This window comes from Leucobacter musarum subsp. musarum, from assembly GCF_001273845.1.
In the GTDB taxonomy this organism is placed as follows: Bacteria; Actinomycetota; Actinomycetes; order Actinomycetales; family Microbacteriaceae; genus Leucobacter; species Leucobacter musarum.
In genome coordinates this window covers 115,343-173,013 of the sequence record NZ_JHBW01000064.1, presented here as the reverse complement: position 1 = coordinate 173,013, position 57,671 = coordinate 115,343, and the positions used below count along the sequence as shown (strand labels likewise).

Genomic DNA, 57,671 nt, shown 5'->3' with positions numbered 1-57,671 from the left:
ACTGCTCACTCAGGTGCTCGATGAGCCGGCTTCCACGGCGGTCACCGACGCGACGGTGGTCGGCGAGGCAGAGGCGACGCGCTTGCTCGCGCGCGGTGCCGGCGCCGAGATTCCCATCGGCCAGGAGTCTGTGCTGACCGCGTTCGCCGACATCGCGGAGGTGCGCGGGGCAGCTCCTGCGGTGTTCGCCGCCGACGGTTCGCTGTCATTCGCCGAGGTGCAGGATCTCTCTTCGCGCCTCGCTCACGTGCTCGTCGACCGAGGGGTCGGCGCGGGCAGCACCGTGGCCGTGCGCATTGAACGCAGCAAGTACCTGCCCGTGCTGGTGCTCGCCGCGCTGAAAGCGGGGGGCGTATACATGCCGCTTGACCCTGAATACCCGATCGACCGCGTCAGCAACATGATCGAAGACGCGTCCCCGGAACTGTTGCTCACCAGCCCCGGCCAGGCTGAGCGCGATCACGCCTCGGGCGCGAACTGGACGGTACCGACACTCATCATCGATGAGACCGCCGCCGCCGAGTGGCCGGCGGTGGCTGCGGGCTATGCGCAGCTCCCCATTCCCCCCGCCACCGACCTCGCCTATGTGGTCTTCACCTCGGGCAGCACCGGTCGACCAAAAGGCGTCGGCGTGGAACGGCTCGCGCTGCGCAACCTGTTCGAGCACCACCGCGCAGAGATGTTCGATCCTGCGCAGGCACGTCTCGGTCGCCCCGCCCGCGTGGCGCACACCGCCGGGCTCTCGTTCGATGCGGCGTGGGATCCGCTGCTGTGGCTCTTCGCCGGCCACGAACTGCACCTCGTCGACGACGACGTGCGTCGCGACCCGCAGCGCCTCGCGATCTTCCTGGCGGAGCACGAGATCGATTCGATCGAGACCACCCCGTCGTTCGCGGAAGCACTCATCGCGGCGGGCCTCTTCACGCAGCGCCGGTATCCGACCGAGATCGCACTCGGCGGCGAGGCGGTCGGCCCCGAACTGTGGAAGGCGCTCGCCGCGCGCAGCGACGTGTACGCCGTCAATCTGTACGGCCCGACCGAGACGACGGTCGACAGCCTGATCGCCCCGATCACCGAGGGTCGCGATCCGCACCTCGGCACGTCGGTGCGCAACACGCGCCACTATCTGCTGGACGCCGCGCTGTCGCCCGTTCCCGACGGCGCCGTTGGCGAGCTCTATCTCGCGGGGGCAAATGTCGCAGCAGGCTACATCGGGCAGCCGGGCCTGAGCGCAGAGCGATTTCTCGCCGACCCGTTCACCGCAGACGGCACACGTATGTATCGCACGGGTGATGTGGTGCGCCGCCGCCGCAATGGCTCCCTCCGTTTCCTCGGACGCATCGATGAGCAGGTCAAGATCCGCGGGTACCGCGTCGAACTCTCGGAGGTCGAGTCGGCCCTGCGCCGGTGCGATGGGGTGACGGGCGCCGCCGCGGTGGTGCAGGGCTCTGGTGCATCGGCTCGAATCATAGGATACGTCACCGGCGATGCCGATCTGAGCGGTCTGGGGGCGCGCGTCAAGACGGCGCTCACCGCCGAACTCCCGGCCTACATGGTGCCGGGAAGCGTCCTGGCGCTCGCCGAGCTCCCGCTGACGCCCAACGGCAAGCTCGATCGACGCGCATTGCCCAAGCCGTCTGCGGTCGCCGCGGATCGCGTGCAGCAGCCGCGCACTCCCGAGGAACGCATTGTCGTCGAAGCATTCGCCGACGTTCTCGGGGTGCCGTCAATCGGTATCGGTGAAGATTTCTTCGCCGCCGGAGGCCACTCACTGCTCGCCACGCAGCTGGCGTCGCTGCTGACCGAGCGCCTCGAGCGCCAGGTCACGGTACGCGACGTTTTCGAGCGCCCGACCCCCGCCGAGCTTGCCGATCTCGCCGCGACTTCCGCAGCGACGGCGACCGCGCTCCCGTTGCAGCCCATGGCGCACGGCGCGCTTCTTGCCGTGTCGCCGACGCAGCGACGCCTCTGGTTCCTGAACTCCCTCGATCCGACCTCGAGCGCCTACAACATTCCGATCGTGCTGCACCTTGAGGGCGATCTCGATGAGGGTGCCCTCCGCGCTGCACTCCGCGACGTTGTCGCGCGTCATGAACCGCTGCGCACGGTATTCCCCTATGTCGATGGCGAACCGCAGCAGCACATCCTCGACACGGAGGCCGGAGGGTCGACGCTGATCGCCGTTGACGTTCCGGCCGAGCGACTCGATGCGATCCTGCGCGAAGAGACGTTGCGCCCGTTCGCCGTCACCACCGAGGTGCCGCTGCGCGCCGTGCTGCTGCGCACGTCGCCGACGCGCCGCACACTCGTCGTCACCATGCACCACATCGCCGCCGACGGTTGGTCGCTCGCCCCGTTCGCTGCTGACCTGTCGCAGGCGTACCGGGAGCACGCAGCCGGTGGTGACGCGCTCACCGAACTGCCGGTCAGCTACGCCGATTACACGCTGTGGCAGCGCGCGTCACTCGGCTCACCCGAAGACCCGGAGAGCGCGATCAGCGCGCAGCTCGACTACTGGCGTCGCGCCCTCGCCGACGCTCCTGAAGAGATCGAGTTGCCGCGGGATCGCCCGCGCGGTCATGCGCCGAGCGATATCGGGCACCTCGCGTTCGAAATCGACACCGAGCGTCATGCCCAGCTGCGCGCCGCAGCTCAGAAGCACCGCACGAGCCTGTTCATCCTGCTGCACGCAGCGGTCGCGGCGGCACTCGGCCAGCACGGTGCCGGCACAGACATCGTGATCGGTACCCCGGTCGCCGGGCGCAGCGACCCGCAGCTGAACGATCTCGTCGGCTTCTTCGTGAACACGGTGCCGCTGCGCACCTCGCTGAGCGGCAATCCGACGCTCGACGAGCTCATCGAGCGTGTGCGCGCCAGCAACACCGAGGCGTACGCTCACCAAGACGTGCCGTTCGATGCGATCGTCGATGCGCTGCGCCCGTCGCGAGTGGCGGATCGGCACCCCGTGTTCCAGGTGTTGCTCACCCTGCAGAACACCGCGCCCGCACGTCTCGATCTCGACGGGGTTGAGGTCACGGTGCCCGGCCAGGTGACGAGCGCTGGCGTGAAGACCGACCTGATGCTCGACTTTGCGACGCCCGCGGGCGACGATGGCGCGCTGCATGCTGCGCTTGCCTACGACCGTGCCCTCTTCGATGAAGCCACCATCGCGGGCATGCGCGATTCCGTCGATCGCCTGCTTGCAGCGCTGGTCGAGCGGTCCGAGCGACGGCTCTCCGATATTGAGGCGATCGACGCTTCCGATCGCGAACGCATCACCCGGCAGTCGAGCGGCCCGACCCGAGATGTGTCGGGCACCGTGCTCGACGCGCTCGATGCGCAGGTCGGCGCGCACCCCGATGAGACCGCCCTCATCGACGATGCCGGATCGCTGACCTTCGCCGAGGCCGGCGCCCGCATCGATGCCGTCGCGCGAGCGCTGCTGTTGTCAGGGGTGCGCCACGGTGATCGTGTCGCGGTCGCGCTGTCTCGCTCGGCCGACGCCATCATCACGGTGCTTGCAGCGCAGCGCGCGGGTGCGGTCGCGGTTCCGGTCGATATCGACTACCCGGATGCGCGCGTCACGCAGATCTTGGAGGCCGCGGCACCCGAGCTGCTCATCGCGATCGACACGCTCCGTCTCGGTCCGCTCGCCGAGGCCGCCGGCACCGGTGTGGTCGACCCCGCGACGCTGCTGGAGCGCACCCGTCGAGCTGAGCCCGTGCCCGAGCTGCCGCAGGTGCGGGCCGAAGACGCCGCTTACCTCGTCTTTACCTCGGGCACGACCGGCACCCCCAAGGGCGTGCAAGTGCCGCACTCGGCGCTGATGAACGTGTTCGCACAGCACCTCGACGCGATGATCGAGCCGTTCCGCGCACAGATCGACGGCCGCGCTCCGCGTGTGCTGCACGTTGCCGGCCTCGGTTTCGACGCGGCGTGGGATCCGATCCTGTGGCTCGCTGCCGGGTCAACACTGGTCATGGCGAACGACGACACCCGACGCGACGCCGCGGCCCTCGTCGATGCGCTCGACACCTATGCGATCGATGTGCTCGAGACGACGCCGTCGTACGTGCGACAGCTCGTGAGCAGCGGCCTGCTCAACCGGGCGCAGGGGCGTGCCACCCCGCTGCTCATCGCGGTCGGTGGCGAGGCCATCTCGCCAGAGCTGTGGCAATCGCTCGCCGCGGACGACGCCATCGAGGCGTGGAACCTCTACGGACCGAGCGAGTTCACCGTCGACTCCGTCGTCGCACGCGTGCAGGGCGACGCGGGTGTGCGCATCGGCTATCCGATCACCAACGTGCGCGCACGGGTGCTCGACGAATACCTCCGCGAGGTTCCCGATGGAGTCACCGGTGAGTTGTACCTCTCCGGCGCATCCGAAGCCCACGGGTATCGTGGGCGCGCTGCCGAGACGGCGAGCGCGTTCATCGCCGACCCGAGCGGCACCGGATCGCGGATGTATCGCACCGGAGACCTCGTGCGGCGCCACCGCGACGGCTCCCTCGAGTACCTGCGGCGCGTCGACGATCAGATCAAACTGCGCGGGTATCGCATCGAGCTCGCGGATGTCGAGCGCGCGCTCGAACGCGCCGATGGGGTCACGGGTGCCGTGGCGCGCGTGGATACCCCGGCCGGCCCCGACAGCGCACGCATCGTCGCCTGGGTGGCGACTCCCGGCACACCCGATGACACCCGTTTGGGCGACCGCGTCCTCGCAACCGCCCGCGAGCAGCTGCCCGCCTACATGGTGCCGACGACGGTGCGCACGGTCGATCGCATTCCGCTGACGCCGAACGGCAAGGTCGATGTCGCAGCGCTCCCCGCCCCCGAATCTCATGGGCGATCCCGCGCCCCCGAGAGCGACGCGGAGCAGCTGATGTGCGCCGCGTTCGCGACGATCACCGGCGCGGATTCCGTGGGCGTGGACGACGATTTCTTCGCACTGGGAGGGCACTCGCTGCTCGCCGTCGCGCTCATCGGAGAGATCCGTGAGCGATTCGGCACGGCCCCCGCGGTGCGCGCCGTGTTCGACGCCCCCACTCCCGCGGGCCTGCTCGATCACACGCTGCAGTCGAACGATGATCGCGCGGCTGCTGACGCGGCGAGCGCTCCCAAGCCGCAAGTTGAACCGTTGTCTGCGTGGGTCGCGGCCCACCCGCGCGGCGACGACAGCGATGCTCCCGTCTCGCCGGGCCAGGCACGACTCTGGTTCGTGAATCGTCTCGACTCGACCTCGGGTGATTACAACGTCGTGCTGAGCGCCGAACTCGCAGGTGACCTCGATATCGACGCACTCTCCCAGGCGATGGACGATCTCGTCGCACGCCACGAGATCCTGCGCACCACGTACCCTGAGGTCGATGGTGCGCCCGTGCAGCGCGTGCATGCGGCGACTTCCGGAGTCCTACAGCACGGCCGTATCGACGCCTCGGCAGGTTTCGACCTGACGCGCGAGCTTCCCCTGCGCGCCAGTATCGAATTACTCGGGGCGCAGCGCTGGCGCCTGCAACTTGTCGTGCACCACATCGCGACCGACGGTGCGTCTCTCGCCCCGATGCTGCGCGACTTGGCCGCAGCCTACGCCGCGCACACGGGTGCCGCGTCGGCTGGCCTCACTCCGCTCCCCGGCCAATTCAGTGACTACGCCCGCCAGCTGGCAGCGACCCGCAATGCCGACCGCGAAGATGCCGATCTGCACGCCTGGGTCGAGCACCTGTCGGGCGCACCCGACGAGCTCGTGCTTCCCGCCGACGGCGCTCGCGAGCATCACGCGACGCAGCCGGCGGCGCAGGTCGCGTTCGCTGTACCGGCTCGCACGGCCGCTGCGCTCTCCTCGTTCGCCGCGGGCATTCGCGCGACCGATTTTCACGGGTGGTTGGGCGCGCTGAGCGCGTTCCTGATGCGCACCGGTGCGGGGTCAGATCTCGTGATCGGCACGCCGTCAGCCGGGCGGTCGGACCCCGACCTCGCGCCGCTCGTCGGGTTCTTCGTCAACACCTTGCCCGTGCGCCTGCAGCTCGGAGACGAGGCGTCGCTCGCCGACGCCGTCGCAACCGCGCGATCCGCAGCACTGTTCGGCATCGACCACGAGCACGTGCCGTTCGAGCGCATCGTCGAAGCAGTGGGGCCCGAGCGGGCGCTCGGTCGGCACCCGCTGTTTCAGACGCTGCTGACGGTGGAGCAGCCGCACGAGTTCGCCCTTGAGCTGCCCGGCGTCACCGTGACCCCCGAGGTCTCGGCGAGCACCGGTGCCGCAAAAGCGGACCTGTCGTTCACGCTGCGCCCCTCCGCGCCCGGGGCCGAAGTGCTCGGTACCCTCGAATTCAACTCTGCACTCTTCAGCGAGGCCGCGGCGCACGGGCTCGTTCAGCGCTTCGTCGCCTTCCTTGGGAGTGCAATCGACGCACCGGACGCACCGATCATGGCGACCGACATCGCGGGGACGCCTGCGCGCCTGCCGGCGTGGTCAAGCAACCGCGCGGAGTTGGGGAGCGCCGAATTGGCTAACGCTGACGCGAACACCGCACCGGTCAGCGTGCTCGACGCATTCGACGCCACCGTCGCGCGCGATGAATCGCACACCGCGCTGGTCACTGCCGAGGGCAGCCTGACGTTCGCAGAGCTCGCGCACCGCACCACCGAAATCACCGCAGGGCTTCGTGCGGCAGGCGTCGGCTCGGGCTCCGTGGTCGCCACCCGTCTGCCGCGGTCGTTCGACACCATTGCTGTGCTCCTCGGTATCTGGCGCGCGGGGGCTGTCGCGATGCCGATCGACCCCGAGTATCCGCCCGAGCGCGTCGAAGCCATGCTCGCCGCGGCAGATCCGGCACTCGTGATCGATGGAGATGTCGACGCGGCACTGCGCACTGCCGAGCGGGATCGGACCGCGCTCGAGCACACCGACCCGGCGCACCCGCGGGACGTGTCTCTCGACGACCCGGCATACCTCATTTTCACCTCGGGTACGACTGGCAAGCCCAAGGGCGTGCAGGTGCCGCACCGCGCGCTCGCGAGCCTGCTGCGCAGCCATCGGGCGACCCTGCTCCCCGATTCGGCACTGCGGCGAGCGCGGTTCGCGCACACGACGGGTGTCGGCTTCGACGCGGCGATGGATCCGGTGCTCTGGTTGGCCGAGGGCCACGAGGTTCACCTGATCGGCGATGAGACGCGCCGTGACCCTGAGGCGCTGTTGCAGTACTTCGCCGCGCAGCGCATCACAGCGTGGGAGACGACGCCGAGTTACGTCGAGGCGGTGAGCCGACAGACGAGGCTTGCCGAGTGGCTCGACGCCTGCGAGGCTGACGAGCCGTTCACGCTGCTGCTCGGCGGCGAGGCTGTCACCGACGGGATGTGGCAGTGGGCGCGCGAACGCCGCGCGCTGCAGGCGTGGAACCTCTACGGACCGACCGAGGTGGGCGTCGATTCGATGCTCGCCGATGTTGCAGCGGCTTCGCAGCCGACGCTGGGGTCGACCACCACGGACACGGTGGGCTACGTGCTCGACCGCGGGTTGCGCCCGGTGCCAGTCGGAAGCATTGGCGAGCTGTGGCTCGCAGGCCCGCAGCTCGCCCACGGGTATCTCGGCCGCGCGGCCGCAACCGCCGATCGGTTCGTGGCCGACCCCTTCGCGCGCGATGGCTCCCGCATGTACCGCACGGGCGATCTCGTGGCCGTGCGCGACCCGCAGAGTGATGAGACCGGCCGGGTGGTCTCGCTTGGCCGCAGTGATGCGCAGGTCAAGATTCGTGGCCACCGTGTCGAACCCGACGAACTACGGCTCGTGCTCGAGGCGCAGCCTGGTGTCGAGCGCGCCGTGGTACTTCCGGTGCCGCAGGGCGAGCAGACGGTGCTCGGCGCATGGGTCGTGACTGATCACTCTGACGATCTGAGCGCGCTCGAGAGTGCCCTGCGCGAGGCCGTGCAGGGTCGCATCCCTGAGTACATGGTGCCCTCGGCAATCGCGTTCATCGACCGCGTGCCGCTGACCCCGAATGGCAAGCTGGATCGCCAGGCCCTCCCTGAACTGCACGCCTCCGGCGGGGCCGGGCGCGCACCCGAGACGCCGGCAGAGGTTGCCGTGGCTGCCGCATTCGCCGAGGCGCTCGGCGTCGATGACGTGCGGGCCGACGACGCGTTCTTCGCGCTCGGCGGGCACTCATTCATCGCACAGCCCGTGATTCGCACGATCAACGCGGCGCTCGGGTCGATGCTTCCGGTGCAGGCCGTGTTCCAGGCCCCGACTGTGGCCGGTCTTGCTGCGCTCGCGGAACGCGGCGAGGGCGATATCGCTGCCAGCCTGCAGCCGATCCTGCCCTTGCGCCCAGTGAGCGAACCCGGCGCATCGCGCACCCCGCTGTTCGCTGTGCACCCGGCATCGGGCGTCTCCTGGAAATTCGCGGGTCTGCTCGCGCATCTCGACGCCTCACAGCCGCTGTACGGGCTGCAGTTGCCAGCGATCACTCCCGACGTTGAGGCGCTGTCGTTTAACGCGTTGCCTGAACTGCTCGACGAGTACGTCGCGGCGATGCGCTCCGTGCAGCCCGAAGGCCCCTACCGCCTGATCGGTTTCTCATTCGGCGGCCGGTTGGCGCAGCACCTCGCCGCGCACCTGCAATCGCAGGGTGCTGAGGTTGAACTTCTGGCGGTCCTCGATGCGTACCCCACCGAGCATTCGGCGATCGCGGGCGTCGACGGAGGTGACGCCATGTGGCGCGCTTTTCTCGATGCGAACGACGTGGCCGCGCCCGAGTTCGAGCTCGACGCGGCATCGACGCGGCGAGTGCTCGCCGATGCGGGCAACCCCGCCGCCGACATCCCCGACGAGTCGATCGAGCGCCTGGTGCACGGGTTCCTGCGTCTCGGGGCTCTGCTTGATGAGACGGCAGTGCCCACGTTCGCCGGTGATCTGCACGTGTTCGCAGCGACCGTCGATGTGCCGCGCGACCGGCCGACGCCGGAGGCATGGAAGCCATTCACCCGTGGCTCCGTGACGGCGAGCGACGTGCCTGCCCGACACTCCGCACTGCTGTCTGACGACGCCGTACGCGCATTCGCGCCGCAGCTCGAACGACTCATCGCGGATGCTCAGGCGCGTCGCGCAAACCGATCCGTAGAGGGTTCCGAAGCACCAGAGAGCCTCTGATTCACGCTTGGTGCCGGCCCGCCCGGCATCGCACCACACCCGACGGAGAGAGAAGAGTTCATCATGACCAACCCGTTCGATGACACGTCAGCCGACTTCCGAGTGCTCGTGAACGAGCTGCAGCAGCACTCGCTCTGGCCTGAGTTCGCCGATGTGCCCGCTGGATGGGTGTCCGTCTTCGGCCCCGCCCCGAAACCCGCCTGCCTCGATTACGTGACCGAGAACTGGGAGGACATCACTCCGGTTCGCGATCGCGACTTGGCGGTCTCGTGATTTCTGTTCGCGGGTTGAGCAAGCGGTTCGGGGCGTTCACGGCGCTCGACGACGTCAACCTGGAAGTACCCGCAGGCACGGTGCACGCGCTGCTCGGGCCGAACGGTGCCGGAAAGACGACGACCGTGCGCGTCGTCACAACCCTGCTCGAGCCGGACGCCGGAGAGGTGGAGGTGGCCGGGCACTCCGTGCGGCGCGACGCACACGGAGTGCGGGCAAGCCTCGGCGTCTCCGGGCAGTACGCGGCCGTCGACGAAAAACTCACCGGCGCCGAGAACCTCACGCTGGTGGGCGAGCTCTACGGCATGCGCCGACGCGATGCGCAGGAGCGGGCGGCCGAGCTGCTGCGAGATTTCAGGCTCGACGATCTGCCGCGCCAGAAACGAGCGGGCGAGTACTCGGGCGGCATGCGCCGTCGGCTCGACCTCGCGGGCGCCATCGTTGCTCGGCCCCCCGTAGTGATCTTGGATGAGCCGACCACCGGACTCGACCCGCGCGGACGACGCGACACGTGGGATGCGGTGCAGTCGCTGACGCAGGCCGGCACCACCGTGCTGCTGACGACGCAGTACCTCGAGGAGGCCGATCAGCTCGCCGATCGCATCTCCGTGATCGATGCCGGGCGCATCGTCGCCGAGGGCACCGCTCACGAACTGAAGCTGCGCGCCGGCGGCGCCGCGATCGATCTCGTGCTCGCCTCGGCCACCGATGGTGCACGCGCGGCGGAGCTCGCGAGCCGCACAGGTCTGCGCGTCGGAATCGATGAGCGCAGCACACGCTTGACCGCGTCTGCGCCCCGGGGCAGCTCCGACCTGGCCGCCGTGCTCGAGGCGCTGGCGAGCGCCGATATCGAAGTTGTCGAGGCCGCGCTGCGCCAGCCGACGCTCGACGAGGTCTTCCTCCAGCTCACCGGCACCACGCCCGCGACGGAGAACCCCTCAGCTGAACCGGCCCGCCACCCCGAGGAGGTCAGCCGATGAACGCCGTCACCGCAGCATTCCGCGATGGCGGCATCGTCGCACGCCGCAACGTCGTCAATGTGCGGCGCACCCCCGGGGCCCTCGTCACCGGCATCGCCCAGCCGATTATCTTCGTGCTGATTCTCGCCTTCGTCTTCGGCGGCGCTCTCGGCGGCGCCGATTACCGGCAGTTCTTGATCGGCGGCATTCTCGCGCAGACGCTCACGTTCAACTCGTCGTTCACCGCCGTATACCTCGCGAAAGACCTCCAATCGGGGCTCATCGACCGACTCCGCACGCTGCCGATGTCGCGAGTCGGGGTGATCCTCGGCCGCACCACCTCTGATCTCGTGACGAGCATCATCTCAATCGCCGTCATTCTGGTGTGCGGTGTCGCAATCGGGTGGCGTGTCGAAACCGGTGCGCTGCAGGTATTCACCGGGGTCGTGCTGCTGCTGCTGTTCGCATTCGCCACTTCATGGATCGGCGCCACCATTGCCCTCACCGCCCGCAGCGTCGAGGTGGCGCAGAGTCTCGGGCTGCTCTGGCTGTTTCCCGTGTGCTTCATTTCTGGGGCGTTCGTCTCAGCCGATATGCTTCCCGGGCCGCTGCGCGCCTTTGCGGAATGGAACCCGGTAACCGCTGTCGCCACCGCTATCCGCGAGCTCTTCGGCAACGGCGCCCCCGAGGGGTTCGCGGTCGCCGGCGGATGGCCCGCCGACCACGCCGTGCTCTACGCCTTCCTGTGCAGCATCGCGATCATCGCGATCTTTGCACCGATCGCCGTCGGCCAGTATCGGCGCATCAGCCGCCGATGATCGAGCTGCTGAGCGCGCGAGTCAGTGAGGTGCTCGCGGGCGCTCAGGCGTGCGCGAGCGCGAAGGATCACCAAGCCGCCGCACGCCGCCGCACACTTGAGTTGCAACGTCGCACGCTCGCCGGGCGCGCGGCGCTGCGGCTGCTGGTCGCTCGGTGCCTGGGCGTCTCAACCGACGACGCAAGCGAGTTGCCGATCGATCGCACGTGCCTCGACTGCGACGAGCCGCACGGGCGACCGACGATGAGCGGGCTGCCGCTCAGCTCGTCGACGAGCGGCGACCACGTGCTCGTCGCAGTCGCTGCGGATGACGAAGCATCTGCCTACCCGGTCGATTTGGGCGTCGATGTCGAGGTGATCCCGCACCAGCTCTGGCCCGGGTTCGATGAGTATGCATTGCACCCGAGCGAGCGCGACGGGCTGCCCGACATCGATTCGCCAGTCGGGGTGGCAGCGCGTGTCAGTCTGTGGACGCAGAAGGAAGCGGTGCTGAAGGCCACCGGCGACGGGTTGCGCGTTTCACCGGCCACGGTGCACTTCGGTGAGGCGAGCCCTGTGGGCGCGACATCGGCCACTCCCTGGCGTCGCGCACATGGCGCGGAGGGGGGTGGCTCAGCTGCGGCTGTTCGATCGATCTCCGTGCGCACACTGATGCTGGGCGAGGCCACGCGCGCCGCCGTCGCCACCTCGGGCCTTCAGCGCTGCAGACTCTGGACGCTCGAGCAGCTCGCAGCTCCCACCCCCTCCTTCTCCTCCACCTCCACCTAGACCCCCCACCCCACCTCGGCCTCGACCTCGACGTCGACCTCGAAAGCACCATTTTCTGTCGAGTGCACCCACACATCGGGCGTGCACTCGAACGAAACTGGTGCGCTCGGGTAGCTGCATGCGGGGCGCGGCGCTGGGCGGGTGATTTGACGCGCTCCGACTAAGCCAGGCTAGGCTAACCTTCATCGGAGGAATACTCCGAGTGTTCTGATGGAGTTGTTATGCCCGCCACACCCCGTGCCGTTCGCGTCGAGATGCACGATCTGCGCGTGCGCACCCTGTTCGTTACGAAGACCGAGCGCCTCGGGCCGCGCATGCAGCGCTTCACGCTGAACGGCGAACAGCTCGAGCCCGATTTTCCGGCACCCGCGTTCGCGGCCGCCGATCACGTCAAGATCGTGTTGCCCGACCCGCAGAGCGGCGAGGTGGCGGTGCCCGGCCTCTCCGATGATGGCCGGCTCGTGAGACTGCAGGAGATCCCGACGCCCGTGCGGGATTACACCGTGCGCGCCGTGAGCCCAGACGGGCTCGTTATCGATTTCGTGCTGCACGAGCATGGCCCCGCGGGCAGCTGGGCTGCAGAAGCAGCGGTGGGATCGCCGCTCGGCGTCCTGGGCCCGCGCGGCTCGCACATCTACCCCGACGGCTACGCGCACTACGTGCTGATCGCCGACGAAACCGCACTCCCCGCCGTCGGCCGATGGCTCGATGAGCCGGGTTGGGCCGCGCGAGTCGACGTGCATGCCCTGGTGCAGAGCGCTGACGAATACCCGCTGCCGCCGCGCACCCACACCACCGTCACGCACCACGTGCACCCGCTGGGTCGCACCCGCGCAACCGTGCTCGAGCAACTCGTCCGCGACCTCGAACTCACCGACGACACGTTCGTCTGGGCGGCCGGCGAGGCCGACAGCCTGAAGCCCCTCCGTCGCGCCTTGAAAGCACGCGGCTTGCACCGCGACCAGTACGAGGTCGACGGCTATTGGCGGCAGGGCACCGCGAATCTCGACCATCACATCGTCGACGACGACGACTGAGCACCACCCGCAGTACACCCCAGAGAAAGTCGACGAATGAAGCGAACACCCCTGTCCATCGCCGCCCTGCTGACCGCCGCAGCACTCACGCTGACCGGCTGCTCGACCTCGGCGTCTTCGAACGCCGACACCGACGCTCCCGCCGCTGCGTCAGAGGGCGAATGGCCGCGCACCATCGAGCATGAGGCCGGCAGCACGGTCATCCCTGAGATGCCCGAGAACATCGTGTCGACCTCGATCACACTGACGGGCAGCCTGCTCGCGATTGACGCGCCGGTCACGGCGACCGCCACCACGACCCCGAGCGAGATCACGGATGCCGATGGCTTCTTCAGCCAGTGGGCGGATGTCGCATCTGAGCGCGGCGTCGAATCGCTCTACCCCAACCTTGAGTTCGACGAGGAGGCCGTATTGGCGGCCGATCCCGATTTGATCATCGTCTCGGCGAGCGGGGCAGACTCCACGGTCGATCAGTACGACGCGCTCTCGGCGATCGCGCCGACGATCGTGCTGAACTACGGCGATAAGACGTGGCAAGACCTCGCGGCCGAACTCGGCGAGGCCACGGGCCACGAAGACGACGCGACTGCCGTCGTGCAGGGCTTCGACGATCGCGTCGCCGAGGTCGCCGACGAAATCACCGTGCCCGAGGGCACCGCGAACGCCATCGTGTGGAACGGCACCGAGAACCCCACGGCATTCGCCAAGCCCGGCAGCTCGCATGCCGACCTGCTCGAATCGCTTGGCTTCTCGATCGAGGGAGCGTCTGACGACCTCGACACGAGCGAGCAGGCGCGCGACGACTTCGCATTCCTGGCGGTCGAGAACGTCACGAGCGCACTGACCGGCGAGGTCGTGTTCCTGATCTCGGGAGGCGACTCGAGCGAGGCTGACCTCTTGAGCACGCCGGTGCTCGCTACCGCTCCGGCGATCGCCGCCAAGCAGGTCTACCCGCTCGGCCCGGATTCGTTCCGCATCGACTACTACAGCGCGTCCGAGATCGTCGACCTGGTCGCCGCCGACTTCGCGTGACCAGTAGCACCACCGCCCCGTCGGCCTCGCGCCGGCGGGGCGCCCCGCGCGAGACAGCAGGTGTTCGCCGGGAGCCGGGCACCGCACTCTCCGGTCGCGCGGGCGGCCCATCGGTCTCCGCCTCGACCGGACGATCGCGACGCCGCAAGTTGATTCTCGCGTTGGCCGTCGGCGTCGGCGCGCTCGCAGTACTCGCGGTGCTGAGCGTGTTCGTCGGCACCCGTGCACTCGCCCCGAGCGAGGTCTGGCAGGCGATCATCGCACATGACCCCACCAACGGAGTGCACCTGGTCGTCACGGAGTTGCGTCTGCCGCGCACGGCACTGGCGATTCTCGTGGGCGCCGCCCTGGGGGTCGCGGGCACGATCATGCAGGCGCTGACCCGCAATCCGCTCGCAGAGCCCGGCATTCTGGGTGTGAACGCGGGCGCGGCAGCGGCGACCGCGACGGGCATCGGTCTGTTCGGCGGATCCCTCGGCACGTTCGGTCTGATCGGGTTCTCCTTTCTGGGCGCGGCGCTCGCCTCTGTCGCCGTGGCGGGCCTCGGCGGCATCTTCCGCCGAGGCGCAGACCCGGTGCGGCTGGTGCTTGCCGGTGCAGCGCTCGCTGTGACGCTCGGCGCATACACCCAAGCGCTGCTCATCAACTTCCCCGAGGTGTTCGACACGTTCCGGCACTGGGCGGTCGGCTCGGTGCAGGGCCGCGACGGCACCCTCGTGCTTCCGGCAACCCTGCTGATCGTGCCCGCGATCATCGTCGCCGCACTGCTCGGCCGTCAGTTCAACGCGACCGCGCTCGGCAGCGATCTCGGTCGAACGCTCGGTGCCGATCCGCGTCGCACCCTGTGGGCCGGAGCCGTGCTGCTGGTGCTGCTCGCGGGAACCGCGACCGCGGTCGCGGGGCCGATCGCCTTCGTCGGTCTCACCGCACCACTCGCCGTGCGATTGCTCGTGGGCCCCGACTATCGCTGGATTATTCCGCTGTCAGCCGTCTATGCGGCGGTGCTCGTGATCGGCGCCGACATCATCGGCCGAATTCTGCTGCCACCCACCGAATTGGAGACCTCGATCGTGACCGCACTGATCGGTGCACCCGTGTTCATCTTGCTCGCCCGCCGTCGACGGCTGATGCGCCTGTGAACGCGACGCCCACCGCACTGCCGACCAGTGGAGCGAGACGCTCCCCCGCGATGAGCAGCTGGCGCAGCCGCGGCGACTCCGTGTCGCTGCGCTGGCACCGACGCACCCTGCGGGTGACCATCCTGCTCGCGCTGTGCCTGGTGCCATTGGGCGTTGCCGTGATGATGACCGGCACCTTCACGGTCGACTGGGGTGCGTTCTGGGCGGCGGTTACCGGAGAGGGCGACCCCAAGGTGATCCGCGTGCTCGAGGGAATTCGCCTGCCGAGGTACGTCGGCGGCATCGTCGTCGGCGCGGCCCTCGGGCTGAGCGGCGCGGTCTTCCAGACCATCTCGCGCAACCCACTCGGCTCTCCCGACATCATCGGTTTCGTCACGGGTGCGGCCACCGGTGCGATCGTCGCCATCCTGGTCTTCGAAGCCCCCAGCCTCATGGTCTCGGCAGCCGCGGTCGTCTCCGGCGTCTTCACCGCGGTGATCGTCGCGCTCCTGACCGCTGGCCGTCGCGGCCAGGCATCGGCGGGCGGATACCGCCTGATTCTCGTCGGCATCGGCGTCGGCGCGTTGCTGGCGGCCCTCAACGACCTCCTCCTCACCCGCAGCCAGCGCGACGACGCCATCGCGGCGCAGATCTGGCTCGTCGGCACGCTCAACGCGCGGGGGTGGGACGAGGTACTGCCCACGGTGATCGCGGTGGTCGTGCTGGTGCCGATCCTGCTCGTCTCACGACACGGGCTCGCGGCGCTCGAACTCGGCGACGACATGGCCCGCCAAACCGGCGCGGCGGTGGGCGCCATCCGGTTGACCACCGTGGCAATTGCCGTCGCACTGGCGGCCTTCGCCACCGCCACGTCCGGCCCGATCTCGTTCGTGGCGCTGGCCGCACCGCAACTCATCGCGCGCATCTCCCGCTCGCCCTCCCTTCCGCTGCTTGGTTCCGCGGTCATGGGTGCCATGCTGCTGGTCACCGCCGATCTGTTCTCGCAGTATCTGCCGTTCTCGCTCTCGGCGCCGGTCGGGCTCGTCACCGGTGTGCTGGGCGGCGGGTACCTGCTGTGGATGCTCTCGCGAGGGCGCTAGGTGATCCGGATCGCCTCCCCTCCTCTCTCCCCTCCCGTGAAAGGCTGTCTCGTGTCTCCCACCCCCGCCGATTCCCGGCTTGTCGCCGATTCTCTCCGGCTCGCCTACGAGGGGCGAACGGTCGTCGATGAGCTCGAACTGACGATTCCCGATGACGGTTTCACCGTGATCGTCGGGCCGAACGCCTGCGGCAAATCCACACTGCTGCGTGCGCTCGCGCGGCTGCTGAAACCCGAGCGCGGCGAGGTGCGTCTCGATGGCCGCCCGATCGAGAGCTACCGCGCCAAGGAGGCCGGGCGAATGCTCGCTCTGCTGCCGCAGCAGGTCGTTGCGCCCGACGGCATCGCCGTGGCCGATCTCGTTGCCCGCGGGCGCTTTCCGCATCAGAAACTGCTGCGCCAGTGGTCGATCGACGATGAGCGAGCCGTCGACCGCGCCCTTGAGGTGACCGGCGTCGACGAGCTCGCCGACCGCAGCCTCGATGAGCTCTCGGGCGGCCAGCGACAGCGCGTGCTGCTCGCCATGGTGCTGGCCCAAGAGACGGATCTGCTGCTGCTCGACGAGCCGACCACGTTTCTCGACCTCGCCCATCAGATCGAGGTGCTCGAACTCGTCAGCGAACTGCACCGCGAAGGCCGCACCGTGGTCACCGTACTGCACGACATTAATCAGGCCTGCCGCTACGCCACGCACCTCGTGGCGATGCGCGATGGCGCGATCGTCGCCGAGGGACCGCCGGCCGAGCTCATGACCGAGGAGCTCATCGAGCGGGTGTTCGGGCTGCGCGCCTCGGTCGTCAGCGATCCCATCACGGGCACGCCGATGGTGGTGCCCCTCGCCGGCCGCTCGGCGCTAGTCGCATGAACGTGCGCACCGAGGGCATGCCGCCCACCCGTGCTCAATCGGCGATCTGGCGACGGGTGCTCGCCGGCGAGTCTCCGGATCTCGTCTCCCCGGTGTGGCCGGCCTTCGGCGAACGCGTCGAGCTCAACGGCGAGGCCCACCGCGAGGTCGTGTTCGTGGCCGAAGCCGAGCGGGCAGGCGACCGGGTGATGATCCACCTGAACGGCACGACCGACGCCCACCGCACCGACATTCGGCCGGCGGTGCTCGACGCGGTGCCCGGCAGCTCCGTACGCGTGATCGATTACCTGCTGCCCGAAGATCTCATCGCGAGCTACCGCTTCGTGTCGCTCCCCGCCGCTGAGCTGCCCGACGACGCGGGCGCGACGCGCGCCGGGTGGCTGCGCGTGCACGACGCTGGAGTGCCCGACCCTCGCAACCCGCGCCGGCTGCCCAATCCGCTCGGGCGCTGGTCGTCGGTGCTGGTCGCCCCCGGCGCCGTCGAGCACCCGGCGTGGGGGTCTGGGGCGGTGCGGACCGCAGGCTCGGAGCCCTTCAGCTCTCTGGAAGAGACGTCGCTGCCACTCGGTGGGGAGTTCGCGGATCGCGTCGCGACGCTGCTCACTCGCCCAAGCTCGGAGGCATCCAGGGCGAACCTGCTCGTGCTCTTCGACGGCGAGAACTGGGAGCGCGTCGGCATTCGTGAGGCGCTCGCTCACCCGGCTGGAGCGGTCGCTCCCAGGGCCGTCGTGCTGGTGCCCTCGGGCACCCTCGAGCAGCGCTCCGCGGTACTGCCGCATCCGGATCGCGTTGCCGACCTGCTCTCAGCCGTACTGGCCGCGCTGCGCACCCACGCTGCTGCTGACGCTCCGCGGATCCCCGCGGTTCCCGCCCCCGATCGCATCGTCGTCGCCGGCCAGAGCTACGGCGGGTTGGCCGCAGCCGCGATCGTCGCGCTGCGGCCTGACCTCGCGACCACGGCGGTCGTGCAGTCGGGATCGTTCCATTTCCGCGCGAGCGAAGCACCGCGACCACCGGCGGGAGAGACGGGAGACCTCGTGGACCGGGTGCGCGAGCTCGCCGACACGAACGCACTGTCGGGTCGGCGATTCCTCGTGCAGTCGGGCACGGAAGAGACCGGCATGACCGAATCTGCGGCGCACTTCGCCGAAGCGGCTCGCGAGGCGGGCGCGCAGATCGACTGGCGCGTCTATGCGGGTGGCCACGATTACGCGTGGTGGCGCACCGGGCTCTTCGACGCGCTACATGCGCTCGCCGACGGGGGCGCCTCATGACGCATCCCCGTCTCTCTCCGCATCGCATCACCGCAGACGGAGCCGACCTCGCGGCCTGGCACCGCGAGGGCAGCGACCCGAAGCTGTGGATGGCGATGGTGCACGGCGCGGGAGTCGACCACCGCGAGTTTCTCCCGATGATCGACCGGATCGATGCGACCTGGAACATCGTGGTGTTCGATATGCGCGGCCACGGTGCGTCACGGCTCCATGACGGGGCGGTCGCCACCATCGACACGGTGATCGACGACCTTGCGGTGATCCTCACCTACGCAGATCGGAACTTGCGGACCGATGGAGGCACCTGGCTGCTCGTGGGTCATTCGTTCGGCGGCAACGTCGCCCAGGAGTTGAGCCACCGGCGCTCCGACCGGGTGCATGCGCTCGTGACGATCGGCAGCCCGGGCCAGCACCGTACCCTGCGGCGAGGCGAACTCTCCGCCATGCGGTTCGCCGGTCATCTCTATCGAGTGGTGCCGTGGCCGCTCTTCGCGCGCTTCGGGGGCTCGTGGTCGAGTCACGACCCCGACACCCGCGCGTACGTGCGGGAGTGCCTCATCGCGACGGGCCGCGCCATCTACCTGCAACTCGGCCTCAGCGGTTTCGAGAGCGTGCACGCTCCCCCGCCATCAGACCTGCCGACCCTGCACATTCGGGGTGAACTCGACATGCCGCAGGCGCTCGATGCCATCTTCGACGAGGTAGTCCAGGCGAACTCCGCGGCTGCGCGCGCAATCATTCCGGCCGTCGGGCACCAGCCGATGCAAGACGCGCCCGACGCCCTGGCGCTCGAGCTCAATCGGTACTTGCGGGGCGCCGGCGGCGCCTGAGCGGTCAGCGGGAGTCGGGCTTGGTCGTTCGACGTTCGTGTTCACCGGGTTCGCGAGGCCCGCACCCAGACACCTACTCAGTCTTCGGACTCGACGCGGGCCCGAAGTCTGCCGCACCGGGTGCGATGCCGAAGAACAGTGGATCACTGGGCGCTTCTTCCCGTGGCAGATAGCCGTTGCCCAGCGTCACGCCACCGAAGATCGCTCGACTCAAGTCGTGACGGTCGCCCGGCCAACACTTCGTCGTTGCCGAAACGAGAACCGAATCGTTCTCAATGAAGGTCACCACGAGCAACGCGAAGTCGGCCTGGTCACGAACAATCACGTCCGTGGACGCGGATGCGCCGGAACCGAGCAGCTGACTTTCGACTTCGAAGCCTGCTCCGGTGAGATACTCCGCGACCTGCTGGCTCAGTGCTGCGTGCTGTGCGGCGTCAACCTCGGTTGTGCGGGTGAGGTCAAACTTGTAGTTGCCTGCGCTGCAGCCAGCACCGGATGGCTGCATCCCATATGCCGAAATCTCCGCGTCCCAAGGACCATCGTCGATGAGCGCTTGCACGTCGTTGGTGACCGTGCGGTAGTCGAGATAGTGCTGCTCAGCTTCGGCGACAAGAGCGTCACCGGTCGGGGCTGGCGGTGCGCATCCGGTGAGAGCGGCTGTACTAACCGCGAGTATCAGGGCAGAAAACCATCGCAGCTTCATCGACGACTCCGCTTGCTGCGCGGTGAGCGACCCGAGAAGAGCGACCGGACGCGCTCCCTCAACGGATCGCCTTCAGAAACGCCCGCGACGAGACGCATCACGCCACCCGCCTGCCCCAGCCGCGAGAGGCCGCTGATGACAGCAACGACCGCAGCCGCAGCCGTCAACGATGTAATCCCCACATTCAGGTCGCGTACGACCAGGGCGGCGGTGCCGATCGCGATCAGACATGACAGCGTCGCGGTGACCAGTCGGGCAAAGATCGGCGGCTCAAAGTTGATGGTGCGAGCGTGCAGCCAGCCTCCATGCCGACGGCTGCGACCACCGTTCTCGTAGGGGAGGCGCAGCCACCACGCGGCTGCCGTCACCAGTCGTCGGCCGGTCCACCACAGGCGAATCAGCAGCTCGATCCCGCCGAGGGCAGCAGCCGTCGCGACGAGACAAATCGCCAGGTCGAGGCCCATCGGAAAGCCACCGAGCATCAACACCGTTCCGAGCAGACCGACCGCGATGAACGAACTGCCGACGGCAACCGCGAACGCGATGAGCCCCAGCCCCCAGCGCCCCCAACGCTCGAAGTCCGCTCGTAACTCGGCAGACGCTCGATCAGCGTCGGCTGGACCACCCTCCCCCGCTCTGGCCGCTTCGATGAGCGATACGGAGCGAGCTTGGATCAGAGTGAAGGCCACGTCCCCAGGCTACCCACCCTCGCTTCCCGACCGCAGACCGCCGACGAGTTCGCGTTGCAGCGGTTAGGCTCGACACCGGAGTTCGACGCCTGATTGATGATCCGGAGGCAGCCGATGTGTGCGTGTGCTGCACTCACCGCTCGGGTCGTCTCTCCAACGATGAAGAATCGGAGTACCAGCGATGTCTGAGCGCTACGCCGAGAAAATCACCCGCACTCGATCACGCCTGCCGACGAGTCGCGCTCATCTCGACGCGAAAGAGGTTGAACGGGCCGTGTTCGGTGTGTTCGGCCATCGAGAGCTTGCATTGCAGATCTGGGCGGACGCTCATACCGCGGGGGTCGACGCGTGGCGCGAGTGTCGACGCCGGATGAGACATGAGTATGGGCCACGAAGCCCTCACGGGAGCTGGGCGATGTTCACTCTCTTCGGTGCGCTCCTCGCCGGAGCCTATGCCGCGGCAGTCGCCAGTGGTGTGCTCCGCGATCCTGACGACTCCCAGATTCTCTTGACGGTTTTGGTGGGCGTGTCCGCAGTCGCAGACCTCGCGGTGCTCGCGACCACCGGATGGCACCCCTGGAACTGGGCCGCCGTGCGCATGCAGATCGGCCTTGCACTGACCCTCGGCGCCGCAGCAGCATTTCAGATCGGCCGATCGGAGATAGGGGCAACACCGCTCGTGATCGCCGGGGGCGTCATCGGAATTGGTGGGATGCTACTCGTTCTGGCCGTACGGGCGCTTCGACCCGAAGAGCGGCTCGAGATCGATACCGTGATCAACGTCGCCGTCGATCGCATGCAAGGGGAGCTCGATGCTCGGGTTGCCGAGATCCAGGCTCAAGCCGCTGCGGCACTCGGACCGGAAGATGCCGAGCGCATCGTCGCCGTGCGGTCGGCGGCCTCGCCGCAGACGGCATCACGCTTGAATCGGTCTCACAGAATACTCCTGCCGGTGGGGTGATGATCTCAGCCCTGACGACCCACTGGCATCCTTATTCGCGCCTTGAGAGATGAGCGAAATCAACTTCACAAGCTTTGCGTCGTAACACTCAGCAGCCGCCTGCTCAGGCCAGCAGCGCGATTCCCGCATCTCGGAGTCGTGCGATATATCGAAGGTCATCATCGGCACGATTACTGTGCGGGTCAGCGATCAGCGTCACGTCTTCCCAATCAGAGCGGGCGAGTTCGTCCAGCGATACCCGGAGTGCGGAGCGACCTGCTTCGATCGATCGCCAATCGAGCTCGCGCACCGCCGCCGCGGTGACCACCGCTTGCAGGTTCGGGTTTCGGCGAATGAACCGGGACGGATAGCCACGGATTTCAATGTCGCCGGTCGCTCCGGTGAGGTCGAGCATCCATTCCGGATCCTCCAACCGCTCGCGATACCACTGTGCATGGCGAACGGTCACCTCAGGGTCGATGGCGTCCAAAGTGGAGTTGAGCACAAGTCCCCGTATTCGACCGGAGAGGGTGACACGGCGGAACTCACAGCCGAAGAGAAATCCGTCGTCCCCGGTGCAGCGCAGCCCGTCGATGGTGATGTCTTCGAACACCGCGCCGTTGAGCGAGCTTGCTTGCAGCTCGAGATCGACAAGGTGCGCACGCACGATTCGGGGCCGTTCGTGGGTGTCTGCGGAGCGGCCAGCCACGCAGTTCACCAGGGTTACCCGCTGGCCAGCGACGTCGGATACTGTTTCACCAGGCTCGAGTCGACGATCACGGAACACCGTCCGTGGTGGGTTTCGACGAGCTCGCGTGCTGAGGAGTTGTTCGGCGGATTCGTTCGCCGCAGACGCCAGTTCTTCCAACGTCATTTGGGCCGAGTCTGCGGTACTTGACATCACACCTGGGATCACGGTCAGCTGGCGTTCCTGCCCGATATCCGGTCCTGCAGCAATGACGCCATCGGCTACCAGGTGCGCGCTCTGCAGCCCATTCAAGAAGTCGACGGAGGCTGCCTCCGATCCTTGGCTTGACGTCAGCATGAGGAGGCGTTGCGGTGCAGAGTCGCGAGTCTCGGTGGCCACTATGTCAATCTCTCCTCGCGCAGCAAGGATGCGCGCTCCACCCGCGCGGATGACGGCTGCGGGCAACTGCGGCGCTGCGTTTGGGCCGCGCCGCCTGCGTTTCGCGACCGTCAACGTGGTCAGCGAGACTAGCGACTCCATGGGGGCGCGGGCGTTTCCCACGGCGACGATGTCGCCGTCTTCGCCGCGTAGGTAGGTGTTGTACTTGCCAATCTTCGCGGTCAGCTGGCGCGTGATCGCTGGCCCTGCCAGGTCAATTTCGGTCAGCGCGTGGTCGGTGAGCAGTAGCGCTCTGCCAGCCGAGAGTCCAAGAGCGTCGCGAAGCGTTCCTCGGAGTCCCGACAGCACATCCCACTGCCCGGTGCGCAGGTCGAGAATTCCGAGCCGGTAGCTCGCGCGGCCTTCAACCCACGAAGTGAGCAACACGCGTCCGTGAAGCACGACGGTGGCCGAAGCGAAATGATGCGCGGCGTCTTCCGGCACCGGCACTCGAAGTTGTCGGGGAATGAGAGGCGCGTTTGCTCGTTGTGGCTCCACAGACCTCAGGGTACCGAGCCTTCCTGGTGCCGGATCGCGCAGCCGCGACGTTGAGGGGTTGCGGCGCAATGCGCTCACCTGCAACACAGCCGCAATTTACTCTGACCTGGGATTTTCCACCACGACAACGCGGCACCATAACGCTCGCTTACACTCGCAGAAAAAAAGTATGAAGTTTTTTGTGACATTTTCCGAACTTGTGGTCTCTTATAGGTAGAACTCACGATGAGCTCGACCCCGCATGGGGTTCCGCGACACACAGATCGGAGCATCTCATGACCGAGAACCAGAAGCACACCGTCGACGCCACGCCCGCCGATGTCGCCGAGGCCGTTAGCCCTCATTCAGGCGCCGTCGAAGCGACCGCAGGAACGCCGCGGCCGCGCGTCGACCGCGCGAAGTCGACCACTGCCCCTGCAGCTCCGAGTGACGTGCACACCGAAGGCAAAACCATCATCTCCGATGGCGTCATTGCCAAGGTCGCCGGCATCGCGGCGCGCGAGGTTCCTGGCGTGCACGCGCTTGGCGGCGGTGGAGCCCGCGCGTTCGGCGCGATCCGCGATGCAGTAAACGCGACCGATCTCGGACAGGGCGTGAAGGTCGAGGTCGGCGAAACGCAGGCCGCCGCAGACATCACGATCGTCGTTGCGTACCCCGCTCCGATCCATGAGGTTGCAGAGCGCGTGCGCTCCGCCGTGGCCGGCGCAATCACCCAGTTGGCCGGCCTCGAGGTGGTCGAGGTGAACGTCGAGGTGAACGACGTGCACGTGCCGGGCACGGAAGATGACGACGACGTTGAATCGCGAGTGGCGTAATGAGCGCGACCGTCGTCGGCGCCCTCATCGGCGCGGTGCTGGCCATCTCGGCGCTCGTGTTCGGCTTCTGGGGGTTTCTCCTGGTCGCACTCTTCATGACGATCGGGGCTGCCATTGGGCGCATCGCTTCGGGGAAGCTCGATGTGCGTGACCTCGCGGGAGCCCTCTCGGGGCGGAAGACCTCGTAATGTCTGCCAACGAGAGCGCCGCACGGGGTGACACCCGCGGGGGTGACGCTGCGGGCTCCTCGGCTGTGCCGGGTCGTGTGACGGTGCGCGACAGCGTGCTGCAGAAGCTTGTCACGCACGTCGTCGCCACCGCCGTGCACAGTAGTTCTCGCGACGTGCGGGTCCACGCCGCCGCGTCACTGGACGGTGTAGTGATCAACGCCCGCGTGCCGCTCCCCGTCCCTGCACTCGGTGACTCTGGCGCGGTGCAGCGCAGCCCAACGGTGATGGAACTCGCCGAGGCCGTGCAGCAGCAGGTTGCCGCCTCCGCAGGGGCGTCACTCGGGCGCCCGGTGTCTCGCGTGAATCTCACTATTGACCGTGCCTGTATTCCCCTGCAGAGGAGGGTGCGATGAGTACCAGTTCGCTGAGTCGTGTGGTGCGTCGAGAGACGCACTCACCCCGTACCGTCGCGATGATCATCGCTGTGGTGATCTTGATCCTTGCGCTCACGTATGCGGCGCTCGAGATCATACTGAGCCTCGCGGGTCAGCCCGCACTCTTGGTCGGTCCCGCGGCAGCGTTCGGCTGGGTCGTCGGCTTGCCGACCGAGGTTCCCGCGGGCGTAACGATCACCGCCGGCATCGTCATCGCACTGCTTGGACTCGTGTGTATCGTGCTCGCGCTCGCGCCGGGACGCCTGTCGAAGCACGAAATGCAGTGGGGTGAGCGACGCGCAGTGGTTGCTGACAACGGCGTGATCGCAGCAGCCATCGCGCAACGGGTGAGCGACGAACTCTTCGTGGCTCGAGGTCGCGTGCGCGTCGGTGTCGGACATCGGGTGATCGATGTGTCGGTGACGCCCGAGGCGGGCATAGAGATGGAGAAAGATCGCGTGCGCGTCGTCGTCGACAGCGAAATCGAGGAGTACCGTCTGCGGACGAAGCCCCGGGTGTCGGTCCGAGTGAACCAGCAGCAGCAGGAGGCCACACCATGAATCGGACGAATCGCGTGGTGAATCGCCTCGTGCTGTTCATCCTCGGCGCGGTGCTCGCCGCGATCGGCGGGCTGCTGATCCTCACGGCGAGCATCCCTCAGGTTTCTGACACATGGGCCGGCATCGGCGGCGATACAGAGCACTGGATCTCCTCAGCTTGGGACGCCACGGCGATTGCGGGTACGCAACTCGCCTGGATCGCCCTGGCATTGGTTGCCGCGCTCCTGCTACTCGTCGTGCTGCTGACGGTTCTGGTCGCACGCACGATCCGCGGTCGGCGGCGCACCGCGCTGCAGGCGACCGCCGGCGAGAACGAGGCAGGCCGCATCGTCGTCACCGAAGGCTTCGCCGCTTCGGCCGTGAAACAGGCGATCGATGCGCACGACGAAGTCTTATCGAGTCGCGTGACCGCGAGCGAAGTCGCGGGCGACCCCGTGCTGCACGTGGCGATCACCCCGCGGCAGAACACCAGCCCGCGTCAGATCGCAGCGATGACCGACGAACTCGTCGAGAATCTTGCGACGCTCACGGGCCAACAGCTCGACACGTTCATCTCCATCCATACCGGCATCCGCGCTCGGCTCGCCCGAGACGAGCGGCGGGTGCACTGATCCCTCGCTAGCGAACCCGCTGGCGAGTCTCACCACGAAAGGAACCCATCATGGGACTCGACGACAAGATCAAGAACGCTGCGCAAGACCTCACCGGCAAGGCGAAGGAAGCGATCGGTAATGCGACCGACAACGACAAGCTCGCCGCTGAGGGCAAGGCCGATCAGGCCAAAGCACAGGTGAAGAAGGCCGCCGAAGACGTCAAGGATACGTTCTCCAAGTAAGGCCGTTCCCGCCGCAGTGCCGGGTATCCGGGCCAGCTCTGGCCGGGCCCCCGGCACTGCGCGTTACCGCTGAATGGTGCGCACACTCGCGCGGGCTCCCGAGTCCCGCTAGCGGTTATAAGTGGTGACCCCATCGACCTCGGGGACACTCACCCACGCGCCCAACTCCGCACTGCGCACCGATGCGTCGACGAGCTCCGAAGCCGACCAGCCGTCTGCGACCGAAGGCGCCAGCTGCTCGTTCTCGATCACCGATCGGATGAACAGCGCGGCTTCGATCGTCTTGAGATCGTTGAATCCGATGCCCGGGCCCGCGTTCGGCTGGAACCGACCAAACTCGCCGAAGCTCGTATCCGTCAGTACGGTCTGGTACCCGCGCAGGTCTGTCGCAACCTCGAGCTGATTCATGCGCTCGAAGTTCCAGCGGATCGAACCCTGCGTGCCGTAGACCTCCAAGATGTATTCGGCGTGGGGGCCGATGCCGACGCGCGTCGACTCGAAGTACCCCACGGCCCCGTTCTCGAATCGCGCCAGCGCTGCGGCATAATCCTCGTTCTCCACGTCTCGCAGGGTCGTCGACGCCTCACCCTTCGCGAAGCTGTTCGCCGAGTTGCCGGCCGGGAGCGGGCGCTGCGGAATGAAGGTTTCGGTAATCGCATTCAGCGACTCCACGCGACCGACGACGAACTGTGCGAGGTCGAAGCCGTGAGAGAGCACGTCGCCCAGTACGCCAGTACCGGCACGCTCTTTCTCGTACCTCCAAGTGAAGACTTGCTGTGGGTCAGATGCGTAGCTCGTGAGCAGTCGCATCTGCACATTCGTGATCGTGCCGAGTTCTCCGCTCCGTACGAGTCGACGCGCTTCAGCCACCGCAGGCGCATGGCGGTAGTTGAATCCGACCGCCGTGATGAGACCGGCTGCCGCCGCGCCCTGCGCGATCTCGCGCGATTGGGTCGCGCTGATGCCCATCGGCTTCTCGATCCAGAAAGGTTTGCCCGCCGCGATCGCCGCGAGAGCGACCTCGTGGTGCAAGAAGTTCGGTGCGCAGATCGAGACAACGTCGACGTCGGGGTGCGCCAGCAGCTCGTGATAGTCAGCCGTGGTCTCTCGGAACCCGAGCGCGTCGGCAGCGTGTTGGCGACCCGACGCATCGGGATCCGCCGCAATCACCAACTCAGGGTGGCGTTCAAGCTCAGGAAAGAACTGGCTCGTCGCCAGGTACGCCCGCGCATGTAGGCGCCCCATCCATCCCACCGAAATCAGCCCGACGCCAATGCGCTCGTTGCTCACCATTACGACTCCTTCGTCTTCACCTGCGATGTTTCGGCGTTCGTTCGCTGACGCCTGCGCCAGGTTACGTCTGGCCTCGACGTGCATGGCTGTCTCAATCTGGAACAGGTTCCGATGCTCGCCAGTTGCTGTACTGGGGTGCAATCGGCGACGCAATGCTGACAATGGAGTTCGAACGTCATGTCGGCTCCACCGAGGCATTCGTCTTCTCATCCCAACGAGAAGGAATGAATACCAGAATGGAAGACTCACCCCAGGCCGACCTCCGCAGCGCGCGCTGGTTCGCCCCGCACGATCTCACAGGCTTCGTGCACCGCACCGCCATCCAGGCAGAGGGCTTCTCGGGCTTCGCCATCAAGGATCGACCGGTGATCGGCATCGCAAACTCCTGGTCGGAACTCGTCAATTGCAACATTCACTTCAAGCTGCTCGCCGACTCGGTGAAGCGCGGAGTGTTGATGGCGGGCGGACTGCCGCTCGAATTCCCGACCATCTCACTCGGCGAGAGCCTCATGAAGCCCTCCGCCATGCAGTTCCGCAACCTCATGGCAATGGACGTCGAAGAATCGATCCGCGCGTATCCGCTGGATGCGATCGTGCTGCTCGGCGGCTGCGACAAGACGGTGCCTGCCCAGCTCATGGGTGCGGCAAGCGCCGACATCCCCACGATCATGCTGACAGGCGGCCCCCAGGAGCCCGCGGTCTTCCGAGGGAAGCAGCTCGGCGTCGGTACCGATACGTGGAAGTACGCCGATGAGTTGCGCGCTGGTCGCATGACGCAGGCCGACTTCGACGAATTGGAGGCGTCAGCAAAGCCGACTGCAGGTCACTGCAGCGAGATGGGCACCGCTTCGACGATGACCTCGATCACCGAGGCGCTCGGCATGTGCTTGCCGTCGACGGCAGCGATCCCCGCCGTGCACGCCCGGCGGGCGCAAGCGGCCGAGGCGACCGGACGACGTGCCGTCGAGATGGCGCTCACCGGCGGGCCGACGCCGCGCGAGATCCTCACTCCCGATGCGTTCGACAACGCGATTACCCTGCTCATGGCGGTGGGCGGTTCCACCAACGCCGTGCTGCACTTGCTCGCGCTCGCACGCCGAGTCGGGTACGAGCTCGATCTCGACCGCTTCCACCAGATCTCGGAGCGCACGCCGCGCATCGTGAACGTGCGGCCCTCTGGCGAATACCTCGTGCAGCAGCTCTTCAATGCCGGCGGCATCGGCGCAGTGCTGAAAGAACTCTCACCGCTGCTCAAAGGCGACGCCATTACGGTGACCGGTGAATCACTCGCAGCCGGGTTCGCGAACGCGCCCGAGCCCGATGGCGAGGTCATTTCGAAGCTCGAGACCCCCTTTGACGCCTCCGGCGGCATCGCGGTGGTGCGCGGATCATTGGCACCGAAAGGCGCGGTTATCAAGCGCAGTGCGGCGAGCCCCGAGCTGCTCACGCATCGCGGGCCCGCGGTCGTCTTCGATGACATGACCGACCTCGGTCGACGCATCGACGATCCCGATCTCGACATCACCGAGGATTCGGTGCTGGTGCTGCGCAATTGCGGCCCGGCCGGCGCACCGGGCATGCCCGAGTGGGGCATGCTCCCCATCCCGGAAAAGCTCTTGAAGCGTGGCATCCGCGACGTCGTACGCATCTCGGACGCTCGCATGAGCGGCACCGCCTTCGGCACCACGATCCTGCACGTTTCGCCCGAGGCGGCGGCAGGCGGCCCGCTGGCTGTGGTGCGCGACGGCGACCCGATCGTGCTCGACGTCTCCACCCAACGCCTGGATCTCGACATTCCGGCAGATGAACTGGAACGGCGCCTTGCCGAGGTCGAGCTGCCGCCCCGCAAGTACAACCGTGGCTACGGGCGTCTCTTCGTCGACCATGTGACGCAGGCCGATGAGGGCTGCGACTTCGACTTCTTGCACGCCATTCCCGATGAAGAACCGCAGCGATTGCCCTACGGTCTCTTCACCGGTTGGCAGGGCGGCTGGTGACCGGCCGCTTCTGAGGCCGCGCGCCTCAGCCCTCTCCACAGTATTTCTCCTCCTGGCGCACCGCATCCGCGTGCGGTGCGCCAGGTCTTCAATGACGACGACAGCGAGTGAATCTCATGGCAACACAGCAGCAGGCGGTCGAACCCCCGCTCGACACCACCACCATCAATCGACTTCAGGGCAATATGGGCGTGGGAACCCTCGCCATGAGCGTGCTCGCGTTCTCATCCCCCCTGGCGACCGTCGCCGGCACCATGCCGGTGCTCCTCATGTTCGGCGGCAACACCGCTCCGGCGATCTACCTCATCATGACGGCGATGCTGCTGATCTTCTCGGTCGGTTTCGTACTGATGAGTCGCCGCATCGAGAACCCCGGCGGTTTCTACTCGTTCGTCACTGCTGGGCTCGGCAAGGCGGCTGGACTCGGCAGTGCATTCCTCGCGCTGGTCGGATACCTCTTCATCGGCTATTTCGCCCCCGTGTTCTTCGCTGTCACCATGAGCGGCTTCGTCGTGCACACGCTCGGCGGCCCCGACATTCCCTGGTACTGGTACGCCCTCGCGATCATTGTGCTGACGACATTCTTCGCCTACAACCGCATCGACCTGTCGGCGAAAGTGCTGACCATTGTGATGGTGCTCGAGGTGCTCATCATCGTCGTGTACGACGTCGCCGCGTTCGCGCACAACGTGACGAGCGGTGCCGACTTCTCGGTATCTCTGCCGCGCCCCAGCGACGCGACGTTCGGTCTCGCGCTGCTCTTCGCCATCGGCAACTTCTTCGGTTTCGAAGCCACGGTGATCTACCGTGAAGAAGTGAAGGACCCGGCCCGCACCATCCCGCGCGCCACGTATCTCTCCGTGCTCGGCATCGGTCTCTTCTACGCGGCCACCGCCGCCGCCTACGTGGCGTTCTTCGGCACCGACGGCGTGCAGACCGCCGCGACGACTGACACGGCGAACCTGTTCCACAACTCGATCGTGCTGCTGCTCGGCAAGATCTTCGCCGACGTCATGACGATCCTGCTTATTACCTCGACACTCGCCTGCATGCTGTCGATCCAGAACATCGCGGCCCGATACGGCTTCTCCCTCGCACGGGATCATGCGCTGCCGCGCGCGCTCGGCCAGGTGCACCCGAAGCACAATTCGCCGTACCTGTCTGCGCTCACGGTGGGCGTCGTCTGGGCGCTCGCGACGATACTGTTCGCGGCACTCAGCATGCCTCCCGAGCAGCTCTACGTTGTGGCCAGCGGGAGCGGCACGTTCTCGGTGCTGCTGCTGATGTTCATCGCGAGCGCCGCCGTGTTCGTCTACTTTCTGCGCAAGCGGCGCAGCGCCCCTGAATCGGTGTGGAAGTCGCTGGTCGCGCCAGCCATCAGTGCCGTGTTCCTGGGCGTCGTGACCGTGGTCGCGATCGCGAACTTCCCCGAGCTGGTCGGTGGCTCCGGGGCCATCACCGTGATCTTCATGGGGCTGACGTTCGCACTGTTCATCGGTGGCTTCCTCTACGCACGCGTGTTGCGCACGCGACGGCCAGACATCTACGCGCGCCTCGGGCGCCAGAAGTACTAGGCGGAGCGATGCTCCAGGGAACCGTTGGGCCGCAATTCGGCCCCTACGGCGGGCGGTACATTGCCGAGTCACTCGTGACTGCCGTCGATGCCCTCGCCGAAGCGTATGCGTCCGCGCGCAAAGACGCCGACTTTCAACAGCGGCTCTCCGATCTTCTGCTCGACTACTCCGGTCGGCCGACGCCACTCACCGAGGCCGCGCGACTCTCCGAGCACCTCGGGGGCGCGACGCTCTTGCTGAAGCGCGAAGATCTCAACCACACCGGAAGCCACAAGATCAATAACGCTCTCGGTCAGGTGCTGCTCGCACAGCGTCAGGGCAAGAGCCGGGTGATCGCGGAGACCGGTGCCGGGCAGCACGGAGTCGCGACCGCGACCGCCGCAGCACTGCTCGGTGTCGAATGCGTCGTGTACATGGGCGCAGTCGACGTCGAACGACAGGCGCTGAACGTCTCGCGCATGCGACTACTCGGCGCGACGGTCGTACCCGTGTGCACCGGCACGGCAACTCTGCGCGATGCGATCAACGAGGCGTACCGCGACTGGGTGGCAACCGCAGACGGCACGAACTACGTGTTTGGCACCGCCGCAGGCCCCCACCCGTTTCCGACGATGGTGAGGGATTTTCAACGCGTCATCGGTGACGAGACCCGAGCGCAGGCGCTCGCCCGACGGGGTCGCCTCCCCGACGCCGTCGTCGCGTGCGTCGGGGGCGGCTCCAACTCGATCGGCATGTTCGAGGCGTTTCTCGACGACGCAGACGTCGCTCTCTACGGGTTCGAGGCGGCCGGTGATGGTGTGGATACGCCACGTCACGCTGCCACGCTCACGCGTGGGCGCCCCGGGATTCTGCACGGAGCCCACTCCTACTTACTGCAGGACGAGGATGGGCAGACGCTCGACTCGCACTCGATCTCTGCCGGCCTCGACTACCCCGGGGTCGGTCCGGCGCACGCGTGGCTGCACGACAACGGCCGCGTCTCCTACGGCCCGGTCACCGATGCAGAAGCCATGGAAGCCCTCCGGCTGCTCAGTCACACCGAGGGCATCATTCCAGCAATCGAATCCGCGCACGCCGTCGCCGGGGCGATCTCACTGGCGCGTGATCTCGGGCCGGGCCATGACCTCGTCGTCTGCCTCTCGGGCCGCGGCGACAAAGACATGCAGACTGTGAACGACTGGTTCGCTCTTGCCTAAGCCTGCCTAGCCTGGGAGCGGCAGTGCGTCGACCAGTCGCTTCAACGTGAGAGCAAGTTTCGACTCGGCTGCTCGGCCCTCGGCCAGAACATCGAGATGATCGATCGGACCGCTCAGCCCGGCCGCGGCGTTCGTCACGAGCGACACCCCAAGCACCTCCATCCCGAGTGATCTGGCGGTGATCGCCTCAAGCGCTGTCGACATCCCCACCAGCTGACCCCCGAGAATGCTGAGCGCACGGATCTCTGCGGGTGTTTCGAAATGTGGGCCCGGAAGTTGCACGTAGATGCCTTGCTGCAGACCGGGTTCGACCTGCCGCGCGATCGAACGCAACCGTTCGCTGTACAGATCGGTCAAGTCGACGAAATCAGCGCCAATGAGCGGGGAGACGGCGGTGAGGTTGAGATGGTCACTGATGAGCACGGCGTCGCCGACGGAGAACGTCGGGTCGATTCCGCCGGCGCCATTCGTGAGCACTGCAGTGCGAGCCCCGGCTGCTGCTGCGGTGCGCATGCCGTGCGCAACGGCCTGCACTCCTCTGCCTTCGTAGAGGTGCGCGCGTGCACCGATCACCAACGCGTGCGCGCCGCTCTCGAGACGTATCGACTGAATCACCCCAGAATGGCCCGGCACCCACCCCCCGGAAAAACCCGGAATCTCCGCGGCAGGAAGCACCGCGACCACGTCTCCCAGCGACGCAGCGCTTTCGCGCCATCCGCTTCCCAGAGTCAGCACGATGTCATGCTGTTTGACTCCCGATAGGCGGGCGATGACATCAGCCGCCGAGTGGGCCTCGTGCAGAGCTTGGGCCAGATTGATGCGCGTACTCATTCGCTGCCTTCTTGATGTTCTTCGGGAGAGGTGCGCGCTGGGTCGAGCGCGAGTGCGAGGTGCTGACCCGACAGGTCAGGATCGATCTGCGACACCTGCATGGTGCAGCTGAATCCATCGGTGAGCACGAGCGCCCCCTCGGGGGCCTGCCGCAGTGCCGGCACAATGGAATGCTCGGCCACTTGCATCGACATGTCGAAGTGCTCGGACTCGAAGCCGAAGTTGCCCGCAACACCGCAGCACGATGAAGACTCCACAATCTGCGGCACCCCCCACGCACCGAGTACGCGTTTCTGCGCGCCGGATCCAAAGACCGCGTGCTCGTGGCAGTGCGTTTGCAGCACCGCTGCCTCGGGCGCTGGTGCTGTCGGGGTCCAGCCGCGCTGCACGGCTTCGTCGACCGCGACCGAGAACGAGCGCACTCGTGCAGCCACGCGGTCAGCGGCTTCGCCGCCCACCATCTTCGGCCCCTCGTCGCGGATAGCTGCGGCGCAACTGGGCTCGAGCACGACGATATCTCGATCTGTCCCGTCGTCGAACCGTCGGATCAGGCGCTCGAGCCTGCGGCGAGCGCCATCTCGCTGACCGGTCGAGATCCAGGTGAGGCCGCAGCAGGCGTCTGCAGTGCATCCGACCGTTCGGCCGGTGTCGCCGAGCACGCGCGCGGCAGCGGGAATCGCTTCTGGGCGGAATGCCTTTGTAAAGCTGTCGGCGAAGATGAGGATCTCACCGTTCGAGTCAAACGCCGCCTCGTCGAGATGTCTCCGGATATCGCTGCGCGAGCGGAAGGCCGGCAGGCGCCGATTCGCGCTCACACCGAGCCAATCGGCGACCCGGCGCAGCAGTCCGATCCGGGCCCCGATGTTGGCGATGCTCGAGAACCAGCCGATCAGCGGCAGCCAGCGGGGCAGCCAACCGATCGAGTAGTGCGTGAATGGTCGAATGCGACCTCGGTAGTGCTCGTCGATGAGCTCCGACTTTGCTTCGGCAATGTCGACTCCGGTCGGGCAATCGCTCGAGCACGCTTTGCACGAGAGGCACAGGTCGAGGGCGTCGCGCACCTCGGGCGACGACCAGCCGTCGAGGCTGTTCTTGTTCGCACGGGTGAGCTCTTGGAGTACGCGCGCCCGACCGCGCGTACTGTCTTTCTCATCCTTCGTCGCGCGGTAACTCGGGCACATGAAGCCACCGCTGGTCGCGCGACAGCGGCCGACGCCAATGCAGGCGTGCGCATTGCCGACGTAGGGGCTCGCGAGCGGCAGACGGGTGCGCGACTGGATCGAGAGGCCCATGGTCACCGTCTCGGTGATGACCGATGGTTCTCCCAGAGTCGGGCCGGGCGCAGGGGTTCCTTCCAGTGCGAGCGCGTCCGTGAAGGCGTCAGGGTCGACGATGATGCCGGGATTGAGCAGATTATCCGGATCCCACACCCGCTTGAATTCGGCGAACAGGTCGAGCATCTCGGGCGAGTACATCACGCTGAGGAGCTCACTGCGGGCGCGACCGTCGCCGTGCTCGCCCGAGAGCGACCCTCCGTGTGCGACGACGAGATCAGCGGCCTCCCGCGTGAAGGCCTCGAAGTCACGCCTGCCGTGTTCGCTCCGCAGGTCGTAGTCGAGTCGCATGTGCACGCACCCTGCGCCGAAGTGGCCGTACATGAATGCCGAGTACTGGTACTTCTCGACGAGCGGGAGCAACTCCGACAGGTAGTCGGCGAGCCGGTCGGGGGCCACCGCCGAGTCTTCCCAGCCCGGCCAGGTCTGCTTGCCATCGACCCGGCGAGATGAGAGCCCCGCCCCGTCTTCGCGCACGCGCCACAGCTTCGCGCGGGCCGCAGGATCCGTGACGACCGCGGAGTCGGTGACGCGGCCAGCCGCACCCAGAGCGACGAGCAGCTGCTCGCAGCGCTCACGCGCCTCGGCGACATCATCGGCGGAGAACTCCACCATGAGGAAGGCTTCTCCGCTCGGCAGCCCGTCGACGCTTTCCGGCCCTCGCCGATGTCGCATGATCTCCACGATCGACCGGTCGAGTCCCTCGATCGCGGTTGGCTTACTGGCCAAGATATCCATCACGTCGCGCGCGGAATCAACGGTATTGGCGTACCCCAGGCACAGCAGCGCGGTGGTCGCCGGTCGAGGAACCAGCCCGACTCGGGCACGAGTGATGACGGCAATCGTTCCCTCGCTGCCGGCCAGGGCCGCTGCGACGTCGAACCCCTCTTCGGGGAGCAAATGACCGAGGTGGTAACCCGACACCTGCCGTGGAATGGTCTGCAGTTCGACGCGGAGCGCCGCGAGATGCGCCTGCGCCAGGTCGCGCAGTTCTGCAGTGAGCTGCTCTGCGCGAGCGGTCGACTGCGCATCCTGAGGATCCACCGCGGTGATGCTTCCGCGCGCCAGCCGCAGGTGGGCGCCATCGAGTGTGACCACTTCGACTTCGCGCACATGTTGCGTCATTCGACCGTAGGCGACGGAGTGGTTGCCGCACGCATCATTGCCGATCGAACCACCGACCGTCGCACGGCTGAGCGACGACGGGTCAGGAGCGAAAGTGAGTGCGCCCGCCGTGATGCGTTCAACGAGTGTGCGCAGTTCGCCGAGCACCACCCCGCCTCCGACCCACACGGAGCGGTCGTCGAGATCGATCGTGTCTACGTCGATGAAGCGGCGCGACAGGTCGACAATGATCCCGTGACCGACGGCGTTGCCCGCCATCGAGGTGCCGCCTCCCCTGGTGGTCACCGGCACGCCGGCGGCGCGTGCTGCGCGCATCACCGATCTCACGTCGTCCACGGTTCGTGGGAAGACGACGGCTTGCGGGCGGATGCGATAGTTGGATGCGTCGAAGGAGTACTCCGACCGTCGGCGGGGCGCATCGTCGACGTCTATGCCGCGCTCCCGCAGTTCGGCCAGCAGCTGCGTCGCATCCGCCGCTGCAATCGTCAGATTCGACATACACGTACCCCAATCACTGCTTACTCCCGCAGTGTATGCAGCCGTCGGGGTGCCCTACGTGTACCAAAACAGGACGGGGCACCGCTGCTCGCGCAGGGCACCCCGTCCTGTGGTTCGTCGCGCTACTCGGCGAAGTCCGCGACGTTCTCCTTCGTGATCAGGGTGAACGGCAGGGTGTAGCGATCCTTCACGTCGTCGCCTTGGAGGAACGAGTGCACGACGCGCACCGATTCTTCGCCCTGGCCGGCCGAGTCCTGCCGCACGGTCGCCGACATGTTGCCGGCCTCGATCGCGGATACGGCGGCAGGTGTGCCGTCGACTCCGACAACGGCCGCGATGTCATCAGTCCGACCGGCGTCCTTGATCGCCGAAGCCGCTCCAATGGCCATCTCATCGTTATTCGCCACTACGGCGTCGATCTCGCCGGTACCGAAGCGCTGCAGCGTATCTTCCATGTTGCGCTTCGCCTCGTCGCGGCTGCCCTTCGCCTGGAACTCGGCCACGGTCTTGATGTTGTCGTTGATGGTCTCGTCGTACCCCGACTTGCGGCGGTCCGTCCACGAGGCGCCGTAGATTCCTGCGGCGAAGACGACGTTGCCCCCGTCGGGCAGCAGGTCGTTGAGGTACTCGGCCTGCATCTGGCCCGCGAGCGTATCGTCGACACCGATGTAGCTCTCGTACTTGATGTCGGCACCTTCGGCGAATTCGGTCGACAGGATGAAGAGCGGCACGCCGGCATCGATCACGCGATTGGCGGCGTTCTGGCTCGCCTCTCCGTCGAGCGGTTGCAGAATGACGGCGTCGACCTGGCGCGTCAGCAGATCTTCGACCTGATTCAGCTCGCTGGCGACATCCTTCTTCGAATCGGTGACGTGCAGGCTGACGCCCTCGTCTTTCGCGGTGCTTTCCATCGCTTCGACCATGTGGGCGAGATCGGGATCCTGCAAGTCGAGCACCACCACGCCAATGTCGTATTGCTCACCGTCGCCGGAGGCCGCGGCATCGCCCGAAGCTCCATTCGCGCATCCGGTGAGCGCAAGGGCGGAGACTGCAATCAGAGCGGCTACCGTAGACATGCGTCGTCGCATATTCATGGGTGTTCCTTTCGAAAGTGGGTACAGCGGGGAGGGGGTCAATCGGACTTCCAACGGTTGAGCAGCACGGCGAGCGCGAGAATCAGGCCCTGCACGCCCTGCTGGTAGTAGCTCGAGACGCCCAGCAGGTTCATGCCGTTCATCACGACGCCGAGCAGCAGCACGCCGATAACGGTGCCGCGGATCGTGCCGACGCCGCCGAAGAGGCTGGTGCCGCCGATGACGACTGCCGCGATGACCTGCAGCTCGTAGGTCAGGCCGGCGGTCGGTGCGGCACCGTCAAGGCGAGCGGTCAAGACGAGGCCGCCGAGTGCCGCGAGGCAGCCACCGATGAGGTAGACCGTGAACAGCACGCGACTGACCGAGATGCCGACCTTCTTCGACGACTCCTCGTTGCCGCCGATCGCGTAGACGTGCGATCCGAACTTCGTGCGGCTGAGCACGAAGTCGCAGAGCAGGGCTGCCAAGATAAAGATGATGACGGGCACCGGAATCGGGCCGATGAAGCCCGAACCGAGCCACTCCGCCGGGCCGCTCAAACCGGACACGACCTGACCATCGGTGATGACGAGCGCAGCCGTACGGGCGATCGCCATCGTTGCGAGCGTTGCGAGGAACGGGAGAATCTTGCCCCACACCACCAGCGCCGCGCTCAAGAACCCGACGAGCAGACCGACACCGAGTCCGACGACGAGCGGAATCCAGAGTGCATTGCCGCTCGAGGGTGCCAGGATCGCGAACACCATGCCTGCGAGACCGACCACCGAGCCGACCGACAGGTCGATTCCGGAGGTGATCATGATGAATGTCATGCCCAGTGCGATGATGCCGATGATCGACGACTGCCGCACCACATTGACGAGGTTCTCAAGGGTGAGGAAGTTCGGGGCGGCAACCGCGAGGAAGATGAGCACCGCGGCAAAAATGATGAGGATTCCGTAGTCGCCCACGAAATGCTTGACGCGCATCGCCGGCGATGGCCCGTCTTGATTCGACTTGCGCAGCATGACTGCGACCGTGTTGGTGTTCATGCGTCGCTCCCGATCGTCGGTGCCTGCTCTGCTGGGTGGGAATCCGAGGTGCTGCCGATGCGGCGGCGCTCGGCGGGGATGTCGACCTCGGGCGCTTCGTAACCGTCGAGAGTGCCCTGTGAGATCAGGTGCGCCACTTCAGACTCGCTGACCTCGTCCATGCGGAATCGGCCCACGACCTCGCCCTGCCGCATGACGGCGCAACGGTCGGCGACGGCGAACGCCTCATCGAGACGGTGCGTGATGATGATCACGGCGATGCCGAGGTCCTTGAGCTTCTGCGTCACCTCGATGAGCTTGTCGACTTTCGCAACGGAGAGGTTGGCGGTCGGCTCGTCCATGATGATGAGTTTCGCGTCGAACGCGAGCGCGCGGCCGATGGCCACGGCCTGTCTCTGCCCGCCCGACAGCCGCTTCACCTTGAGTCTCGGATTGATCGGGATGTCGAGGCGCTCGAGCACGCGGTTCGTCTCGCGCTCCATCTTTTTCTTGTCGATCACGCGAACCAGGGGCCCGATGATGTTCTTCTGCGGCTCGCGTCCCAGGAAGATGTTCGTGCGCACGTCGAGATTGTCGGCGAGCGCGAAGTCCTGGTAAACCATCTCGATGCCGGCGGAACGCGACACCGCGGGGCTCGGAAACGACACGGCGTCTCCGTCCATGCGGATCGTGCCGTGATCGGGCTGGTACACGCCCGTGAGCACTTTCATGAGCGTCGACTTGCCGGCGGCGTTGTCGCCCAGCAGGGCGAACGTCTCCCCCGGCAGCACGTCAATGCTCACTCCCCGAAGCGCGGTTACGGCCCCGAAGGTTTTCTGAATGTTGTTGAGGGCGACCAGCGGAGTGGTCGCTGAGGGTGCGTCGGTCATGTCATCCTCGTCGTTGATGGATCTCTGGCCCCGCTGAACTCACGCCGTGTGCGACGCGGCTTCTGCGGTTACTCAACTATCAGCGTCACGACGCGCCCGGTTTTGTACCGCTTTGAGACACCACCCACCGAACTGAGCCCGCACGCAGCAGCGCCCCCAGGAAGCTCTTCACCGGCTTCCTGGGGGCGCTGCTGGGCGCTGCTGCCGATTACACGCTCTGGCGTCCCAGGCGCGCGTACACCTCCGGCTTCCGTCGACGCAGATACACCGCGTATGCGATGCCGCCGAGGAAGAGCGCGAATGTGAACGACATGAAGATCACCGTCATCCCGACCGAGCCCTCGATGAGTGAGGAGAAATTGGTAATTGCCAAGTACGTCACCCCACCGAAGAAGACCGCACTGATCGCGGGGGTCAACAGCACTTTCCAGGCGGCGGTATTGCCTCGTGACCCTCGTCTCAGGAAGAACACGAAGATTGCCACACTCGTGATGAAGAGGAGCAGCAGCACGGAGAACGTGCCACTGCCGCTCGCCACCGGATAGATGTTCTCAGGCGGCACTCCGATAACAGAGAAGAGCACGGTCGCGGCCGCCCAGAGCAGCCCGACCGAAAGCGCAGAGAGGTGCGGCGAACGATGCTTCGGATGCACGCGAGCCAAGCCCCGCGGCAGCACATGGTCGACGGCCAGCGAGAAGCTGTAGCGCGCAGCAATGTTCTGGATCGAGAGCATGGAGGCGAGAATCGAAGTCATGAGCAACACCACGGCGACATCGGCAAAGATCCCACCGGCGAGGTCGCGCAACGCATCGTCAAACAGATTCACGGTGTTCGCCTCGGCAGCGCCTTGCACATTCGCTCCACCGAGATATGCGATGTATGCGATCGCGGCAATGGCGTAAAACACTCCGATACCCACCACGGCGAGGTACGTCGCCCGAGGAATGGTGCGCTCCGGATCCTTGACCTCTTCACGGTAGATCACAGTCGCTTCGAACCCAAAGAAATTACCCACGGCGAAGAGGAGCGCGAGGCCAATACTTGCGTCGGTCAAACTGGGAAGCGCGAGCCCGAGTCCCCCGGTAGCTTGACCGTCGGAGTTCACGAATGCGAGGACGTCAAATACGACGACGACGACGACCTCCAAGATCATCACGGTCGTCAGCACTTTCGCTGAAAGGTCGATGCGGTTGTAGGCGAGGAAAGTGGTCACGGCGATGATAGCGAGCGCGTACCAGTACCACGGGATGTCAGGGCCATTCAGGGCGTCGACGACCCACCCCTGGAGGGTGATCGCGAAGAGCGACGGCGCAAAGAATCCGATGAATACATAACCGACCAACGCGAGGAGGGCGCCGCCGAGACCTGCTGGCTTCCCGAGCCCAGCTGTGACGAATGCGTAGAAGCCGCCCGGATTACTCACGCTGCGGCTCATGCGAACAAATCCGACGGAGAATATGACCAACATGAGCGTAAGCAGCAGATAGATGGCCGGCGCGGTCTGCCCGCTGAAGATGAGCAGCACGGGGAGCGTCCCAGCTACTGTCGTCAACGGTGATGAGAACGCGAGAACGCTCATTACGAGCTCGCCGACTCCCATGTTCCCCTTGAGCGAAGTCTTATTCGTCGCGGGACCGGAACCGACTTCAGCCGTTTCATCCGTTGAGACTTTTTGTGTTGCGCTTGTCATGAAATCCTCGTCATTGAACGATCTTGCTTGCAGAGTAACCCTAGATACGGTGACGTGCACGCGAATGTCCCACCCTGAAACACGCAGGGGCCGGGCGCTGCTGCACCCGGCCCCCGTCAGAAATTCTGCAGGATCACCCGGCGGTGACCCCCATGCGCTTCAGGTCGACGACGTCGTTCAACGGTTCTCCGACCTTCCACTTGCGCAAGTTTGCCGCGAAGCACTCTGCGACGCGCCCACGCCATCCGACGAGGTCGCCCGAGGCGTGCGGGGACACGAGAATCGTCGGCCGTGACCAGAAAGGGTGTTCGACGGGCAGCGGTTCCTGCTCGAACACGTCGAGCGCTGCCCCAGCGAGACGCCCGGAATCGATGGCGTCAAGCAGGTCTTGCTCGACGACGACGGCACCGCGGCCCACGTTCACCAGTCGCGCCCCCTGACGCATCATGGCGAATCGCTCACTGTTGAACAGTCCTCGCGTTTCCTCGGTCAGCGGCATCGTCAATACGACGTCATCAACCGTGCCGAGGAGCTCATCGAGCTCGGAGAACGCGTGGATCTCGCCGAGGCGATCATCGATGCGGGCCGAGCGGCCAACCACCGTCACCTCCATTCCCGCCCCGCGGAGCAGCAGCACGGTCTCCTGCCCGACCGGGCCGGGGCCGACAACGAGTACCTTGCGGCCAAGGATCGGTTCTGTCTCGCGATGCAGCCACGTGCGCTCGAGCTGCAGCTCAACGGTGCGTCGCAGGTCTTTCGCGAACATGACGATGACTCCGAGAATCCATTCGGCGATCGGCCGTTCGCACACACCACGCGAATTGCTGACCACAATGTCGCTGTTCACAATCTCTGGCGTGAGCAGTACATCGACACCGATGCTCGAGGTATGAATCCACTTCAGATCGCCCGGGCCGACTTCGCGAAGCAGCGGCGTTCGGAAGTCGTTCAAGAACAGAATTTCGGTGCCGGGCTGCGCTGCCCGGAACTCCTCAGCTGTCCTGACGACCGTCACCTCGGCCTCGTTCGCGAACGAATCCATTGGCGGTACGGGTCGCCCTTCGGGCACGATGAGCATCGCGCGGGGGTGGGACATGGTGCTCCTCCTGTGTTCTTCGGTGGTCTTCGATCGACTCGGGCACGGCGGCTTAGGCGGCCGACGTGCCGCCGTCCACATACAGTGCCGCGCCGGTCGCGAACGTCCCATCAATCGCGAGGAAGTAGATCGACCTCGCAATCTCTTCAGGGGTCGACAACCGCTCGAGTGGCACGCTGAGCTCTTTCTCTCGCCGCGCATGCCCCGGATCGGGAGCTACGCTCAGCCCCTGCTGCATCATGGGGGTATCGATCGGGCCGGGGCAGACAGCATTCACGCGAATGCGCGGTGCGAGCTCGATCGCGAGGCCTCGGGTCAGACCGACAACCCCGGCCTTCGATGCGGAGTAGTGCACGAGCCCCGGGGCCCCCATTGCGGCGAGATCCGAAGCCACGTTCACGATGCTTCCTCCCGACTCCCGCAGGTATGGAATCGCCTCCCGCGAGACGTAGAACGTGCCTGAGAGGTTGGTGTCGATCACCGCTCGCCATGCGTCGCCGGTAATGTGCTCCGCCTCGGTGGCGGCCGCCACCCCCGCCGCGTTGATCACGATGTCGATGCCGCCGAGCGCGCTGGCCGCGCCATGCACGGCATCGATCACGCTCTCCTCATCAGCGACATCGACGGGCAAAGCAATCGAAGTGCCGCTCAGCAACGATCGCACCCGCTCCAACTCGGTCGTGCGCCTCCCGAGTAGCGCGACACTCGCGCCGCGCGCACTGAAGAGGCTGGCGGTCGCTTCTCCGACGCCCGATGAGGCCCCGGTGATGAGCACGCGTGCTCGGTCGATCTGGATCTTGGCCGATCGTCGCTGCATCGTCTGATCGCTCCTTCGCTGTCCGTAACGGACTCATGCACCAGTAGAGCAAGGTCTCGAAATGATCGGCTGTTCCAGTTTGATACAGGCCCGAGTATGAAGCGGGAGAGGCGGTCGTCGCTCTCCTCTCCCGCCAAGCTGGTTTGGCTTTGCTCAGCCGATCTCGTCCGTTCGCACCGTTCGCCCTAGCCGCGCGGACTGATGCGCTGCCTCGGCAAGAACTTGCGCGGCGCGCCCGTCCTCGAAGTTCGGGCTTGATGACGCACCGTGGTGCACCAACTCCACGAACGCATCGAGTTCGTTCGCGTAGGCGCTCGCGTACCGATCGAGAAACTGTTCGATGTAGGGTCCTCTGGCTGCCGCGTGCGCCGAGTTTGACGCCGTAACGTGGCTCGCCGGAACATTCTCGACGTTCAACAGTCCGCCACCCCCGAAGGCCTCCACGCGCTGATCGTAGCCGTAGGCGCTGTGCCGAGAGTTCGTGATAGTCACGATGGCTCCCGAACGCGCTTTCAGCGTCACGACCACAGTGTCAAAATCATCGTGCTCGCGCGCTCCGGAATCGAAGAGCGTCGATCCGACGGCCGTCACCTCTTCAATCTCACCCGCGAAAAAGCGCGCGAGATCGAAGTCGTGGATCGTCATATCGCGGAAGATGCCGCCTGATACTCCGATGTAGGCCGCAGGTGGGGGCCCCGGATCACGGCTCGTGAGCGAAAGTTGCTCGAGTGCGCCGATTTCACCAGACGCGACCCGGCGTTGCACTTCAGCAATGGCCGGATCGAATCGTTGATTGAAGCCGATCGCCACCGGGCTCGACGCACTGCGCACCCGCGGCCGCAGCGCATCGATGCGGCCCATGTCGAGATCGATCGGCTTCTCAGAAAGGACAGGGACGCCCCGCTCAATGCACGCCGTGATGAGTTCAATGTGGGTCGGCGTGGGTGACGCAATCACCACCGCGTCGATTCTGCCGGGATCGATCGCCGCGAGCGGGTCGCTGACGGTGGTTCCGCCAAATCGAACAGCGACGTCGTCTGCGCTCGCGAGTACCGGGTCAGCAACGACGACGAGTTCGGTCTGGGGGCTCGCCGCGATGTTCGCCGCGTGAACACGGCCAATACGTCCAGTGCCGATGAGTCCGAAACGTAACAGGTCTGCAGTCATTGCACGCTCCTCACGCATTGCCGTGGCCCCACATGGTCGAGTGCGATCATCGACCGACCCCCTCTGCGAAACGGAACAGCTTCTTGTTGGCGAACTCCAGCAAACCTGCCTGGCCCATCTCTCGCCCGTATCCCGACTTCTTCACGCCACCGAATGGCACATCGGCGCCGCTGAGGCCCGCGGCTCCGATGAAGACCATGCCGACGTCGAGCTGGGATCCGACCCGCTCCGCACGCTCGAGGTCGTCGCAGATAATCACCGAGCCGAGGCCAAAGGGTGATGAATTGGCGAGATCGATGGCTTCGGCATCGCTGCTCACGCGGTACAGCTGCGCGACCGGACCGAAGAGTTCTTGGCTGTACACATCCATCGCCGGGGTGATGCCGGTGAGGATGGTCGGGGTGAAGACGTTGCCCTCCGGATCACCATCACCGATGAGAATCTTGGCTCCCTGGTCGACAGCGCCGTTCACGAGGTCGGCGAGTTCACGAGTTGCTGCGGTCGAGGAGAGCGGCCCGAAGTCGCCCGCCGAATGCGACTGAGCGCCGAGCGCGCGCGCGAACTTCTCGGAGAACTCGTCGAAGTACTGATCGAGCACCACGATGCGCTTGGACCCGGTGCAGCTCTGACCGCTGTTGTCCATGCGCCCGCGCACGGCATGCTCCACAGCGTGGTCGAGGTCATCGGTGTCGAGCACCAAGAACACGTCGGCACCGCCGAGCTCGAGCACGCACTTCTTGAGGTGCTTACCGGCCTGGGCGGCAACGGCAGCGCCGGCTCGCTCTGAACCGGTGAGCGAGACGCCCTGCACTCGATCGTCCGCGATGATGTCGGCGATCTGGTCGTGCGTGGCGAAGAGATTGACATAGGCACCCTCCGGGAACCCGGCGTCACGGAAGATGCGCTCGAGTGCCAGCGCGGATTCGGGGCATTGTGAGGCGTGCCGCAGCAGCACCGTGTTGCCGAGAATGAGGTTCGGCACGGCGAAACGCACGACCTGGTAGACGGGGAAGTTCCACGGCATCACGCCGAGCAGTACGCCGATGCCTTGATAGCGCACGAACGTGCGCAGCCCGTCGTCGACCGACAACACGTCGTCGGCGAGCCACTCCGCGGCTTTGCGCGCGTAGGCCGACGTGATCGAACCCGAAAACTTGGTCTCTCCGATGCCCTGCGCGATCGGCTTTCCCATTTCACGGTTGATGATCGCGGCAAACTCCTCCGCGCGCTCCTCGAATAGCTCTGCGAGTCGCGCCGCAGCAGCCGTGCGTTCTTCGAGCGTGGTGGTGCGCGCCCAGTCGCGGTAAGCGTGGTCGGCCGCGGAGATGCCCGCCTCGACCTCGGCGTCCGTCGCCGCCGGATACTCCGCCAGCGTCTCACCGGTTGCAGGATTGATGACCGCGAATGCGCCCATAATGTCTCTCTTTCGTCGTTGAATATCTGGTGAGCGCCGTGCGGCGCCTGATGCAGGAGACGGGCGGGATCCCGAAGAGATCCCGCCCGTCTGGCCCACGCCTACTGCTGACTTAGCGCTCGCTCGGAGCGACCGTAGCGCCGTAGTACCTCTGGCGCTCGCGACCCGCGACGTGCTTGGCCACGCCTTCGCGGGTGACCTCGCGCTGCGAGGTGAGCGGAACGCCCACGTCCCAGAACGCACCGTTGCCCGACAGGTAACGGAACTGCTCGACGTTCGCGACGATCACGGCCGGGCCCGAGACCGACTGCGCCTCTTCAAGTGCCGCGGTGAACTCCTCGACCGTGTCGGTCGACCAGGCCGCAGCCCCCATGCTCGCCGCATTCGCAGCGATGTCGACGTCGACGATCGGACCGTCGAGACGACCGGAAATCGGATTACGCTCGCGCAGCTGCGTGCCGAATTCCTGCCCGCCGCCCTTCGCCGCCTGCAGCGGCCAGATGCACTGGTGCCCACGGTTGTCGATGACGATCACAATGATCTTCTGGTTCTCCTGCACCGCGGTGACGAGCTCCGTCGGCTGCATGAAGTAGGTGCCGTCGCCGATCAGCACGTATACCTCACCGTCGGTGTTCTGCTGCGCGAGGCGGTAGCCGAGGCCCGCAGGAATCTCATGACCCATGCAGGAGTTCGCGTACTCGAAATGGATCTCCGCACCATTGGACGGGTCCCAGGCCTTGTGAATTCCTTCGACGACGCCGCCCGAGCCGAGCACGAGTGCATCCTGTGCCGTGATGCGCTGGTTGAGCACCTCGATGACCTGCGCCTGGCTCATCTTCTCGTCCGGGAAGTCCTGCAGGTCGTGCTCGCGCACCTTGCGCGTCTCCTCCTGCGCCGCAGCGATCTCGTCCGCGTAGCTGTCGATCGTCGCGAAACCTGCCTCTGCCAGCCGCTCTTGCAGCGACAGCAGCGAACGCTTGGCATCGCCGATGACCGGGAACGAGCCCATCTTGTGCGCGTCGAACGCACCGACGTTCAGGTTGACGATCTGCACATCGGGGTGACGGAAAATCGAGTGCGACGCCGTGATGAAGTCTTGCAGACGGGTACCCACGGTGATGACGCAATCGGCCTCGCCCGCAATCTGGTTGCTGCCGACGGTGCCCGTCACACCGAGACCGCCCAGGCCGAGCGCGCCGACCGGGCCCGCGCCCTTGCCGGCGTACGTCTCGACGACGGGGATGCCGAAGCGATCACTGAACTCGGCCAGCGCTTCCTGCGCGTTCGAGTAGCGCACGCCGCCACCGGCGACGATGATGGGACGCTGCGATGCGGCGATGATCTCCGCAGCACCCGCCAGCTCCTCCTCCACGGCGGAACGACGGCGAATGTGCCACACGCGCGGGGTGAAGAACGCCTCGGGGAAGTCGAATTCAGCCCCCTGCACGTCCTGCGGCAGGCAGACGACAACCGCGCCGGTATCAACCGGGTCGGTGAGCACGCGCATGGCTTCGGGCAGCGTGGAGAGCAGCTGACCCGGGTGTGTGATGCGGTCGAAGTACCGGCTGACCGGGCGGAAGCAATCGTTCGCCGAAACGTCGCGCTCGATCGGGTGCTCGATCTGCTGCAGCACCGGGTCGCCGAAGCGGTTGTTGATGATGTCGGCGGGGAAGAGCAGTACCGGCAGACGGTTCGTCGTTGCTGTGGCTGCACCACTCACCATGTTCGTGGAACCCGGACCGGCCGACGCGGTGCACGCAAGCGTTGCCGCCCGATTCGAGGCCTTGGCGAAACCGATGGCGGCGTGCACCATGTTCTGCTCATTCTTGCCCGGATAGTGGGGGAAGTCGACGCCGTACTCGTCGATACCCTGCGCAAGACCCACGGAGTTGCCGTGGCCGAAGATGCCGTACATCCCGGGAATCAAGCGCCGGCGCTCACCGTCGAGTTCGCTGTACTGCACCTGGAGGTATTCGATGATCGCCTGGGCGACGGTGCGACGCCGCACGGGCGCCTTCGGGTCACCAATACCTGCAACGGCAGCGGCCGTGCTGCTCATGGGTTCTCCTCAAAGTTCGAAGCGGGTCGGCGACCGCGGCCGCCGTGTACCGGTTCAGACTCCCACTGGGCCGTCGGTCGGAAGTGTCCCACTTTGACACTGGCCCGATGACTACGTGCGAATCACGACGTGCAGCGGCTCCTCTCCGGCGCGCAGGCGCGAGACCTGCGATTCGACGAGGGCGACCATCCGCGGCCCCATGGCACGACTGCCGGCCGCAGCGTGCGGAGTGATCGCCACCCCCGGCGCGCTCCAGAGCGGGTGGTTTGCCGGCAGCGGTTCGGGATCCGTCACGTCGAGTGCGAATCGGAGTCGGCCGATCTCACCGACGAGGTCGGCGGTCACGGCAACGGGCCCGCGTGAGACATTCACCAGCAGCGCATCGTCGCACATGCGCGCAAGAAAATCACGATCCACCATTCCGAGCGTGCGCTGATTCAGGGGCACCGCGAGCACGACCACATCAGCGGTCGGTAATGCCTCGAGGAGGTCGGAGCCCGAACCCACCCGTCGGCCATCGTCGGCGATGTATCGACGTGAAGTGAACACCGAAAGCCGAGGCCCGAACGGTTCGAGTCTGCGCACGATTTCGCGACCGACCCCGCCGTATCCCACGACGAATACCTCGCGGTCGGCGAGACCTGGCACGAATCGGTCTTCGGTTTCCCAGTGGCCACGCAGTTGATCCCGGAACATCCGGTGCATCTCTCGCTGCGCCATGAGCACGTGGGTGAGCGCGAGTTCGGCCGTAGCCGTCTCGTGCACCCCGACACCATTTGCGAAGGTCACGCCTGCCGGCAGCAAGTCCGCGATACCGTCGAAGCCGAGTGCCGGGCTCTGCACCAGACGGCTCGACACCTGCGTGAGGGCGTGGATCGGTCGCATCGACGAGAGATACGGCAGCACCACGACGTCAATATGGGTCTCGGGTGGTGGCGTCGAGAAATTCCACTCCACGTAGCGAACCTCAGGAAAACTCCTGATCCGCTGGCGCAACTCTGCGTCTGGCAAACTCACCACCAGTGGCTGTGATTCGGGCATCTCGGGCTCCAGATCTCGAGGTGTGAAGTGGTGCAGGATCACTCAATCGCGCACCGCGGGCACCGTGACGGAGCACGGCAGAGCTCGATGCTACTCATCCGCAGATGCGGTTTGTGAGGCCGCCGTTGCGGTTGTCACTTCTGCCCAACACCCCCGAAAGGGGTTCATACGTTTGTCCAATGAATCCCGTCGCGGAGCGCTGTTACTGTCGGCCGAGCACTCAGCTGCACAGCTCGCGATCCGAGCGCTCATTCAACGACGAATCACAGGTACCCATGCACACTGCAACTTCTGCTCCCCCGGCCACCGCACGCACCTCGTTGGCCAGAGTCGTCGCTTCGAGCACCGTCGGCGCGGTGCTCGAGTGGTTCGATTTCTTCATCTTCGCCTCCTTATCAGGTCTCATTCTCGGCAGACTCTTCTTTGAGCCGGGCGACCCCGTCTCAGAGGTGCTGCTTGGGTTCAGCACCCTCGCCGTCGGTTACTTCGCGCGGCCCGTGGGCGGCATCATCTTCGGCCACTTCGGAGATCGCATCGGACGCAAGCGCATGCTGGTCGTCACGGTCTGGTTGATGGGTGGCAGCACCGTGCTGCTCGGATTGCTCCCCACGTTCGCCGTACTCGGCGGGTGGGCGACTGCGATGCTCGTGTTGCTGCGCCTCGTGCAGGGCATTGCCGTCGGCGGCGAGTTCGCCGGTGCTGCGACGCTCATCATCGAACACGCGGCAGAGACGCGACACCGCGCCTTCCTGTCGACGATCGCGAACGTGGGTGCCTCGTTCGGGTTCCTCATGTCGTCGGCGCTGCTCGCGATTCTGCTCGGCACGCTCACTCCAGCGCAATTTGAGGCCTGGGGCTGGCGCATTCCGTTCCTAGTCAGCGCAGTCCTCCTGATCGTGGGAGCCTACATCCGCACGAAGATCGCCGACACTCCCGCCTTTCTTGAGATGCAGGCAGCGCGCCGAGCTCAACCCGCCAAGCGAGAACGACTGCCGATCACCGAACTCTTCGCGCAGCATGGACGTGCAGTCTTCTGCGGCATCGCCATTTGCCTCTCGCTCGTCTACTACCAGCTCTCGCTCGTATTTGTGACTCCCTACGCCACCACGCATCTCGGGCTCAACGCCAGCATGGTGCTCTGGTCTATCACGATCGCGCAGGTGCTCTACATCGTGGTGTCGTTGACCTGGGCGGCAATCTCCGACCGCTTCGGCCGGAAGCCCGTGCTGGCGATTGGATTCATTGGCTGCCTGCTCTGGCTTCCCGTGTACTTTACCCTGCTCACACCGAGTTCCGGGCTCGGCACGATCGTGCTCGCGGTTGGCGGCCAGTTGTTCTTCGTCGGCGCGACCTATGGTCCGCTCTCCGCCTACCTCGCCGAGCTCTTTCCTGCGAAGGTGCGCTACACAGGGATGTCGATCGGGTTCCAGGGCGCTTCCGCCTTCGCCGGGCTCACCCCGCTGATCTCGTTCGCACTCCTCAGTGCCACCGGCACCTGGCTCAGCGTGCTCTGGCTCGGCGTCGCCGCCTCGGTCATCGGCATCACGGGCGTCATACTGTCGCGCGAGACCGCGCACGGCGCACTGCAGAACTGATCATGCGGCGTCCCCTGCGCATCACAGAACGCGCAGGGGACGCCGCATGCTATTCGTCGTCGTCGCGAGCGACGAGGGCGTGGGCCTCGACCGCGAGCCACAGCTCGAATGACTCGCGCATGTTCTTCAGACTCTTGCCGGTCAATTGCTCGATGCGATTCAGTCGGTACCGCAGCGTGTGCTCGTGTACGAAGAGTGCCCCCGCAGTCGCGCGCATGCGCCCGTGCTGCCGGAAGTACACCGCGAGCGTATGAAAGAGTTCCGATCCCTGTGCAACATCGTGTTCGAGCACGGGGCGCAGCGTGTCCTCGGCAAGTCGCTCCATGGTGCGCGCATCAGGATTCAGCCAGCGTGCAAGACCGAGTTGGCGCTCGGTAAAAATGACTTCCGGAGCGTCGATCTCGACAGCGAGGCTCAACGACCACCGAGCCTGTCTCAGCAATCGCGGAATCTCTGACACGGTTGCACTTGTCGGACTGGCTCCGATGGAAACACCCAGTGCGGATCCGAGTTCGGAAAGCTGCTCGTCGCTGCACTGGAGCATTCCGATGAGCTGCTCCTGCCACAGGATGGCATGTGGGATCCGGCGATCCGCAAGCCAATCCCGCGCGCGAGTCTCGGGCAGCGCGTGAGCGATACGGCCGAATGCAACGACGCGGAAAGGCGTGTCGCGTACCAGCCCGGCATCTTGCAGTCGTCGTTCAACTTCGGCATGGGGCGCACCTGGTTCCATGGCCCGCAACAGCGCCGAACCGCCCTTGCGGTGCTCGGCTTCTCGCCTGCGCTGATCCTCAATGGCATCGAGCGCAGCCAGGGTACTCACGTGCTGCAGGGCCGCGAGGCCCTCGGGTGACACCTCGTCGTGCTCGATGCCCACTAGATACGCGGTCACCCGGTCGCCCACGAACAGCGGAACGAGATACCCGCCCGGCACCACCCGCAAGTCGGTCGCTTGGAGTGCGTCTCCCCAGTCAACATCCGGCACCCATGCCCAGTCTTCGAGCAGCGCCTGACCCGAGGGCGAGATCAGTGCCAGGCGGTACCCGGAGATCTGCTCCAACTGGCGGTAGATACCCGGTACGTCGCTGTCGATCGCGTTGCGCAATCGGAGCGTCTCGAAGATGCGGAGGTGCCTGGCCAGGCGATCCCGCGCCGACCGCTCGCTCGCATTGGCCACCAGGTACGACAGTTCGATGAACGGCACCTGGCGAGGAATCTTCATCACGGGGAAGCCGAGTTCGTCGGCGACCGCGAGCATCTCGGGAGTGAGCTCCGGTGCGCGCACGCTGACAGCGACGCCGGCGAGCCTATGCTGGGCAAGACGCCGCACGTATTCCGTCTGGCCCGGGCCGTCCTCCGGGATCCCGAAGCCGTTGACGATGAGCAGTTCGCCACCCTCGAGCCATGGACCGGGGTCTTCGAGCTCAGAGGTATGGGTCCACTGCACCCGCCGTTCGAGGCCTGCTGCCCCCGCGGCGAGTTCGAGGCCGAGATGCGGCATGGCGACCAGTTCGGCGACGGTGAGCTGCCCGCGTGCCACGCGGGTCTGGGTCATCTGCTGGGGCATCTCGGTGCTCTCATCCTTGAGAGACCAGAACGCCCCGGTCGGTGCCGGGGCGTTCTGGTCGGGTATTAATCGAATCGATACGGCTCATGCGGGCCGACCGACGGCAGCGGCCTCGGTCGCTCGCAAGTGCTCGCGATGTCAATGTGGCGACCCTCCTGCGACGACTGCTCAAAGGCGAGCAGCACCTCGAGCACGTGATACGCGAAGGCTCCACCCGTGCGCGGCTCGATGCCGGCCCGAATCGCGTGGCCAAACTCGGCGAGGCCGATCCCGCGATATGCGTCATCACGGTGCGTCAGGGCGGTCTCACGCCAATCGCCACCACCCGGAGGCGTCATATCGAGCGCCAGGTCGCGCGGCTCGCCCCGACGCAGCACGGGGGCTCCATCGAAGTGATCAGGATTCGGAGCAGCGATCGAACCGGCGGTGCCGTAGATCTCGAAGTGCGGAAGATTGTGGTTCCATACGTCCCAGCTCACGACGACCGTCGCCACGGCGCCCGACTCGAAGTCGATCGACCCTGAGATGTGCGTCGGCGTCTGAATCGGGATCTCCCCCTCGTACCCGCCGGATCCGTCAGGGCGGGGTCGGGTCTCAGAAGACTTCGCCGCCGAGGCCGACACACGGCGCACCGGTCCGAAGATGTTGACGAGATTGGTGATCAGGTAGGGCCCGATGTCGAGCATCGGGCCGGCACCCGGGCTGTAGAAGGGATCCACGTTGGGATGCCAGTGCTCGTAGCCGCGGTTCACGAACGAGCCGAATGCGGCGACCGGCTCACCGATCCACCCGTCATCGATCAACTTGCGGCTGGTCTGCGCTCCCGAACCCAGGAAAGTGGTGGGAGCGGAACCGGCGTAGACACCGGCCGCTTTCGCGGCGTCGAGGATCTGCTGCGCCTCTTCGAGCGAGGTGGCAAAGGGCTTCTCCGACAGTACGTGCTTGCCCGCTGCAATCGCCTGTAGGCTGACCGGCGCGTGGAGCTTCGGCGGGGTGAGGTTGAGCACGAGCTCAATCTCGGGATCCGCGAGCAACTCGTCGGGGCTCAGCGCCTTGCGCACGCCGTACTCCTCAGCGCGCGCGGTAACTGCCGCCTCGTTCACGTCGGCCAGCGCCACGATGTCTACGTCGGGATGCACGCCGATCTTGTCGAGGTACTGGTTCAGAACGTTTCCGACGCCGATGATGCCGACTCGAATGGGTTCCATGATTCTTCTCCGTCAATCACATTTCTCGATGAGCCGCGCGTTCGCGGCGGCTTCGGGGGCGGACGGCGCACTGATCACCGCCCTGAGAAACGAACGGGCGAACCGTAGCGGTTCGCCCGTTCAGTGTTTCTACATTCTCAGAATGAGCGAGGTGGAACGTGTCCCATTGTGAGACACTCGCTTAGCGAGCCGCAAGAAGATCGCGTCGCTGAGCAGTCGTCGCCTCTGCGTCAATGGCGCCTCCTGCGATAACCACACCGTAGATGTCACGCGCCGTCTCGAGGGTCACACGCAGATCCTCGACGTCGGTCAGCACGGCCTCGGGCTCGCGCTCCAGCGGGTCACCGTATCCGCCACCGCCCGGGGTGATCGAGACGACCTTTTCCCCGCGACGCAGGTCGTAGCGACCGACGATCGGGATCTCCTTGCGCTCCCCCGAGGCAGCATCAATGACCCATGCCTCTGGCTCAGTGCCGCCGTGACCGCCACGCACGCCCTGGGGCGGGTTCAGCTTGCCCTCGATGCCATAGGTGAGCGTCACCTCCTCATCACGGGCCTCCATCACGACGCGCGTTGCGAGGCCGCCGCGCTGGCGCCCAGCGCCGCCGGTATCGGCGACGAGCGTGCGCTCGTGCACCAGGATCGGGTAGCGCTGCTCATCGACTTCGACGCTGTCGTGGTACAGCAGGGCACCGCACACCGGGCGCTGGTAGGTGGGCCACCCGTCGACGAACGGGGTCGCCGGGCCGCCGACGCCGCCGACGAGAATCTGGTTCACGTACGCGTTCCCGTTGCGCTCATCGATGCCCGAGATCACCGACTTCGCAGGAGCCTGTCCGGCAGCTCCCTCGGCGGCACCGTAGCCATCGTCGATCTGCGCGAACGCCGCCTGCACGAGGTTAACAACGCGGTCGGCGAGGTTGGTCGTTCCCGATGAGCACGAGAACGGATGCTTCGGCACCCCGACGACGCAGCCGTCGCGCAGCTGCACCTCGATGCGTCGGAACGTTCCGGCGTTGCTCGGCAGGTTCTCGGGCAGGCCCGAGAGAATACCCGCGAGCGCCGCGCCCGTCGCCGTCGCGCGGGTGAGGTTGAGACCGTTCGGGAGGTTGTCGGGGTTGTCGCGCAGATCGATCGAAATGCGCCCTTCCTCCGGGCGCACCGCGATGGTCGCCTGCAGCGGCACCCCGTCGGGGCCGGTACCCGGGAAGGGATCGTGAGCGGTGGATCCGTGAAGCTCTACCGCAGGCAGCGTCTCGATCGTGGACTGGGCAAGGCGCTCCGAGTAGTTGAACCACGCGTCGACGAAGTCGACGAGATCATCGGCACCGAACTTCTCAGCGAGTTCCTGGATGCGACGCTCGGCGATACGCGATGCACCGACCGAGGCGAGGTAGTCGCCGTACCACTGATCGGGCACGCGGATACGCGCACGGCACATACGCACGATGTCGTCAATATCCGTGTAGTCACGCTGCACCCGGACGCACGGGAAAATGAGCGCGCCCTCTTCATAGACATCGCGAGCGGTCGCGAAGAAGGTCGTCGGCAGCGAGTCGCCGCAGTCGGCCTGGTGCGCCTTCGTCACTGCGGTGAACAGATGGCGACCCTCGATGAAAATCGGCACCAGGATGCAGTGGTCGGCCGCGTGGGAGTTGCCGCGGTAGGGGTCGTTGTGCAGGAATGCATCGCCCTCACGAATGTCGTCGTGGAGCTCCACCATGTCTTCGCCCAACGGGCCGGCACCGAACACGTGCACCGGCACGCCCTCCGCTGCGGCAAGCAGTTGGTTGTCTGCGGTGAGCACCGCGCACGAGAAGTCGCGCGCCGTGTTGATCACCGATGAGCGTGCGGAGCGAAGCAGTCCACTCGTCATTTCGCGGACGATGCCGTCGAAAGCGTTGGCGAGGACGGAGAGCTTCACCGGGTCGAATTCGCGTGTCATGTCACGCCTCCTTGCGGGTGAGGTAGATGTTGGATCGGTCGTCGAGCTGAGCGTCCCACTCCGGCGGAACCACGATGGTGGTCGTCGGCTGGTCGATGACCGCAGGGCCGGCGATGCGATCGCCGGGGCTCAGAGTGACGCCGCGGTAACGCGCCGTCGCGAAAGGCTTGCCACCGAACACAATGTCGTCAGTGCGATGCACTTCAGGCGTCGAGTCGTTCGACCCGGCAAGAGCGACGAGCTCGGGTCGCGGAATCTCAACGCGTACGCCCCAGGTGATGATCTCAACGCGGCTGTCCGGATCATGGGTGCCGTTGCGACGATCGTGCTCGACGTGGAATGCCTGCTCGACGATCTCGGCTGCCGACTCAGGTGATGGCGATTCGTCGAGGATCACGCGGAGATCCCACGCCTGGCCCGGGTACCGAGCATCGACGAAGTAGGAAATCACCGCGTCGGTGCCGCTGAATCGCTCGGCGAAGACCGCAGCCTTGCCCGAGAGGTCGCGCAGCGCCGTGGCCGCTGAACTCACGTTGAACGCGCGGGTGTCGTTGTGCAGCGGCGAGAGGAACTCGGTCGCGATGGGTGCGCGATGCGCACCGTATGCAGCAAGCACGCCCGCCGTTGCAGGAATCAACACGGTGTCGGCTTCGAGCAGCGCACCGATCGCAGCTGCGACCATAGCGCCCGCACCTCCGCCGGCGACGATGAGAGCGCCGCGGGGGTCGACGCCCTGCTCAAGCGAGGACTGACGGATCGCAGTCGCCATGTGGTTCGCAGATACGTCAAGGATCGCCTGAGCCGACTGCAGCGTGTCGCGTCCGAGCGGTCCCGAGATGCGGCTGTCGATGGCACGCGTCGCGGCATCGCGGTCGAGTGTGAAGCCGCCTTCGAAGCCCTGCGCGTCGAGGTATCCGAGAGCGACGCACGCGTCGGTCACCGTCGGCTCCTCGCCCCCGCGGCCGTATGCGGCCGGGCCGGGCGTGCTGCGCGCGCTCTGGGGACCGACGCGCAGCAGGCCGCCGCCGTCGATCCAAGCGATGCTGCCGCCGCCGGCGCCGATGCTCGTCACTGCGACGGAAGAAAGACCGGTCAGGTGCCCGACGAATGGCTCGCCGAGCCATGCCTCGCGGGTGTGACGCACGATGCCGTTCTCGACGAGCGACACGTCGAAGGTGGTGCCGCCCATATCGCAGACCACGACCGTGTCGCGGTCGGGCGCGGCTGCTGCGCCGACGAGCGGGGCCATCGAGGGGCCCGAGTTGAGCAGGAGCACGGGTCGGTTCAGTACGTCGGCGACGTCGAGCACCGCACCCTCCGAAGTGACGACGAGCAGGTCGCCAGTAAATCCATACTCGACGAGGTCTGCCCGCAGATTGCCGAGGTGATCCGCCATCAATGGCTTCAGGGAAGCATCGATCGCCGCCGCCGAGGTGCGCCGGTACTCACGAATCGTGGGGTTCGCCTCGTTCGAGAGCGTGTAAGGAATGCCGGGCAGTTCTTCCTCGATCAGTTCGCCGACGCGGCGCTCGTGCGCATCGTTGATGATCGACCAGAGGAACCCGACCGCAATCGCTTCGGTGCCATCTGTGGCGAGCCCGCGCAGCACCTCACGAGTGCGCTCCTCATCCAGGGGTACGAGCACCTCGCCCTCGGCCGAGAGACGCTCCGTGATCTCGAAGGTCTGGTTGCGCGGAATGTACGCTGGCGGGTACGCGGCCTTCGAGTCGAAGGCTTCACGACGGCCGCCCTCGCGGAGCAGCAGGGTGTCGGCGAACCCCGTGGTCGTCAGCAGCGCGGTCTTCGCGACCTTGCCGGTGAGCACGGCGTTCGTGGCGTGCGTCGTACCGTAGACGATGACATCCGCGTTGCGCAGCACCGCGTCGCCGTCCCAACCGACCGATTCGGCGGCGCGGCGCACCGACGCCTCGAATCCGGTGAAGACGCGGTCGTAGGTGGTGAGGGCCTTACCGACGGCCATGCCCCCGGTGCTGGAGCCGACGACGACGTCGGTGAACGTGCCGCCCGTATCGACTGCGATGCGGTACCGCGCCTCGTCGGCGCCCGTGAGATCTTGACTCATGATGTGTGTCTTTCGTGAATAGTGCGGGGTGAAGTGTGATCGTGGTGCAGATCAGATCGAAGCGACTTGGTTGCGCAGCGTGCCCACGCGCTCGATCTCGATCTCGACGGTGTCGCCTGGAGCGATCCACACCGGTGGGGTGCGCTTCGCCCCGATGCCCTGCGGGGTACCGGTGGCGATCACGTCGCCGGGTTCAAGGGTCAGGAAGTTGGAGAGGTAGGCGATGATCGTGGCGATCGGGAAGATCTGATGCCGTGTGTTCGAGCGCTGCATCTCCACATCGTTGACTCGGGTGACGAGATCGAGGGTTTGCGGGTCGCCGACCTCGTCGAGCGTGACGAGCGCGGGGCCCCACGGCGTCGAACCGTCGACCGCTTTGCCCGCAGTCCACTGGGTGCCGCGGTACTGCAAGTCGCGCGCGGTGACGTCGTTCAGAGGCGCGAGGCCCGCAACATAGTCGAGCGCTTCGGCTTCGCTGACCTTCGATGCGCGTCGGCCGATGACCACGGCCACCTCGCCCTCGAAGTCGAGGTTCTCGCTGACCTCGGCACCGCCGATCTCGTCGAACGGACCGATGAGCGTCGACGCGAACTTCGTGAACACGTCGGGGAACTCAGGGAGGGCACGGCCGGTCTCTGCGACGTGATCCTTGTAGTTCAGGCCCACGCACAACACCTTCGCCGGATCAGGCACGGGGCCGACCAGCCCGGCGTCAGTGACCGGGCCGACCAGCGCCCCGATCGCGTTGTCACTGGCGCTGTCGAAAACCTCGCCGAGTTCGGCCAGGCGATCACCGTAGAGCGCCAGGAACTCCTTGACCGAGCTCGGGGCCCCGCGGTCAGCGGCATCAGCATCCGCGAGCAGCCGTTCCAGGTCGTAGACGGCATCGCCGATCTGCACGCCGCCGCGGGTGCCGTAGGGGTGGTTGTACGAAACGAGTTTCATCGCTGTCGCTGCTTTCGAGTCAGGCGCGGTCGGTGCCGGCGGCTACGGAATTGACGGCATCGGCGAGTCGGTCGACGATATCCGCGCCGACGTTCTCGTCCATTTCCGTCGACAATGAGAGGAGGTTCGCCGGCGACCCGAGCAGTCCTCGCTCGTAGGTCGCCCACCAGAGACGGTGCTGCACGTCTTCGGCGACTTTCTCGGCGCCGGCC

The 57,671-nt window shown here is 66.2% G+C and carries 45 protein-coding genes (2 of these 45 running past the window's edge); 23 read left to right on the top strand and 22 right to left on the bottom strand.

Going from position 1 to position 57,671, the window contains the following annotated elements:
• The 12 genes from CH42_RS02750 to CH42_RS02695 all read left to right on the top strand — a co-directional run.
• On the top strand, positions 1 to 9,148 hold the 3' portion of the coding sequence (locus CH42_RS02750) for a non-ribosomal peptide synthetase (protein ID WP_239683925.1). The gene continues 1,322 nt to the left of window position 1, outside the view; the window shows 9,148 of its 10,470 coding nt (coding positions 1,323-10,470); the start codon falls outside the window, past its left edge; its stop codon occupies positions 9,146 to 9,148.
• A gap of 63 nt (positions 9,149 to 9,211) precedes the next feature.
• On the top strand, positions 9,212 to 9,421 hold the full coding sequence (locus CH42_RS02745) for an MbtH family protein (RefSeq protein WP_053351680.1): 210 nt from the start codon (positions 9,212 to 9,214) through the stop codon (positions 9,419 to 9,421).
• A complete protein-coding gene (locus CH42_RS02740; RefSeq protein WP_053351679.1) occupies positions 9,418 to 10,401 on the top strand; it encodes an ATP-binding cassette domain-containing protein in 984 nt (327 codons plus the stop codon). The genes CH42_RS02745 and CH42_RS02740 overlap by 4 nt, the downstream gene beginning before the upstream one ends.
• Positions 10,398 to 11,198, top strand: a complete 801-nt coding sequence (locus CH42_RS02735; RefSeq protein ID WP_053351678.1) for an ABC transporter permease — start codon at positions 10,398 to 10,400, stop codon at positions 11,196 to 11,198. The genes CH42_RS02740 and CH42_RS02735 overlap by 4 nt, the downstream gene beginning before the upstream one ends.
• Positions 11,195 to 11,965, top strand: coding sequence for a 4'-phosphopantetheinyl transferase family protein (locus CH42_RS02730; protein WP_053351677.1), 771 nt, complete (start codon positions 11,195 to 11,197; stop codon positions 11,963 to 11,965). The genes CH42_RS02735 and CH42_RS02730 overlap by 4 nt, the downstream gene beginning before the upstream one ends.
• A 221-nt stretch (positions 11,966 to 12,186) precedes the next feature.
• A complete protein-coding gene (locus tag CH42_RS02725) occupies positions 12,187 to 13,002 on the top strand; it encodes a siderophore-interacting protein (protein ID WP_053351676.1) in 816 nt (271 codons plus the stop codon).
• Between the two features lie 36 nt (positions 13,003 to 13,038).
• Complete coding sequence (fepB, locus tag CH42_RS02720; RefSeq protein ID WP_053351675.1) at positions 13,039 to 14,034, top strand: Fe2+-enterobactin ABC transporter substrate-binding protein; 996 nt, start codon at positions 13,039 to 13,041, stop codon at positions 14,032 to 14,034.
• Positions 14,031 to 15,173 (top strand): FecCD family ABC transporter permease, encoded by a 1,143-nt coding sequence (locus CH42_RS02715; protein WP_204374514.1) that lies wholly within the window; start codon positions 14,031 to 14,033, stop codon positions 15,171 to 15,173. The genes fepB and CH42_RS02715 overlap by 4 nt, the downstream gene beginning before the upstream one ends.
• A gap of 50 nt (positions 15,174 to 15,223) precedes the next feature.
• Entirely contained in the window at positions 15,224 to 16,252 is a 1,029-nt protein-coding gene (locus CH42_RS02710) for a FecCD family ABC transporter permease (RefSeq protein ID WP_053351673.1), read from the top strand.
• A gap of 51 nt (positions 16,253 to 16,303) precedes the next feature.
• A complete protein-coding gene (locus tag CH42_RS02705) occupies positions 16,304 to 17,116 on the top strand; it encodes an ABC transporter ATP-binding protein (RefSeq protein WP_053351672.1) in 813 nt (270 codons plus the stop codon).
• A complete protein-coding gene (locus CH42_RS02700) occupies positions 17,113 to 18,390 on the top strand; it encodes an enterochelin esterase domain-containing protein (protein WP_082309251.1) in 1,278 nt (425 codons plus the stop codon). Before CH42_RS02705 ends, CH42_RS02700 begins: the two co-directional genes overlap by 4 nt.
• Entirely contained in the window at positions 18,387 to 19,220 is an 834-nt protein-coding gene (locus CH42_RS02695; RefSeq protein ID WP_053351670.1) for an alpha/beta fold hydrolase, read from the top strand. Before CH42_RS02700 ends, CH42_RS02695 begins: the two co-directional genes overlap by 4 nt.
• 73 nt (positions 19,221 to 19,293) lie before the next feature.
• On the opposite strand, the gene CH42_RS02690 is transcribed toward CH42_RS02695, so the two are convergent.
• Together CH42_RS02690 and CH42_RS02685 are read right to left on the bottom strand one after the other, a co-directional pair.
• Positions 19,294 to 19,923: a hypothetical protein gene (locus tag CH42_RS02690; protein ID WP_053351669.1), complete on the bottom strand. Its 630-nt coding sequence runs from the start codon at positions 19,921 to 19,923 to the stop codon at positions 19,294 to 19,296.
• Positions 19,920 to 20,612, bottom strand: coding sequence for a hypothetical protein (locus CH42_RS02685; protein ID WP_053351668.1), 693 nt, complete (start codon positions 20,610 to 20,612; stop codon positions 19,920 to 19,922). The genes CH42_RS02690 and CH42_RS02685 overlap by 4 nt, the downstream gene beginning before the upstream one ends.
• Before the next feature lie 415 nt (positions 20,613 to 21,027).
• Here CH42_RS02685 and CH42_RS02680 point away from each other — a divergent pair, with 415 nt between their 5' ends.
• Complete coding sequence (locus CH42_RS02680; protein ID WP_053351667.1) at positions 21,028 to 21,573, top strand: hypothetical protein; 546 nt, start codon at positions 21,028 to 21,030, stop codon at positions 21,571 to 21,573.
• 103 nt (positions 21,574 to 21,676) lie between these two features.
• Here the strand turns inward: CH42_RS02680 and CH42_RS02675 are convergent, their stop codons facing one another.
• The gene (locus tag CH42_RS02675; protein ID WP_156322447.1) at positions 21,677 to 23,263 is read right to left on the bottom strand and encodes a hypothetical protein; all 1,587 of its coding nucleotides are present in this window, start codon (positions 23,261 to 23,263) and stop codon (positions 21,677 to 21,679) included.
• Between the two features lie 188 nt (positions 23,264 to 23,451).
• Here CH42_RS02675 and CH42_RS02670 point away from each other — a divergent pair, with 188 nt between their 5' ends.
• From CH42_RS02670 to CH42_RS15885, 6 genes are read left to right on the top strand one after another with little or no spacing between them, the layout of a single operon-like run.
• Complete coding sequence (locus CH42_RS02670) at positions 23,452 to 23,991, top strand: Asp23/Gls24 family envelope stress response protein (protein WP_053351665.1); 540 nt, start codon at positions 23,452 to 23,454, stop codon at positions 23,989 to 23,991.
• A complete protein-coding gene (locus CH42_RS02665) occupies positions 23,991 to 24,179 on the top strand; it encodes a DUF2273 domain-containing protein (RefSeq protein ID WP_053351664.1) in 189 nt (62 codons plus the stop codon). The genes CH42_RS02670 and CH42_RS02665 overlap by 1 nt, the downstream gene beginning before the upstream one ends.
• Positions 24,179 to 24,574, top strand: coding sequence for a hypothetical protein (locus CH42_RS02660; protein WP_053351663.1), 396 nt, complete (start codon positions 24,179 to 24,181; stop codon positions 24,572 to 24,574). Before CH42_RS02665 ends, CH42_RS02660 begins: the two co-directional genes overlap by 1 nt.
• Complete coding sequence (locus CH42_RS02655; protein ID WP_053351662.1) at positions 24,571 to 25,155, top strand: DUF6286 domain-containing protein; 585 nt, start codon at positions 24,571 to 24,573, stop codon at positions 25,153 to 25,155. Before CH42_RS02660 ends, CH42_RS02655 begins: the two co-directional genes overlap by 4 nt.
• Positions 25,152 to 25,766 carry a hypothetical protein gene (locus CH42_RS02650; protein ID WP_053351661.1) on the top strand — a complete coding sequence of 205 codons (615 nt, stop codon included), beginning with the start codon at positions 25,152 to 25,154 and terminating at the stop codon, positions 25,764 to 25,766. The genes CH42_RS02655 and CH42_RS02650 overlap by 4 nt, the downstream gene beginning before the upstream one ends.
• A gap of 50 nt (positions 25,767 to 25,816) precedes the next feature.
• Positions 25,817 to 25,990 (top strand): CsbD family protein, encoded by a 174-nt coding sequence (locus CH42_RS15885; RefSeq protein WP_075205211.1) that lies wholly within the window; start codon positions 25,817 to 25,819, stop codon positions 25,988 to 25,990.
• A gap of 108 nt (positions 25,991 to 26,098) precedes the next feature.
• Here the strand turns inward: CH42_RS15885 and CH42_RS02645 are convergent, their stop codons facing one another.
• Positions 26,099 to 27,283 (bottom strand): Gfo/Idh/MocA family protein, encoded by a 1,185-nt coding sequence (locus CH42_RS02645; RefSeq protein ID WP_053351660.1) that lies wholly within the window; start codon positions 27,281 to 27,283, stop codon positions 26,099 to 26,101.
• A 236-nt stretch (positions 27,284 to 27,519) separates the two neighbouring features.
• Here CH42_RS02645 and CH42_RS02640 point away from each other — a divergent pair, with 236 nt between their 5' ends.
• The 3 genes from CH42_RS02640 (at position 27,520) to trpB (ending at position 32,050) form a co-directional block, all read left to right on the top strand.
• A complete protein-coding gene (locus CH42_RS02640) occupies positions 27,520 to 29,280 on the top strand; it encodes an IlvD/Edd family dehydratase (RefSeq protein WP_053351659.1) in 1,761 nt (586 codons plus the stop codon).
• 116 nt (positions 29,281 to 29,396) lie between these two features.
• Positions 29,397 to 30,854 carry an APC family permease gene (locus CH42_RS02635; protein WP_053351658.1) on the top strand — a complete coding sequence of 486 codons (1,458 nt, stop codon included), beginning with the start codon at positions 29,397 to 29,399 and terminating at the stop codon, positions 30,852 to 30,854.
• Positions 30,855 to 30,862: 8 nt separating this feature from the next.
• Entirely contained in the window at positions 30,863 to 32,050 is a 1,188-nt protein-coding gene (trpB, locus tag CH42_RS02630; protein WP_053351657.1) for a tryptophan synthase subunit beta, read from the top strand.
• Between the two features lie 6 nt (positions 32,051 to 32,056).
• Here trpB and CH42_RS02625 read toward each other — a convergent pair whose 3' ends face one another.
• The 12 genes from CH42_RS02625 to CH42_RS02570 form a co-directional block, all read right to left on the bottom strand.
• Entirely contained in the window at positions 32,057 to 32,881 is an 825-nt protein-coding gene (locus CH42_RS02625) for a purine-nucleoside phosphorylase (protein ID WP_053351656.1), read from the bottom strand.
• Positions 32,878 to 35,838 carry an FAD-binding and (Fe-S)-binding domain-containing protein gene (locus CH42_RS02620; RefSeq protein ID WP_053351655.1) on the bottom strand — a complete coding sequence of 987 codons (2,961 nt, stop codon included), beginning with the start codon at positions 35,836 to 35,838 and terminating at the stop codon, positions 32,878 to 32,880. The genes CH42_RS02625 and CH42_RS02620 overlap by 4 nt, the downstream gene beginning before the upstream one ends.
• A 122-nt stretch (positions 35,839 to 35,960) precedes the next feature.
• Positions 35,961 to 36,932, bottom strand: coding sequence for a sugar ABC transporter substrate-binding protein (locus CH42_RS02615; RefSeq protein ID WP_053351654.1), 972 nt, complete (start codon positions 36,930 to 36,932; stop codon positions 35,961 to 35,963).
• A 38-nt stretch (positions 36,933 to 36,970) separates the two neighbouring features.
• Positions 36,971 to 37,963, bottom strand: coding sequence for an ABC transporter permease (locus CH42_RS02610; RefSeq protein WP_193392064.1), 993 nt, complete (start codon positions 37,961 to 37,963; stop codon positions 36,971 to 36,973).
• A complete protein-coding gene (locus CH42_RS02605; RefSeq protein ID WP_053351653.1) occupies positions 37,960 to 38,832 on the bottom strand; it encodes an ATP-binding cassette domain-containing protein in 873 nt (290 codons plus the stop codon). The genes CH42_RS02610 and CH42_RS02605 overlap by 4 nt, the downstream gene beginning before the upstream one ends.
• Positions 38,833 to 39,040: 208 nt before the next feature.
• Positions 39,041 to 40,411, bottom strand: a complete 1,371-nt coding sequence (locus CH42_RS02600; RefSeq protein ID WP_053351719.1) for an APC family permease — start codon at positions 40,409 to 40,411, stop codon at positions 39,041 to 39,043.
• A gap of 244 nt (positions 40,412 to 40,655) precedes the next feature.
• Complete coding sequence (locus tag CH42_RS02595) at positions 40,656 to 41,618, bottom strand: D-2-hydroxyacid dehydrogenase (RefSeq protein WP_053351652.1); 963 nt, start codon at positions 41,616 to 41,618, stop codon at positions 40,656 to 40,658.
• 52 nt (positions 41,619 to 41,670) lie between these two features.
• Positions 41,671 to 42,435 (bottom strand): SDR family NAD(P)-dependent oxidoreductase, encoded by a 765-nt coding sequence (locus CH42_RS02590; RefSeq protein WP_053351651.1) that lies wholly within the window; start codon positions 42,433 to 42,435, stop codon positions 41,671 to 41,673.
• Positions 42,436 to 42,588: 153 nt separating this feature from the next.
• Positions 42,589 to 43,602, bottom strand: a complete 1,014-nt coding sequence (gene iolG, locus CH42_RS02585; protein WP_053351650.1) for an inositol 2-dehydrogenase — start codon at positions 43,600 to 43,602, stop codon at positions 42,589 to 42,591.
• A gap of 46 nt (positions 43,603 to 43,648) precedes the next feature.
• Entirely contained in the window at positions 43,649 to 45,016 is a 1,368-nt protein-coding gene (locus tag CH42_RS02580; protein WP_053351649.1) for an aldehyde dehydrogenase family protein, read from the bottom strand.
• 112 nt (positions 45,017 to 45,128) lie between these two features.
• Entirely contained in the window at positions 45,129 to 47,075 is a 1,947-nt protein-coding gene (iolD, locus tag CH42_RS02575) for a 3D-(3,5/4)-trihydroxycyclohexane-1,2-dione acylhydrolase (decyclizing) (RefSeq protein ID WP_053351648.1), read from the bottom strand.
• 111 nt (positions 47,076 to 47,186) lie between these two features.
• Positions 47,187 to 48,032, bottom strand: a complete 846-nt coding sequence (locus CH42_RS02570) for an NAD(P)-dependent oxidoreductase (protein WP_239683924.1) — start codon at positions 48,030 to 48,032, stop codon at positions 47,187 to 47,189.
• 359 nt (positions 48,033 to 48,391) lie between these two features.
• Here CH42_RS02570 and CH42_RS02565 point away from each other — a divergent pair, with 359 nt between their 5' ends.
• Positions 48,392 to 49,711 (top strand): MFS transporter, encoded by a 1,320-nt coding sequence (locus CH42_RS02565; protein ID WP_053351646.1) that lies wholly within the window; start codon positions 48,392 to 48,394, stop codon positions 49,709 to 49,711.
• Positions 49,712 to 49,760: 49 nt separating this feature from the next.
• On the opposite strand, the gene CH42_RS02560 is transcribed toward CH42_RS02565, so the two are convergent.
• The 6 genes from CH42_RS02560 to CH42_RS02535 all read right to left on the bottom strand — a co-directional run.
• Positions 49,761 to 51,278 carry a PucR family transcriptional regulator gene (locus CH42_RS02560; protein WP_053351645.1) on the bottom strand — a complete coding sequence of 506 codons (1,518 nt, stop codon included), beginning with the start codon at positions 51,276 to 51,278 and terminating at the stop codon, positions 49,761 to 49,763.
• Positions 51,279 to 51,343: 65 nt separating this feature from the next.
• Complete coding sequence (locus tag CH42_RS02555) at positions 51,344 to 52,486, bottom strand: Gfo/Idh/MocA family protein (RefSeq protein ID WP_053351644.1); 1,143 nt, start codon at positions 52,484 to 52,486, stop codon at positions 51,344 to 51,346.
• 181 nt (positions 52,487 to 52,667) lie between these two features.
• Positions 52,668 to 54,431, bottom strand: coding sequence for a hydantoinase B/oxoprolinase family protein (locus CH42_RS02550; protein ID WP_053351643.1), 1,764 nt, complete (start codon positions 54,429 to 54,431; stop codon positions 52,668 to 52,670).
• 1 nt (position 54,432) lies between these two features.
• Complete coding sequence (locus CH42_RS02545) at positions 54,433 to 56,514, bottom strand: hydantoinase/oxoprolinase family protein (RefSeq protein ID WP_053351642.1); 2,082 nt, start codon at positions 56,512 to 56,514, stop codon at positions 54,433 to 54,435.
• 51 nt (positions 56,515 to 56,565) lie between these two features.
• Positions 56,566 to 57,459 (bottom strand): fumarylacetoacetate hydrolase family protein, encoded by an 894-nt coding sequence (locus CH42_RS02540; RefSeq protein ID WP_053351641.1) that lies wholly within the window; start codon positions 57,457 to 57,459, stop codon positions 56,566 to 56,568.
• 19 nt (positions 57,460 to 57,478) lie between these two features.
• Positions 57,479 to 57,671: the final stretch of an aspartate aminotransferase family protein gene (locus tag CH42_RS02535; RefSeq protein WP_082309249.1), read on the bottom strand. Its footprint extends 1,088 nt past the window's final position; the window shows 193 of its 1,281 coding nt (coding positions 1,089-1,281); its start codon lies off the right edge, out of view; it ends in the stop codon at positions 57,479 to 57,481.

What these genes read in the sequence shown, in the direction of transcription:
- CH42_RS02650 (WP_053351661.1), top strand. Translation starts at nt 25,152, where the DNA reads ATGAATCGGACGAATCGCGTGGTGAATCGCCTCGTGCTGTTCATCCTC.
- iolD (WP_053351648.1), bottom strand. Translation starts at nt 47,075, where the DNA reads ATGAGCAGCACGGCCGCTGCCGTTGCAGGTATTGGTGACCCGAAGGCG.
- CH42_RS02580 (WP_053351649.1), bottom strand. Translation starts at nt 45,016, where the DNA reads ATGGGCGCATTCGCGGTCATCAATCCTGCAACCGGTGAGACGCTGGCG.
- CH42_RS02610 (WP_193392064.1), bottom strand. Translation starts at nt 37,963, where the DNA reads ATGAACACCAACACGGTCGCAGTCATGCTGCGCAAGTCGAATCAAGAC.
- CH42_RS02565 (WP_053351646.1), top strand. Translation starts at nt 48,392, where the DNA reads ATGCACACTGCAACTTCTGCTCCCCCGGCCACCGCACGCACCTCGTTG.
- CH42_RS02635 (WP_053351658.1), top strand. Translation starts at nt 29,397, where the DNA reads ATGGCAACACAGCAGCAGGCGGTCGAACCCCCGCTCGACACCACCACC.
- CH42_RS02550 (WP_053351643.1), bottom strand. Translation starts at nt 54,431, where the DNA reads ATGACACGCGAATTCGACCCGGTGAAGCTCTCCGTCCTCGCCAACGCT.
- CH42_RS02745 (WP_053351680.1), top strand. Translation starts at nt 9,212, where the DNA reads ATGACCAACCCGTTCGATGACACGTCAGCCGACTTCCGAGTGCTCGTG.
- CH42_RS02670 (WP_053351665.1), top strand. Translation starts at nt 23,452, where the DNA reads ATGACCGAGAACCAGAAGCACACCGTCGACGCCACGCCCGCCGATGTC.
- CH42_RS02590 (WP_053351651.1), bottom strand. Translation starts at nt 42,435, where the DNA reads ATGCAGCGACGATCGGCCAAGATCCAGATCGACCGAGCACGCGTGCTC.
- CH42_RS02735 (WP_053351678.1), top strand. Translation starts at nt 10,398, where the DNA reads ATGAACGCCGTCACCGCAGCATTCCGCGATGGCGGCATCGTCGCACGC.
- fepB (WP_053351675.1), top strand. Translation starts at nt 13,039, where the DNA reads ATGAAGCGAACACCCCTGTCCATCGCCGCCCTGCTGACCGCCGCAGCA.
- CH42_RS02545 (WP_053351642.1), bottom strand. Translation starts at nt 56,514, where the DNA reads ATGAGTCAAGATCTCACGGGCGCCGACGAGGCGCGGTACCGCATCGCA.
- CH42_RS02540 (WP_053351641.1), bottom strand. Translation starts at nt 57,459, where the DNA reads ATGAAACTCGTTTCGTACAACCACCCCTACGGCACCCGCGGCGGCGTG.
- CH42_RS02555 (WP_053351644.1), bottom strand. Translation starts at nt 52,486, where the DNA reads ATGGAACCCATTCGAGTCGGCATCATCGGCGTCGGAAACGTTCTGAAC.
- CH42_RS02615 (WP_053351654.1), bottom strand. Translation starts at nt 36,932, where the DNA reads ATGAATATGCGACGACGCATGTCTACGGTAGCCGCTCTGATTGCAGTC.
- CH42_RS02725 (WP_053351676.1), top strand. Translation starts at nt 12,187, where the DNA reads ATGCCCGCCACACCCCGTGCCGTTCGCGTCGAGATGCACGATCTGCGC.
- CH42_RS02695 (WP_053351670.1), top strand. Translation starts at nt 18,387, where the DNA reads ATGACGCATCCCCGTCTCTCTCCGCATCGCATCACCGCAGACGGAGCC.
- CH42_RS02620 (WP_053351655.1), bottom strand. Translation starts at nt 35,838, where the DNA reads ATGTCGAATCTGACGATTGCAGCGGCGGATGCGACGCAGCTGCTGGCC.
- CH42_RS02625 (WP_053351656.1), bottom strand. Translation starts at nt 32,881, where the DNA reads ATGAGTACGCGCATCAATCTGGCCCAAGCTCTGCACGAGGCCCACTCG.
- CH42_RS02700 (WP_082309251.1), top strand. Translation starts at nt 17,113, where the DNA reads ATGAACGTGCGCACCGAGGGCATGCCGCCCACCCGTGCTCAATCGGCG.
- CH42_RS02600 (WP_053351719.1), bottom strand. Translation starts at nt 40,411, where the DNA reads ATGAGCGTTCTCGCGTTCTCATCACCGTTGACGACAGTAGCTGGGACG.
- CH42_RS02605 (WP_053351653.1), bottom strand. Translation starts at nt 38,832, where the DNA reads ATGACCGACGCACCCTCAGCGACCACTCCGCTGGTCGCCCTCAACAAC.
- CH42_RS02660 (WP_053351663.1), top strand. Translation starts at nt 24,179, where the DNA reads ATGTCTGCCAACGAGAGCGCCGCACGGGGTGACACCCGCGGGGGTGAC.
- CH42_RS02710 (WP_053351673.1), top strand. Translation starts at nt 15,224, where the DNA reads ATGAGCAGCTGGCGCAGCCGCGGCGACTCCGTGTCGCTGCGCTGGCAC.
- CH42_RS02645 (WP_053351660.1), bottom strand. Translation starts at nt 27,283, where the DNA reads ATGGTGAGCAACGAGCGCATTGGCGTCGGGCTGATTTCGGTGGGATGG.
- trpB (WP_053351657.1), top strand. Translation starts at nt 30,863, where the DNA reads ATGCTCCAGGGAACCGTTGGGCCGCAATTCGGCCCCTACGGCGGGCGG.
- iolG (WP_053351650.1), bottom strand. Translation starts at nt 43,602, where the DNA reads ATGACTGCAGACCTGTTACGTTTCGGACTCATCGGCACTGGACGTATT.
- CH42_RS15885 (WP_075205211.1), top strand. Translation starts at nt 25,817, where the DNA reads ATGGGACTCGACGACAAGATCAAGAACGCTGCGCAAGACCTCACCGGC.
- CH42_RS02730 (WP_053351677.1), top strand. Translation starts at nt 11,195, where the DNA reads ATGATCGAGCTGCTGAGCGCGCGAGTCAGTGAGGTGCTCGCGGGCGCT.
- CH42_RS02665 (WP_053351664.1), top strand. Translation starts at nt 23,991, where the DNA reads ATGAGCGCGACCGTCGTCGGCGCCCTCATCGGCGCGGTGCTGGCCATC.
- CH42_RS02640 (WP_053351659.1), top strand. Translation starts at nt 27,520, where the DNA reads ATGGAAGACTCACCCCAGGCCGACCTCCGCAGCGCGCGCTGGTTCGCC.
- CH42_RS02690 (WP_053351669.1), bottom strand. Translation starts at nt 19,923, where the DNA reads ATGAAGCTGCGATGGTTTTCTGCCCTGATACTCGCGGTTAGTACAGCC.
- CH42_RS02560 (WP_053351645.1), bottom strand. Translation starts at nt 51,278, where the DNA reads ATGCCCCAGCAGATGACCCAGACCCGCGTGGCACGCGGGCAGCTCACC.
- CH42_RS02595 (WP_053351652.1), bottom strand. Translation starts at nt 41,618, where the DNA reads ATGTCCCACCCCCGCGCGATGCTCATCGTGCCCGAAGGGCGACCCGTA.
- CH42_RS02655 (WP_053351662.1), top strand. Translation starts at nt 24,571, where the DNA reads ATGAGTACCAGTTCGCTGAGTCGTGTGGTGCGTCGAGAGACGCACTCA.
- CH42_RS02680 (WP_053351667.1), top strand. Translation starts at nt 21,028, where the DNA reads ATGTTCACTCTCTTCGGTGCGCTCCTCGCCGGAGCCTATGCCGCGGCA.